Below are 57,671 nucleotides of genomic sequence, written 5' to 3'. Positions count from 1 at the left end.
ATGTGAACGTATTAAACAATATCACCGTAAGGGTTTTGAACGGAACCACTCAGGTGAAATCAGTTCAGATTAGTGGCGGATTATTATCACTTACTGTATTGGGTGGAGGCAGGTTTGCATATACACTGGCTGCGGGCGGAAGTTACGACCGCGTCGAGGTGAGTTTCGGCGGCGTAGTTTCTGCATTAAACAGCTTAGATATTTATGGCGCAATTCAAATTTATCCTAACCCAACTATTATTTCTGGTGCACAATCTATTTGTGCGGGTAGTTCAGCTAAATTATCGGTTACACCGGTTACCGGAACAACCGTTAGCTATTTTGATAGTCCGGTAAGCGCAACAGTATTAAATCCTGATGGTGGAGATTTTACAACACCAGCGCTTTCAGCAACAACAACCTATTACATTCAGGTTAATAAATTAATCAACGGCACTATTTGTTCAAACCCGACGAGAACTCCGGTAACCATCACCGTAAATCCTGTTATCGTATTCAATGGAACAACATTAAGCAACGCCAGTATTTCATTCCCTTACAGCAAACAATTACCGGCTGCAACAGGTGGTACACCTGGTTTTACCTATGCTTTAGCCTCGGGTAGTACTTTGCCTGCAGGTTTATCTTTATCAAACACGGGTTTGATTACCGGAACGCCGACTGCTACCGGCGATCCAACATTTTCAGTTATCGCAACCGATACGAAAAACTGTTCAACTACTGCAATTTTTACTTTAGCCGTTACTCCAGCATTGGCATTGGCTCCAGGCGCATTGCAAGATGGCGTTACCGGAACTTTATATCCAACTCAAACCATTCCTGCAGCCACAGGTGGCACTGGTCCTATCAGCTATTCTGCTACTGGTGTACCTCCGGGATTAAGTTTCAATCCAACAACCAGAGAAATTTCGGGCACTCCTACACAGCCTGGAAATTATATAATCCCGATAACTGTTACTGATGCCAATGGATATTCTATTACTTCAAACTATACTTTAAAAGTTACCGATCCTTTATTGTTGCCGCCTGCTACGCTAGCAAACGGAACAAACGGTCTGGTTTATCCAACACAAACTATTCCTTCTGCAACTGGCGGAACCACACCATACACCTATTCAGCTACTGGCCTGCCAACGGGTTTATCATTTAATCCAGCAACAAGAGAGATTTCGGGTACACCAACACAATCAGGTACTTTCCCTGTTCCGGTAACCGTAACTGACTTTACAAATAAAACAGCTACTACAACCTATTCCATTACCATTATCAATCCGCTGGCATTGCCAGCAGCTACTTTAGCCGATGGTACTGAAAAAGTAAATTATCCGGCGCAAACCATTCCATCTGCAACGGGTGGTGTGGGTCCATACACTTATAGCGCAATTAATCTTCCGCCAGGATTAAATTTTGATAATGCTACCAGAGAAATCTCAGGCATACCTACTCAAGCCGGAAATTATGTGGTTACCGTAAATGTATCTGACAGTGAGGGCAGATCAGCAACAGGTAACTATTCGCTGAAAGTGATTGGCGCTTTAAATCTTCCATCTGCAACATTACCAAACGGAATAGTGGGAACTACTTACCCTACCCAAACCCTTCCTGCGGTTACCGGTGGAACTGGTCCTTATACTTATATAGCGACTAATCTTCCTCCAGGATTAAGCTTCAATACCAACACCAGAGAAATTACAGGTGTACCAACACTAGGTGGCAATTATACAATTTCAGTAACAGCGAGAGATGCCAGTGGCAATGTAGCCACAACTGGTTATAGTATTGCGGTAAACGTTAATGCTCCCGTAGTGGCGAATGCGACCGTGTGTTCTGGTTCACCTGCAACCTTAACCGTAAGCAATTTAATTTCCGGTGTTACTTACAATTGGTTCGGTGCTACAGGTACAACACCTTTAGCCACCAACAACAATGGCACGTTTATCACTCCGGCTGTAACCAGTGAAACCGTCTTTTATGTAGAAGCCGTTTCTGGAACTGCAGTAAGTGCAAGAACAGCGGTAACAGTTTCTATAAATCCGCCAGCTACTTTGGCAACGGTTACCACCAACAATCAAGTCATTAATCCAAATCAATCTACTACGCTATTGGCAACGGCCGATGCAGGCAATGCCATTACCTGGTTTGACGCAGCTACCGGGGGTACACAGGTTGGATCTGGAACATCTTTTACTACACCAGCATTAAGTGCAACCACAACCTATTATGTAGAAACTACAAATGCAAACGGTTGTATCAGTGCAAGCCGCGTTCCGGTAACAGTTACCGTTATTCCTACCGGAAGTGGTACAGCCTGTAATGCGGCCAATAGGCAAACAAGCGGTATCACCGGAATCTGTGTATTATGTGGAATCACAGGAGCAGGGAATTCAACTGACACTAATCCAGATAATTTTACCAGAATTACGTTAGCTGTTGGTGTGGCATCAACAGGATTTCAACAATTAAGGTTTCCAATTTCGGGTACCGCAACCGATAGCGTTCGTTTAGACTTAGCCTTACCAGGCGGTTTATTGGATTTACAGGTATTAAATAACACCACAGTAACAATTTTAAACGGAACAACGGTTGTTAGAACGGTGCAACTGGGTTCATCATTGGTTAACCTTCAACTTTTAAGTGGAAACCGTTTTGCAGCAAGTCTTTTAGGTGGAGCGCCATTTGATCGGGTAGAGATACGTTTCGGCGGTTTGGTTTCTGCGGTAACCAGCTTGGATGTTTACGGGGCAACCATTACTTACCCGGCACCAACTATCACTGCGGGTTCACAAACAGTTTGTTCAGGTGCCACCGCGACGTTAACAGCAACTGCCAATGGTGGTACTGCTATTGCCTGGTATGACGCCGCTGGTACTCAATTGGCTACCGGTGCATCATTCACTACTCCGGCCTTAACAGCTACTACTGTTTATTATATTCAAGTATCGAGAGCAACCTGTGCCAATCCGTTAAGGATTCCAGTTACCGTAACCGTTACACCAGCATTAGCAACTCCCGCGGTTGCAACCGTTACTGCTAGTTGCGCAGGAAGTCCGGCTACATTAGCTGTTACCAATCCAATTGCCGGAGTAACCTACAATTGGTTTACTGCGCAAACTGGCGGAACTCCGGTTTTAACGGGTGCAACGGTAACTACGCCAGCGCTTACGGCTAGTACAACCTATTATGTAGAAGCAGCTCAAGGCAATTGTGTAAGCGCTAGCCGAGCAACGGTATTGGTGCCGGTTAACCCAGCTCCAGTTTTACCTACATTAACTACAAGTTCATCATCTGTAGCCCCAGGGCAAACTGCAATTTTAACTGCTAGTTCATCTGAAGCCAATGTAACCTTCAACTGGTATAACTCGGCTACGGCGACTACGCCAGTTTATGTAGGCCCAACTTATGTAACGCCGTCATTAACTGCTACAACCACTTATTATGTGGAAGCTGTTTCTGCAAATGGATGTGCTTCGTTAGGCAGGGCTCAAATTACAGTGACCGTAAATACGGGTGGTTCGCCAAATCCTGTTCCATGTGAGGCAGCAACCGCACAAACCAATGGCGTTGTCGGTTTGGGTGTGCTGGCAGGTGTATTTAATCCAGGTTTAGCGATTGATAAAGATACCCAAACAGGGTCATCATTAATTTTACCTGTAGGCGCCTTAGGCGGATCAGTTTTCCAAAGAGCAAGTTTTGGGTCAGTATCCCGCCTAGGCGATACTGTTAGGGTATTGGTATCCTCTCCGGGAAGATTGCTATCATTAAGTGTTTTAGGAAATACTCAAATCACAACATACCTTGGAACAACCAGCAATGGTGATGCTAGAACGCTAAATAGTGGTTTGTTAAATGTTCAACTCCTAAGCGGCGATACTCAGGCCTTAATTACTTTTGTACCAGCGACAACGTTCGATGGGGTAGAGGTTAGATTAAACGGTGGCGTTGCAACGGCTTTAAGTTCACTAAACTTTAATTATGCACAACGCATTTTGGTTGCGCCAACTGTTGTTTCTTCAAATGTAATAGCTTGTGAGAATCAAACAACTCAATTGACGGTTAGTAATCCATCATCAAGCTTAACTTACAGATGGTATGATGCGGACGGAACTTATTTAACAGGTAAAGACGGTATTATTTTTACCACACCAGTTTTAACAGGGGATACGAAATTCTTTGTTGCTGCAGTATCTGCATCAGGTTGTGTGAGTTATAGAACGGTGGTGAACGTAACCGTTACTCCAGCTCCTGTAAAACCAGAGTTATTGGTTCCGAATGTAGAAACCTGTATCAATACTTCAGTTGTATTCCAGGTTAAAAATCCAATTGCTGGAACAACTTACAGATGGTATGATAGTGCAAATGTTTATCAGGCAGGTTTTGATGGCCCAACTTTCACGGTATCAAATATTACAACGAACAGTACTTACACTGTAGAAGCTGTAAACAGCTGTGGTTCTGCATCTGCCAGAACAACAGGAACAGTTACTATTGGTAACATTCAGGTTCCTGTAATTACGCCATCTTCGGTTACCATAACCGAAGGATCAGTAGCTTCCTTAACAGCTACTTCAAGTACAGCGGGTGTAACCATTAATTGGTACACTACTGAAACTGGAACTACTCCGGTATTTAGTACAGTTGATTCGAGTACAAGTAATTACATCACGCCTCAATTATCAAGTGCCACAAGCTACTTTGTTGAAGCAATAATCCCAGGTGGATGTACATCAACCAGGGCCCGTGTTGATGTAACAGTTATCCCGGCAGGAACACCTGTACCAACACCATGCGGAGCAGCAATTGCACAAACCAATGGCGTAACAGGTGGTATTTCGATTGGAGCTGGAGTAATTAATCCGAATAATGCTATCGATGGAGATATTACTACAGGCTCTACACTGGTAATACCTGTAGGATTATTAGGATCATCAGTATATCAAAGGTTAAAATTCCCATCTGCATCTAATGTTGGTGATACATTAAGGTTAAAAATAACTACTCCTGGTCAGTTGCTGTCATTAGCCTTATTGCCAAACGTTTCTGTTACCACTTATTTGAATGGAAACAGCAATGGTGATGTGACTACAGTTTCAAACCCATTGATTAGTTTAAAATTATTAGCAGGGAACAATACCGGTATATTAACCATTATTCCAACCAGTCAGTTTGATGAGGTGGAATTGAGATTAAATGCTGGCTTATTGGGCGCATTAACATCAGTTAACTTTGATTATGCACAACGAACAATTGTTGCACCTGCTTTAACTACAGCTACGGTAAGTGTGTGTCAGGGTTCAGCTGCTACTTTAAGTGTCCAAAATCCTCAACCAGGAATTACCTATAAGTGGTATGCGGGAGGCGTATATCAAGCAGGAAAAGACGGACCAACATTTACAACAGATCCAACTTTAGCGCCAAATGCTTATGAATATTTCGTTACTGCCAATGCCAATGGCTGCGAAACAGTGAAGGTTGGGGCAACTGTCATTGTACTTCCTCCACCTACACCACCGACAGCAAATCCAGGCAATCCGTTAACAACATGTTTGAATACCCCAGTGGAGTTAAGTGTTGTTGCAGTAGCTGGAAATACCTATAACTGGTACGATCAACCTACTGGTGGAAATATGCTGGTAACCAACAACAATAAATTCTTAACCCCGGCAAACTTACCCGTTGGAACTACAAACTACTATGTTGAATTGGTTAATGCAAACGGCTGTTCAAGCTCTACCAGAACAATGATTTCTATTACGGTGAACGATTCAGCTTTAGCAAGCGATATCACTGTAACGGGTAACACCTCATTGTGTTCGCAGGCAACTACCACCTTAACTGCATCGAGTTCGATTGCAAATGCCGTATTTAACTGGTACAGCGATGCAGCACTTACGCAATTGGTTGCCGCTAACACTGCAACATTTACTACACCGTCCCTTACCGCCGCCACAAATTATTACGTAACGGTTAGTGGAACAGGAAAATGTGCAAATACGGCAGGGAATGCAAAAGAGGTTAGCATCTTATTCAACCCAATTGCAGTAGCAACTGATATTACATTAACGGGTCCTACCTCGATCTGCGCTGGTGCACCAGTTTCACTACGTGCACAAGCTAATGGGGTAACTGATCCCGTATTTACATGGTACAGTGATGCCGGTTTAACCACCATTGTAAATACAACAGATACTTATTCGCCTACTATAACTGCAACAACAACTTATTATGTTACAGTTAAGGGAAGTAACAGATGTGAAAACACAGCCGCAACAGCTAAACCAATAACGATTACTGTTAATCCTTATGCAATTGATTCGGATATTGCTTTAAGTGGAATCACATCAATTTGCAAAGGAGCAAGTACAGTATTGTCAGCATCATCTACTACAATTACCAATCCAGTATTTACCTGGTATGCTGATGCTTCACTTTCAACAACGCCAATTTATACAGGTACATCATTTAATACCGGTGCGTTGACTACAAGTACAACATTCTACGTAACGGTTAAAGGAGATAACAAATGTGAAAATCAACCGAATACTGCAAAAGCAATTACAGTAACGGTTAATGAATTTGCAACATCTGCAGATTTAACCGTAGCAAATACCCAGGTTTGCTCAGGCTCTTCAGCATTATTAGTAGCCTCAAGCTTAACTGTTACTCAACCAGTATTTACCTGGTATAATGATCCATCGTTAACCAGCGTAGCATTTGTTGGTCCGATTTTTACCGTTAATAATTTAACTGCAACTACAACTTACTACGTAACGGTTAAAGGAAGCAACCGATGTGAAAATTCAGCTGCTGATGCCAAAGCAGTTGTGGTTACCGTTAACCCGTTGGCTACAGCTACTGATATCATAGTGAATGGAGGAACCACTGCTTGTGCCGGAGCTTCAGCTACGTTAACCGCAACTTCTCCGAATGTAATTAATCCAATATTTACCTGGTATAGCGATGCTGCTTTAACCAACATCACCTTTGTTGGCAGTACATTTACTACACCAGCTTTAAATACAACTACTACCTATTACGTAACCGTTAAAGGAGATAATAAATGTGAGAATGCTGCTGGTAATGGCAAAGCAGTGGTAATTACGATCACACCGTCAGCCAATGCAACAGATGTTATGGCTAGTGATGTTACGATTTGTGGTGGGTCATCGGCTGCGTTAGTAGCTACCACTACAACGGTTAACGATCCGGTTTTCACCTGGTACAACGATGCTGCTTTAACATCGGTTGCTTTTGTTGGTGCAACATTTAACACACCAACATTAAATGCAACTACCAGATACTATTTAACTGTAAAAGGCAGCAACAGGTGTGAAAGTTCAGCATCAGCCGCTAAAGTGGTTACGGTGACAGTGAATGAAGTTGCTACGGCAGCAGATATCACGGTTTCTAGTCCGGCAATCATTTGCGGTTCGGGAACAGCAACAATTAATGCCAGTTCAACCACGGTGACAAATCCGGTGTTCACCTGGTATAACGATGCTTCGTTAACCAGTGTAGCCTTTGTTGGTCCGATCTTTACCACACCGAATTTAACCACAAGCACTACCTATTATGTAACCGTAAAAGGAGCTAACAAATGCGAAAATAGCTCTGCCAGTGCTAAAACGGTAACGGTTATCGTTAATCCAAGAGCAGTATCAACTGATGTTGCTGTATCTGGTTCAACTACGATTTGTACAAGTGGCACGACAACACTAACGGCTACAAGCACTACCGTAATCAATCCAGTATTTACCTGGTACAGCAATGCTGCGCTCTCAACAGTAGTATTTACCGGAGCCTCATTTACAACACCTGCTTTAACAAGTAATACCACTTATTATGTAACTGTTCGCGGAGATAATAAATGCGAAAATACTGCAGCAAACGCATTGGCGGTAGCTATTACAGTAAGTGCCATTCCAAATAGCCCGGTTGTGGCCACAACAGGAACCAACATTTGTGCTGGCGAGCCTACCACGCTTACCATCACCAATGCCCAAGCAGGTGTAACCTACGAATGGTACACTGCGGCAACAGGTGGCAGCTTATTATTTACGGGAACAACATATACTACACCTGTAATCAATACAACCACAGATTATTATGTCCAGGCACTAGGTGCAGGAGGTTGTAATAATAATGGCGGCAGGGTTAAGGTTACCGTAACCGTAAATCAAAAACCGAATGTTCCGAGTGTTGCAGCTGCTAACGTAAGTGTATGTATTGGAAGTTCAGCTGTGTTAACTGTTTCAAGTCCTCAGGCAAATATTGTTTACAACTGGTACACCTTACCAACTGGTGGTACAATAGCGGGAACAGGAAACACTTTTATCACACCAGCAATAACTACTAATATTACTTATTATGTTGAAGGAGCTAACGGATCATGTTTATCATCATCAAGAACCCCGGTTAACGTACTTGCTTTACCAGTTCCAGTGGCTCCGCCTTCAGTAACGCCGGCGAACGGAATCATCTGCGCCGGCAGCAATACCATACTAACTGTCAATAACCCGGTAGCAGGATTAATTTACAGATGGTATACTACAAGCTCAAACGGAACTTCAATTGGTGAAGGCGTTACATTTACTACACCAAACATCAGTGCAACAACAATCTTCTACGTAGAAAGTATTGCAGTTGGTGGTTGCGCAAGCCCTACCAGAACCGGAGTTACTGTAACTGTACTTCCTGTATTAACAGCGCCATCAGTAGTTGTTCAATCTACAACCCCAAATAGTGTAACCTTTGCCTGGGCGGCAGTAAATGGCGCTACAAGTTATGAAGTTTCAACAGATAATGGATTAACGTGGCAGGCTGCGGTGGGTACAACCTATCTCGCAGTAGGTTTAAAACCAGATCAGGCGGTTACGATTATCGTAAGAGCTAAAGGTCAGTTAGATTGCCAAACCAGCGCAAACTCAACACCAGTAACAGGTAAGGCAAGCAATCCGCTGGGCAATCAGATATACATTCCAAATGCATTCACACCAAATAACGATGGTAAAAATGATGTTTTCTTAATTTATGGAAATACCATCGCAAGTGCTAAAATGTCTATCTACACGCAATGGGGGCAGTTATTATTCCAATCTGATAATGTAGCAAACGGATGGGATGGAACTTTTAGAGGGGTTAATCAGCCAATTGGTGTGTATGTGTACATGGTAGAAGCGCAGCTTACAGATGGAACAACTGTGGTGAGAAAAGGTACTGTTACCTTATTAAGATAGATATGAGCCGGTTAATTTATAAACAGAAAAAATCAAATTCCATGAAAATATTATCGATTTTAAAAGTGTATGCAGTTATTGTGGGCTTGATGATTTGCTCAGCTAAATCATTTGCGCAAACAGATCCGCACTTTTCGCAATATTATGCCTATCCGCTTTGGCTTAACCCTGCCTTAACAGGAGTGGTAGATGGCGATTACAGGGCCAGCGTAAATTTTAAACAGCAATGGGGCGCTTTAAACAACTCTTTCCTTACCGGAGGCGCTTCGTTCGATATGGCACCTAAAAAGAATTTCGCTTTTGGTGCAACTGTACTGAATCAAAGGGCAGGTGAATTGGATTTTAATTATCTAACGGCACTGGTATCGGGATCTTATCGGTTAAGATTTGGTTTTGAAGGCTTGCAGATGATTAGCTTTGGCTTGCAGGCCGGAATTATTAACAGAAGTTTCGATTTTTCTCAAGGTCGTTTCGGAAACCAGTTTAATCCCATTTCTGGTTATGATGGAGGCATGATGAGTGGAGAAACTTTCCAGTCGCAATCATCACTTGTTCCAGATGTAAATGCCGGGATCATGTATTTTGACGGGAACCCAAATAAAGGTGTAAATGTTTTCTTAGGTGCAAGTGTTGCTCACCTCACCAGGCCAACTGACCGTTTTTCAGGAACAGATTCCCGCATTCCGATGCGCTTTACCGGACATGGCGGCGCCAGAATCCGGGCCTCCGAACTATTGGATATTGTGCCGAATGCTTTGGTAATGTATCAGGGAAATACCAATGAAATTTCTTTAGGCGCCTACGCTCAGCTAAATGTAAATCCTTCTTCAAATATTTTGTTTGGCGGCAATTACCGTGTAAAGGATGCGGCAATTGCATTTGTTGGTTTGCAGTTACGTAACATGGTTTTTGGATTGAGTTACGATGTAAATACCTCATCTTTCAGCAGGGCTTCAAACAGTAATGGTGGTTTGGAACTATCAATCTCACTGATTGGTAGAAACGGCATCATTGGTCCAAACTTCTTCTGTCCACGTTTATAATCGATATTCAAAATGAAAAAAATATTACTGTTTTTATTATTGGCACCTTTTGGTTACGCAAATGCACAGTACGTGGTAAATTATAAAAGAGTTGCCGATACTTATTTTGAAAACAAAGATTACTATGCGGCGTCTACATTTTATAAAAAAGCCTTAAAAATTACTGGTGATAGCACCCTTGCACTTCTTCCATATGGTACAGAAAGAAAATCGGCAAAAGATGAAAAGGTGATTGAAGATTATGAAGGTTCGATCTACAATCTGGCAGAATCGAGCCGTTTATACCGGGAGTTTTCTGAAGCAGAAAAGTATTATGCGGTGGCCATTACTTTTACCAACACCCGTTACAGAAAAGCACAATTTTATTACGCGGAATGCTTAAGGGCAAATAAAAAGTTTACGCCTGCTATTGATGCCTTTCAGGTATTCATTAGAAAAAACCCAAATGATCCATTGGTTAAAGAGGCGCAGAAAGAAATTGCTTCCTGCAAGTTTGCTTTAGAGGAAATGCGTTTTCCACGAATGGTGCAGGTTAGAAAAATAGCCAGTAACGTAAACGGACTGGGTTCTAATTATGCTCCTGTTAAAGTCGGTAACGATTTTTACTTTACCTCTTCTCGCCCGGTAGCCACTGCAGGCAAAAAAGATATTATGAAAACAGATGCCGGTGAAGTGCAGATTTCTACAAAAGCCAATCCCTTTATCAATAATTTATATACCACCAAAACCGATCTTGGTGTAGCTGATATTTCAGTAAGGATGATGGATCTGAATTTACCAAGAAACGTAGAGACTGCCGCGGCAAGTTTTAGCCCAGATGGCAAGAGGGTTTATTTTACCTATTGGAGAGAAAGAGAAAGATATTCGATTTACACCGCTACAAAGATGGATGATAAGTGGTCGGATCCGGTACAGGTAGGTTTAGAAATCAATAGCAAGGATTTTAATTCGAGCCAGCCATTTGTAACTGCCGATGGAAAGTACCTGTTGTTCTCTTCGGATAGAAGCGGCGGATATGGCAAATTTGATTTATGGTATTGTACCATCCGTGAAGACGGTACGCTTGGGCAGGCAGTGAATTTGGGGCCAACTATAAATACTGAAGATGATGAGCGGGCTCCAAACTATAATACAATAACCAAAAAACTTTTATTTAGTACCGATGGGAGAGTAGGTTTAGGCGGAATGGATTTTTTTGAAGCCGAAGGCGATTTAATTACCTGGAGCGAACCGAAAAATCTTGGCTATCCGTTTAACTCATCGAAAGACGATTTGTATTTTACTGCAACAAATGAACAGGGCACAAGGGGTTATATCAGTTCCGATCGCGAGTCATCATGCTGTTTAGAGGTGTTTGAAGTTAAAAAAGAATCATTTAACATAAGCGGTATCCTCACAGATTGCAAAACAAAATTGCCATTGGCTGGTGCAACAGTTACTTTTTCAAATGCAGAAAGCAATAAAAAAGTGATCACCGGTGTTGATGGCAAATACCTGTTTAGCGTAGATTCAAAACGGCCAGTTAAATTGCTTTTTGCAAAGGATAACTATTTTTCCATCACCAAAAATTATCCTTATGAGGAATTGGCGAAGGCCGATACCATGATTTACAAAGATTATTGTATCAGTCCGTTCAAGTTGGGTATTCCAATTGCGTTAGATAACGTTTACTATGAATTTAACAGCGCTGAGCTTACAGAACCCAGTAAGAAAGTATTGGATTTTTTAATCCCGATTATGGAAGATAATCCGGAAATGGAAATTGAATTGGGTTCTCATACTGATAATATTGGAACCGATGAGTACAACCTGGATTTGTCGAATCAAAGAGCGAAATCATGCGTTGATTATTTGGTGAGTAAAGGAATTTCCGAATCACGCCTGACATCAAAAGGATACGGTGAATCGATGCCAATTGCACCAAATGAGATTGGAAAAGGTAAAAAGAAGAAGGATAATCCGGAAGGAAGGGCAAAAAACAGAAGAACAGAATTTAAAGTTACCAAGAAATAAACACTCAAATAAGTCCCGTTGAAAGCCATCTTCAAATGTTGAAGGTGGCTTTTTTAGTTGCAATGAATGTTTGTTTTAAGATTAATCTTTGTAATTTTCGCCTGATAATTGATTTCCATGAAACTTAATATCCATCCCTCTATCATTTTCCGAACGCCTAAATTTTCTTATCAAGCTGATCTTGCTTCCTGTTGGGATGAACTTAAAGAAGCAATTGCGTTATCATCATCCGCTTTTTATGAAACGATAAAGGATGTTCAGGCTGATGATTTAAATAATCTTCCTTCAAAAGTAAGTTTCACCATTTGGAAATATTTTAACCGGGCGAAATATCGTTCCACACCTTATGGTACATTCGCCAGTTTCAGCTTTTTAAATCAGGCATTTCAAACAGCGGAAAGCAAAATTATCATCAATGAAGCGCAAGTTGTTCATCGTTTCATCGACTGGCCTTATCGCAATGAACTCCATTTTGATTTTGAGCGTTTACTGGCGGATAATGTTGAATTATTTAGCAATAGCAGCTATTATACTACAAGCGATGGCATCCGCTATATCGCCTGTACCGATGGTGTTTTTGAACTGGCAGAAATCGATCAGCATGATTTAGTTGAACGAATTCTTAATATTTGCATTGAGCCGATAACGGTAAAAGCATTGTTTGCAAAACTTGATTTGGATGCAAATGCAGAAACAGATGCACTTCGCCTCATCGCAGATATGCATGCCTTACAGCTTATCTTCAGTGATCGGGATCCGAATATCGTAGGGCAGGATTACTTCGAAAGGATCGGGATTGCAGCCACTGCAGATAAACCTCAGTATCTCATCGCAGAGCGAAAAACAATTAGTGGGGGACTAGATGAAAAACTGCTTAAACCTTTGCCTGGCTTGATACAATTATTGAGCAAAATTTTAAAGTCCAATGAGCGAGAGGCATTAACAAGTTTCATCAGAAGGTTCAGGCAAAAGTTTGATCAGCAAGAAATTGCACTCTCTGTAGCGCTAGATCCGGAAATGGGCATTGGTTATGATGAATTGGAACAAGCAGGCGAAGATGATTTTGTAGCGCAGTTTAAGGACAAGAAAAAAAGTGAGAAAAATAAAAATGATTTAAAGGCGGCGTTAAAAGCTAACCTCTTAGCGGAGCGTTTTAAGGTTGATGAGCCTATTTTCCTGAATCAGTTATCGTTTGATACGAATGAAAAGGAAAGTATCTTGCCAAACTCATTTAGTTTATTGATGTCTTTGGCTGATGATTTAATCTGCATTGACCAAATTGGTGGAGCGAGTGCAAATGCCTTAACAGGTCGGTTCTCTATCGCTGATGCTGCGGTAGAAGCTTACTGCAAAGAAACTTCGGCAATTGAACAAAATGCAAATCCTGAAGTCATGTTTTTCGATGTGGCCTACATGGTTGAAACGAATGTGGATAATATTAATCGTCGGAAACTGATTTACGACCATCAGTTATCCATCCTCAATTTTGATACTTCCCATGCGCCGCTTTCGCTCCGCGATATTTATATTTCTGTGAGAAATAATGAAGTGGTTTTAAGATCCAGGCAGTTAAACAAACGCCTGATTCCACGTCTGGCTTCTGCTTATAATTATGCCCGTTCTGATCTCTCTGTATTCAGGTTACTTTGCGATTTACAACATCAGGGTTTGCAAACCAGCCTTTCACTCCCGCTTGATGGCATTTTTCCTGACTTAGCTTTCTATCCACGCTTTCAGTATTATAATGTTGTTCTGAGCGCTGCAAAATGGCAGGTAAATAAGGAGAATTTTTATCCGGGTAAAACGGCAATAACCGTTGAAAACTGTCGTGTTTTTTTGAAAACACGAGGTGTTTGCAGATTTTTCAAAACCGGTTTGTCCGATCAAACGCTTTGTTTTGATTTAGAAGCTGATGAAGATCTAAATGTCCTGATTCTTTTTATGCAGAAACAAACCAAATTGTATCTGGAAGAAGTGATTTTTTCATCTGTAAGTACGGTGGTAGATCAGCAGCAAAAACCATATCTGGCTCAGTTTATCCTTAATCTTAATCATAGTGATCGTATTTATAGGGGTGTAGATGATTTAGATGTTCATAAAATAGGGATTCAAAGTACTTTTTTGCCGGGAAAAGAATGGTTGTATTTCGAAATCTTTTGCCATCAGCAACGCTCAGATGAACTTTTAATTGGCGTTGTTCCTGCTTTTTTGGCTGATTTTTCTTCCTCCATCAAATCATGGTTTTTTATAAGGTACAATGAGCATGGTAACCATCTGCGCTTTAGGGTTTTGCTGCATAAGGAAGCGGATGGGCAAAAATTAATTTCTGCTTTTGGCGACTATCTCCAGGATTATATTAATAGCGGTTTGGTTTCAGATCTTCAACTGAAAACCTACAAAAGGGAAATTGAACGTTATGGTGCAGACTTGATCTCGGAAATAGAAGCACATTTTTCGGTCGACAGTGAGTTTGTATTATCGGTATTGCAAGATCAGACTGACGCTTTCACAAAATACAAATGGTGCTCAGCGTTGGTAAATGAACTGAGAGACGGTGGGGCATTCGATGCGAAAGAGATGATTAAGATTATCAAACTAATGTCTGATTCTTTTAATGCGGAACATCATTTAGAGGCTACTGATTTTAAAAAACTCAATCAACAATATCAGTTGTACCGAACTACTCCTGAGTTAACTGATGATCGCCTATGCGATGAATTTAACGTATTTAAAAATTCATTTATAGCAATATTAAAGAGAACTGAAGGAAGCCGGAGAATAAAACTGTTTAGCGATTTAATGCACATGCATGTAAACCGCTTATTCAGCAGAGACCAGCGTACAAATGAAATGGTAATGTATTATTTTTTACTAAAAGATATGCAACGTAAAAATGCTATTGGTTAAGATTTAATTTTGCCATTGGGTTTATTACCGGAACGTCTATTTCAGTAATATATCGATTCAATGGATCTTTATAGTATCTGAAAATATAGTCGTCTTTGTAAAAATTAGCCAATCGCTTATTAATATTGTCAATACCCACATGATGGCTTTCATGCTCCTTTCCTTTCACATCATTCACCATATTTATGGTGCTAATGTTTAGGTTATTGTTATCGTAATCTATCTTAATAATTGCAGTTTGCGTAGAGTGCGTAACATTTCCATGTTTGAATATGTTTTCGATCAGCGTTAGCAAAATAAGTGGAGGAAACCGTATGCCGAATAAATCTCCATTTACTTCCAGTTTCAGGTTGAGTGTGTTTGCCGTTCGTAGCTGATGCAGGTTAATCAAGTGTTCGATCTGTTCCACTTCTTCACTTAAAGGTACCATTTCTGATGCTTCTGGTCTTTTTAGCGCATATCGCATCATTTCAGCTAAATTCATGATTGCATCAGCAGCCATAGGTGCCTTCTTGCGGGCATCATTATAAATGAAATTTAAGGTGTTAAATAAAAAATGCGGATTGATCTGACTGCGAAGAAAATTATTTTGAGATTGTACCAAATCATTCTCTAAGGCCTGCTTTTCTATCTGTGTAACAAGACTTTGACGTTCAAGAGCCTCTACTTTTTTCCTATCTTCAAACGATTTTATGACATAAACATAACCAGTAGCATAGCCAATGTATAGAATGGCTCTATATACTGCATTTAAAACAAATAGCTGATTTAGTTTTCTTTTAGGAGCACTGGCTATAAGATTCAGATATTCAAAAAAATCAACTAATAAATAACTGAAAACTGTATAAACACAAATAACCAATATTACGAGTAATGATATCTGTATGTTTCTTATTAAACCGTTTTCATGACCTAAGATTTTTTTTAATAAAAAAGCATAAATGTAAAATGCCAGGATATTTGTGAAATAAACAATCACGTAAACCCCTGGCTCTTTGAATTCATATGCAAAACCTAAAATAAATACATCGGCAAGGATGTATAAGCTCCAAATAAGAAGGTGAAATTTGTAATTTCTGTAAAGATTCTGAATAGTAAAATAGGTCATTTTTCGGCGTTATATCTACTTAAATGTTGTTTTGATCCCCTAAAATCGATGTTTTGTGTAAAAAAATGGTTGAGGTTGATTTAACACTGCACCTTTACAGAAATAAATAACAACAAATAATAACTTAAAAATTATATATCATGAAAGCTCAAAACACTACAACTAAAATCGCTAAAAAAACTGTCTTCGTTTACAAAAACGTTAAAGCTAAAACTAACTTCGTTACTAACCCAACTGAAATGGGACATACTCAAGCAACAAGTTTTATTTTTGAATTTTAGTTTGTTATCGTTATATATTATGAAAGCTCAAAACACTACAACTAAAATCGCTAAAAAAACTGTTTTCGTTTACAAAAACGTGAAAGCTAAAACTAACTTCGTTACTAACCCAACTGAAATGGGACACACTCAAGCAACAAGTTTTATTTTTGAATTCTAGTCTTTTATTGTTATATATTATGAAAACTCAAAACACTACTGCTAAAATCGCTAAAAAAACTGTTTTTGTTTACAAAAACGTTAAAGCTAAAACTAACTTCGTTACTAACCCAACTGAAATGGGTCACACTCAAGCAACAAGTTTTATTTTTGAATTCTAGTTTTTTATTGACTTCTGTTAGATTTCAATAAGCTACTTTGTACATAGGCGAAGAAAGCTTCTTTATAGCCTTCGCCAATTTGGATCATTTCATTATTTACCAGGCGGATAATATTTCCATCTACCTTTTTGATCGCAGTTTTAGCCACAATATTCGATTTATTCACCCGGATAAAAGCGTGGTTTTCTAAAGCTTTTTCAATTTCCTTTAACGTAAGGTAGGTGGTATGCGTTTCAGTTTTAGTGATGATCTGTATATAATTTTGAAGCGCTTTGATATAAAGTATTTCATCGATAGCGATGTTAGAAAAAGCGTATTTGTGGTCGCCTTTAATATAAAGTGCCGCCACCTGATCGGCATCTTTTGAAGCAGCCTTGGCATTATTTGCTTCCTTCTTCAAAATTCTGTCAATACCTAATGCAAATTTTGCAAAGGAAATAGGTTTGAGCAGGTATTGATCTGATTGCACGTCAAAAGCTTGCAGTGCATAGTCAGGATGTGCAGTAGTAAAAACTAAGTATTTAGCTTTCTCCCTGATGTTTTTAGCCAGCTCTAAACCGTTAATTCCAGGCATATCAATATCCATGAAGAGGAGATCGATCTCATCGTCAATACTAATTTCAGTTAAGGCTTGAACTGGACTCGTAAATGTCTTGAACACCGTTAGGCCTGGCATTTCTGCTATATGGTCCGTAAGTACCTCAATCGCATGTTGTTCGTCATCAATAACGACGCATTTTAGATTCATGATATAGTAAATATGATATTGGAATGATTTTAACGCAAGTTAAATAAAAAAATATTTGATTTTGCCTGCCACATTAAAAAAAACTGGGCCTAATTTTCACCGTAAAAAACTTTCCGGTTTCGTGTAATAAACTCACGGGTTCGTGTAAAAAAATAACCTCCTCATTTAATTTTAATAATCTTTATACTGTTTGCCAAAAACAGATAATTAATATGATTTGCCGTAACAGGTAAATAAATTAATTAACCCTTTACATCTGCCTGCCCATGCTTGTGTAGCCTGTAGATAAGTAATTAAAAACAGGCCATACAATACTGGGTTTGGCAAATTTTAAATAAGACACAAATACAGTAAAATATTAAAATTGTAAAACCATTATTGAAATAATACCATTTAAAACATCTAAAATCTATATCACATAATCATGGAACTTAAAGACGAAATCGGCCAGTTTGCTGTTAGAATTAAGAAAATGCTTCCGCAAGTTCAAACTGAAGATTTGACGAGAAACGCATTAGTTATGCCTTTTATTCAGATATTAGGATTTGATCCATCTGAAGTACAATCGGAGGCGGTTTTGGATTTCGGTGTTAAGAAAAGCAAAAAAGTAGATTACACCATTATGAAAGATGGTGAGCCTACAATTTTAGTAGAATGTAAACACCATGATGATAACCTGGATATTCATGATTCACGTTTATCTAAGTATTTCCGTAAAACTAAAGCTAAATATGGTTTGCTAACTAACGGACTTGTTTATCGGTTCTACACCGAAAAAATGGTAAAATCTAAGAAAAATCAGGAGCCATTATTTGAGTTTAAACTTACTGATACAAAAGCGGCTACTATTGCGAAGATGATTGAAGAGCACAAAGATTATTTCAATGTGGAGCAAAAATCAATTGCCAGCTAAACATATTTATTTTAATCTAAGAGTCCCGAAATTCTATAGAGATTAAGTCCTAATTCATTAGGGCTTTTTTTATGCAGAAAGAATTTTTGGGTTTAGAACTCAATAAAAAAGGGAGAAATCTTTCGATTCTCCCTTTTCTTATTTGTTTTATTGTTCTTAGATCAACTCAACGCTTCTGCTCACAAATGCAGTAAGTTCTGCGCCAGTTAACATCCCTTGAGCCAACAAAGCCAAATCTACAGCTTGCTTAGCCAAATTACTTTGCTCTTCGCCTTCTGCTTTTAAAATTTTGCTTACCAGCTTATGATTTCCATTAATCGCTACTTTATAGCTATCAGGCATCTGACCATAAAAGCCCATGCCGCCACCCATTGCTGCCATGTCTTTCATGCGACGCATAAATTCATCCATAGTGATGGTTACCGGAAGTTCATCTGGATTTAAAGCCACAACCTCAACCTGCATACCAGGTTTGGTGATTGCTTTCTCGAAAATGGTGGTTACTTCTTTAACCTGATCTTCACTTAAAACATGTTCGTTAACTTCATCTTTCTCAATTAACTTATCAGCAACGCTAGAATCAACACGTTTAATAGAAGTTTTTTCTAATTTTTGTTCTAGCTGCTGAATGAAATGATTATCAATTGGAGAATCTAAAACTAAAACATCATAGTCTTTTTTATTCGCCGATTGGATAAAGGCATCTTGTTTAGAGGCATCATTTGAATACAAATAAACAACTGTTCCGTTTTTATCTGTTTGTAATGGGGCAACTTTCTCTTTGTACTCGTTTAAAGTATAAAGTTCATTTTTAGTATTGCCAACCAAAGCGAAATCTTTTGCTTTATCGTAAAATTTTTCTTCGCTGATCATTCCGTATTTAACGAACAAGCCAATGTCTTTCCATTTATCTTCGAAAGATTTACGGTCTTTTGCAAAAAGCTCAGCTAATTTATCAGCTACTTTTTTAGTGATGTAGTTGTTGATCTTTTTAACGTTGCTGTCGGCTTGTAAGAAACTACGGGATACGTTTAATGGAATATCAGGAGAATCAATTACACCATGCAACAACATTAAAAATTCTGGTACAATATCTTTTACTTCATCAGTAATAAATACTTGGCGAGAATACAATTTAATTTTATTGCGTTGCATTTCGAAGTCGTTTTTCAACTTAGGGAAATACAATACGCCCGTTAAATTAAATGGATAATCAACATTCAAGTGAATCCAGAATAATGGTTCTTCGCTAAAAGGATATAACTCACGGTAGAACTTTAAATAATCCTCGTCTGACAAATCTGCAGGTGCTTTAGTCCAGACCGGTTTGGTGGTATTGATGATGTTATCAACTTCTACGTCTTTATATTTTTTCTTTCCCTCTTCGTCTTCGCCATCTTCTTCTGATTCTGTTTTGGTACCAAACTTAATTGGAACAGGTAAAAATTTAGCGTATTTATCAAGGATTTCCTGCAATTTCGACTCTTCTAAAAATTCTTCTGAATCTTTGTTAACATGAAGAATGATATCAGTACCTCGGGTCGTTTTGGTACCTTCTGTAATCTCGAATTCAGTACTTCCATCACACACCCAACGGGCAGGTTCTGCACCATCCTGGTATGATAGCGTATTAATTTCAACTAAATCGGCAACCATAAAGGCTGAGTAAAAACCCAAACCGAATTTACCGATGATTTCGTTTGCATCTTTCGCATCTTTAAATTTTTCTACGAACTCACTTGCGCCAGAAAATGCAACCTGGTTGATGTATTTTTTAATCTCTTCGGCAGTCATACCCAAACCATTATCGCTAATGGTAATGGTTTTTGCTTCTTTATCAACTGCAACCTGCACTAAAGGCTGACCCACTTCGCCATTAAACTGACCTAATGAACCTAGTCTTTTGATTTTCTGAACCGCATCTACCGCGTTAGAAACCAACTCACGAAGAAAAATCTCGTTATCTGAGTATAGAAACTTCTTAATTATCGGGAAAATATTCTCGGTGTGTATGGAGATATTTCCTTTTTCCTGTATGCTCATATGTAAATAAATTGTTTAATCTAACTCTTGCATATCAATGCTTGTTCCAAACGATTTTTTTGCCAAAATGACAGATAGGAGCAGTGGTAATGCTGAGTTCACTTATCAGTTTATACTCTCAATAGCTAAAATATAATCTTAATTGTACAGCTGGTTATTCGATGAGATTTATAGATCAGATGAAAATTGGAGCTTGAAATAACAAGGGGATAGAAATGGCGCTTATAGCATTATTAGGTTGATGTTTTTAAGATCAAAAAAATCCTAGTTCCTGTAGCTTGTTTTCTCACCAGCGAGCATGGTGAATCAATAACGCACAAAGTTTTGAGGAATAAAAAAAGCCAAAAAACAATTAAGTTTTTTGGCTTGAAATATTATATGTTGTTGTATTAATTTAAGAGGAAACTTGGTTCGCTTTCTTCCAGATTAAGAATTTTGGTAATTTTTTTCAGCAACACATCCATTTGGAAAGGTTTGGATAAGAAATCATCCTGGCCATAATTTAAAGTAGTAAAGTCTTTCGCATCGTACAATCCGGAAATCAATAAAATAGGAATTTTCGAAGTACTTTCTATCGATTTCAGTTGTTCGCACAAAACCCTACCATCAATATGGCCTAAAGAAATATCAAGTAAAATCAAATCAGGATTGAATGTTTCAATTCTGTTAAAAACCTCTTCGCCATCGTTCAGTGCCGAAACCTTGAAACCGCCAATCTCGAGTATTAATTGTATGGTTTCTAAAACCTCAATGTCATCGTCTACTACTAATATTCTCTTCATATTCTATTGCGCAATGTATGTGCCTCCAAAATTATAACAAAATGTATGTGGTTATGTTTACAATCTTAAAAATATTTTAACAATAAGTTTATAAGGCGATAATTGCCAAAATTAAATCGCCTGCCTTACAATTCCTTCTTTTTGAAGGATGAAGTTAAATAAATCATCAATTGGTTTTTGCAGGATTTTGCCTGGCTCAATTCCATTTGCCTGTAAAACTTCAATTAGGGCTTCCTGATAATAGTAAGCAATTGAACCTACAAAATGGCAAGGTACATTTTTGTGTTTCGGATAATCTTTTACGTTCGTATCTACAAATTCTTGAAATCCGGTTTTTAAAATATTCTGAATAAAAGAGTGGTCCTTGTGATCGGCCATGAAACGGCTAAAACCAGCTAAATAGATATTAGGGAAAGGCTTTTGATATACATTGGTAATAATCTGCTCTTTTTCTGCAGGAAAAGTTTTTTTAAATTCAGCAGCCAGTGCAGCAGGCATTTTGTTGTATAAATATGCCAAAAGAACCTTTTTTCCGAAAAAAGTGCCAGAACCTTCGTCGCCTAAAACATAACCTAATCCATGATGACCGTCGTGAATTTTTTTACCGTCAAAATAGCAAATGTTTGAGCCTGTGCCTAAAATACAATTTAAACCTTCCGCATTGCCACATGTAGCGTAAACAGATCCTAAAAGATCATGGTCAACCGAAATAAAAGCGTTTGTAAAAACCGCAGATAAGCCGTTTGAAACCACTTCATGCTTATCAGGAGAGGAGCAACCCGCACCAAAAAAGTAAATTTCTTTTACCTGATCGGCATATAGCATCATCGTTTCGTTTTTAGCGATCAATTTGCTAATATCTTCTTCACTTAAAAAATAAGGATTGATTCCAGGCGTATTAAATTTAAGGGTTTCGCCATTAAGATAACCCATCCAATCTGTTTTTGATGAGCCACTGTCTGCAACAAGTATCATGGAATAAATATAAAAATTAATTGGATAAATCTATATTTCCGCTGATTTCTTTGAGTGTCGTTTCAGCAATTTTAGCCTGGAACTGCATCTCAATAAATCGATTCTGTGCATCAATAGCATTACGCTGAGCCTCCCTAAGCTCTAAAGGAGCAATACTACCCAGGCGATATTTGGCCATGGTAATGTCGAGATTTTCTTTCGCAATATCTACGTTACGTTGTTCGAGCTTAATTAAATCCAGGTATGTTGCATAATTTTGGTAAGCGGTTAAAAGTTGTGAGTTTACATCCAGTTTGGTTTTGCTCAAGTTTAACGTAGAGTTTTCGATATCAATTTTAGCATTCCGTTCCTGCTGCCGCTGCAAAAAACCATTAAATAAATTAAGGCTTGCGGTAACTCCATAAGTAAATCCATTAGCGGCAAAGCGCTGGTTAAAGCCCGTCGGACTTGTGCTTTTGGCTCTACTGTAACCAGAGTTTAAAATAATTACCGGATATCTGGCACCTTTAATAGATTTCAGATTCAAAGCTGCTATTTTTTGATTGATAAAGGCATTTTGAACATTTGGGTTTTGCTGTTCAGCAATTTCTGCCTGTTTGCTAAATAATATTCCTCTATCTACATCAATGCTATCTGCAACGGTAAAACCTGTGCCAATATCTCTAACCATTAATTGGTTTAAGCGCACCTTTGCAATCTGCAAGAAGTTTTTAACCTGAATAAAGTTTGAGGTGTCGGTATTATAATCTACCTGAGCGGTCAAAACATCGAGCTTCGAGCCGCGGCCCAGCTCTAATTTAGTTTTTGCAATATTGGTGCGCCAAACAGAAACATCAATGGCACTATCTGCAGCTATTAGTAGTTGCTGCTGTCTTACCACATCATAATATGCTGCAATCACATCCGAAACAGTAGTTAAAATGGTTAACCTGGCATTTACTTCACCTTGTTTTTGCAATTCTTTTAACCGATCGTAATTTGCAAACATGGTGAAGCCGTCAAAAATAGTCCAGTTCAAATCAGCACCATAACTATTATTTGTACTTCTGGCTCCCCTGATCACGCGATCTTCACCGGTAACCGGCGTTTGCCTGGTATTTTGAATACTTCCACCGTTAGTATAAGTACCATCAATTGTTGGCAACATGCCTGCATTTCCGATATTGGCATTATTTTTTGCGATGTCAATTTCGTTTTTACTAATCTTAATATCGTAGTTATTCTGCAATGCGATGGAAATTGCTTCCCTTAAGCTGAGTTTTTCCTGTGCAAACCCTGAAATGGATAAGCTGAATAGGAATATAGCTATTTTAAATTTCTTACTCATCTTATTCTGCTATGTGTGTTGCTTCATGTTCAAAACGATCGGCATTTTTTAGTTCTTTATTTGGTTTATAAGGTTTGGCCCAGTAGGAGTAAATCGCCGGAATTACAAAAAGGGTTAACACCAATGAAAACATCGTTCCTCCCACAATTACAGTTCCCATGCTCATTCTGCTTTTTGCCGCGGCACCTAATGCCATAGCAATAGGCAAAGCACCAATAGCGATGGCCAAACTCGTCATCAAAATAGGGCGCAAGCGTGAAACCGATGCTTCGCGAATGGCCTCGGGGATAGCCACGCCTTTTTCTTTCAGCTGGTTGGCAAATTCTACTATCAAAATACCATTTTTAGTTACCAAACCAATTAACATAATCGTACCAATCTGGCTAAAGATATTCCAGCTTTGTCCGCATAACCAAAGTGATAAAAATGCCCCTGCAACGGCCATTGGTACCGTTAAAATGATAATAATCGGATCTTTGAAACTTTCAAATTGTGCTGATAAAATCAGATAAACCAATAGTAAAGCTAAACCAAAAGCAAAGAAGGTATTTGATGAACTTTCCTTAAAATCCCGTGATTCTCCACTTAAATCAGTAGAAAAGGTTTCGTCCAGTACTTTATCAGCGATTTTATCCATCGCATCGATACCATCGCCAATACTTTTACCCGGCGATAAACCAGCAGAAACTGTTGCTGAAATAAAACGGTTGTTCCGGTATAATTGTGGCGGACTGCTTTCTTCTTTTGCGGTAACTAAATTATCCAGCTGAATCAGTTCTCCCTTATCGCTACGCACATAAACCGAACTTAAATCAAGCGGATCTTTACGGTCGCCACGATCAAACTGGCCAATTACCTGGTATTGTTTTCCATTCATAAAGAAGTAAGAAAAACGCTGCCCGCTTAAACCCAAATTTAAAGTTTGCGCTATCGCGGATATCGAAACACCAAGGTTCTTAGCCTTATCACGATCGATAGTTAAATTAATTTCTGGTTTATTGAATTTTAAGTTAACATCAGAAACGGTAAAAGTTGGATCTTTAGAAACCGCATCCATAAACAGAGGCACTTTCTCTCTCAGTTTTTCGAAATTTTGCGCCTGGATAATATAACTGATGGGCAAACCTCCTCTACGGCCAACAGAAATGGTTGGCTGCTGATTTACGATTACTTTTCCCTCCGTATATTTTTTGGTGATTTTAGTCAGCATATCGGCAATTTCTTTTTGCGAACGCTCACGGTCTCCGGCATCAATCAGGCCCATACGTACAAAGCCTGAGTTGGTAGAACCTGCACCTCCAAATCCTGGAGAAGTAATGGTAATATTCACATTTTTCTCCGGAACGGAATCAATTACCATCTGGTTCAACTTCATGATGAATTTATCCGTTGAAGTAAATGATGCACCTTCAGGCAAGGTTGCGGTCATGTTAATCGCACTTCGATCATCGTACGGGGCTGTTTCCTTTGGTAAAAGTTTCCAAAAGAGAAATATCAATCCCATACAAACCACGATTATTGGAATGGAAAGCCAACGCCTATCTAAAAATTTGTTCAGGTTGGCTGCATAAGCATCATTCAGTTTTATGAAGTAGGGTTCTGTCCAGTTGTAAAACCGCGAAGGTTTATGTCCGCCCTTTTTCATAAGGTATGCGTTTAACATTGGCGTTAACGTCAACGAAACAAAGGCAGAAATTAAAACGGCTGCTCCGATTACAACGCCAAATTCCCTGAATAATCGGCCTACAAAGCCTTGAAGGAAAATAACCGGTAGGAATACGGCAGCAAGTGTAATTGAAATGGAAATTACGGCAAAAAAGATTTCGTTAGAACCCTTTATAGCGGCCTCAAATGGCGACATGCCTTCTTCAACCTTTTTGAAAATATTTTCAGTAACTACAATACCATCATCAACTACCAAACCAGTAGCCAATACAATGGCCAGTAAGCTTAGTACGTTGATCGAGAAACCAAAGGCGTACATTACAAAAAATGTAAATACCAACGATACCGGGATATCAATTAAAGGTCTGAAAGCGATTGCCCAATCCCTAAAGAAAAGGTAGATGATCAAAATAACCAATACTAGTGATAACCCAATTGTTTCGGCAACTTCCGTAACCGATCGTTTAATAAACAAGGTATTATCCAAAGCCACCTTCAACTTAATGTCGTTCGGCATGTCTGCCTTCAGCTTATCAAAGCGATTGTAAAACTCTTTACTAATATCCAGGTAATTTGCACCGGGCTGAGGGATAATGGCAACAGCAACCATGGGTTTACCTGATTCCCTTAAAACCGTTTCTTCATTTTCTGAACCCAGGGTAGCATAACCAACATCCTTCAGTTTCACCACCTGGTTGCTGTCTGACTTTAGAATCAGATTATTGAATTGATCTTCATTAACCAGCTTTCCTAAAGTTTTTACCGTTAGCTCTGTGGTTTCTCCAGTGATTTTCCCTGATGGCAATTCTACGTTTTCATTATCCAGAGCAGTCACAATATCCTGCGAGGTCAATCCATAGGCACTCAGCTTATTCGGGTCCATCCAAATTCGCATGGAATATTTCCGTTGGCCCTGAATTTGGACGCTACTTACACCAGGTATGGTTTGAATCCGATCGGCAATTACGTTTTCGGCAAAATCGCTCAATTGCAAAGTGTTCCGCTTATCACTTTGAATGGTCATTGAAAGGATAGGATCGGAGTTGGCATCAGCCTTACTTACCGTTGGCAAACCATCTATATCTCTTGGTAAATTTCTTGCTGCCTGCGAAACCTTATCACGAACATCATTGGTTGCTTCTTCAATATTTTTATCGAGGTTAAACTCAACTGTAATGTTGCTTGTTCCTTGATTACTGGAAGATGAAATATTCCGGATACCGTCGATGGAGTTTATTGATTTTTCCAGCGGTTCAGTAATCTGCGATTCGATAATATCAGAGTTTGCCCCAGGATAAGATGTTCTCACCGAAACTACTGTTGGATCGATAGATGGATATTCGCGAACACCAAGAAATGTGTAACCAATTATTCCGAAAAGAACAATCAGTAGGTTCATTACAATGGCAAGAACGGGTCTCTTTATACTCGTGGTGGAGATGCTCATAACTATTCTTTAACCAGGTTAACTTTTACCGGGGCATCTTTTTTCAACGCCATTGAGCCTGTAGTCAAAACCGTGTCGCCTGCTTTTAAGCCTGAGGTAATTACAATATTTTCGTCTGTTCGCGTTCCGGCTTCCACCTTAACTTCCTGTGCTTTTCCGTTTTTCTGAACATACACTATTTTTCCCTTTAACACCGGAATAATAGCTTGATTAGGAATAAGGATGGCATTTTCTAAAGTATTTAGCGCAAGTTTTATTTTGGCAAAAGATCCAGGTAGTAGCGCATTGTCGGCATTTGGTGCCAAAGCCCTAATTTGCAGTGTCCTGGTAGCAGCATTAATTCCAGGTTCAATCGCGTAAACCTTTCCGGTATTTTGCTTTGAAGAACCATCAGTGGTAAATGTGATAGATGAGCCCATTTTAATTTGTCCTGCGTATTTCTCGGGAACTGAAAAAGTAACCTTTACCGGGTTCGTACTTACCAAATTTGCAATTACTGTTGCCGGTGTTAAATATGTGCCTGCAGAAATGCTGCGCAAACCAACCCGCCCTGAAAATGGTGCCCGAATGGTTGTTTTTGCAAGTTGCGCCCTGATCAATTGCGTTTGAGCTTTAAGGGAAGTTAAATCAGCAAGTGAAATATCATACTCTTCCTGGCTAATGGCACCTTTTTCTAAAAGTTGTTTTGATCTGTTTTCGGTGGTGCCGGATAATTTTTGTTTAGTCAAAGCTTCTTGTAACTGCGCCTGTATATCTCTGTCATTTACTTTTACCAACACAGCACCTTTGCTTACGTTTGTTCCTTCGGTGAAATAAATTCCTGTTACCAAACCCGAAACTTCGCTTTTTAACACCACAGATTCATTGGCGTCTATCGCTCCGGTCACTTCCAGGTCTGTATCGAAAGAGGTTGGCTTAACCACAATGCCCTCTACAACCATTGGCGCCCCTGCACCGCCGCCTTTAGCACCACCTCCTTTTGTTTGAGCACCGCCTGCTCCACCTTTACCTTCCAGTTTTTTGTTTGCGTTGATCCTGTAATATACTAAATAGGCCAAGCCAATAGCCAAAACAGCATAGATGATATACCTTTTCTTCATGTTTATATTTGTGTCGTGCTTATCTGAACGTTAAAATTAACGCCGATATTAGAGTGTAAAAATATTCAATTAGTTTAGTCCTAATTTTGTTGTATTAAGGATGTTACTTTGTAAATCTGAAGTTAGTGGTTTGGAGTTCGAGGTAAGCCATGTAATTTAATAAAATGCTTTTTTGAATAAGTTACCCTACTTTTTAGGTAAAAGCCTACCAGTACAGTTTGTATAAATGAACTCTATCTTCCGCCGTCGACATCCAACTTCGGACTTTTGTTCTTCTAACTCTCGACTAATTTTTCCAATTAATTCAAAAACACCGTCAATAAATATAATTTTGTAGGCAAAACACCCTTAACATGTTTATTAAAAAATCAATTTTAAGTTTAGTTTTATTACTAACGAGTATTATGGCAGCAGAGGCGCAGGTAAAAATTGCTTTTGAGGTTTCTTTTAAAGAGCCGCAGGCACATTATGCTGAAGTTCAGATGAATATTTCTGGTTTGGCAAAAGATTATGTTGACGTTAAAATGCCAGTGTGGACCCCGGGATCTTATCTGATCCGGGAATTTGAAAAAAGTGTAGAAGAATTTAAGGCTACAGCAGGCGGCAAACTGGTTAAAGTAGAAAAAGTTAGAAAAAATACCTGGAGAATATTTTCAGCAAAAGCAGCTAACATTAAAATTAACTATCGCGTTTACGCTTTTGAAATTTCAGTGCGTACGCCTTTTATTGATGATTCTCATGCGTTCTTATCACCAACCGGAATTTTTATGCATCCTGATGGAATGATTAAATCGCCAAGTACGGTTAAAATTATTCCGTTTAATACCTGGAGCAAAGTTTCAACTGGTTTGGAGCCGGTTGCAGGAGAGCAGTTTACCTATAAGGCAACTGATTTCGATATTTTATATGATAGCCCTATTGAGGTTGGAAACCAGGATGTTTTTGAATTTATGGCTGCTGGTGTTCGCCATGAAGTGGCCATGTTCGGCGGGGGTAATTACGATAAAGAAAAGTTAAAAGTAGATATGGCTAAAATTGTAGAGGAAATTACTGCAGTTTATGGCGAAAATCCTAATAAGCATTACACTTTTATCGTTCATAATTTTTTACGTGGCGGCGGTGGCTTAGAGCATTTAAACTCTACTACATTAGGTGCAACCAGAAATGCTTACAATACCGAAACAGGTTACAAAGGATTTTTAGCTTTGGTAGCTCATGAATACCATCACCTATGGAATGTGAAACGTTTACGCCCGGTAGCTTTAGGTCCGTTTGATTACGATAACGAAAACTATACCACCAACCTTTGGGTGGCAGAAGGATTCACCTCGTACTACGAAAACAAGTATATGCACAGGGCTGGATTTAACGATGATGCCACATTTATAAATGATCTTGCCGGTGCAATTGGTACAGTTACCAACACACCTGGTGCTAAATACCAGTCGGCGGCCTCATCCAGCTATGATGCCTGGATTATTGGTTATCGCCCAAATGAAAATTCTAAAAATAATTCCATTTCTTACTATAGCAAAGGCGAGGTTATTGGTATTTTGATGGATTTGGAAATTATTAATGCCACAAAGGGTGCGAAAAGTTTAGATGATGTAATGAAAGCCATGTACCTGCAGTGCAAAACATTGAAACGCGGTTATACCGATGCAGAGTTTAAGGCAATGGTTGAAAAAATATCCGGAATCAGCTTCACTAACTTCTGGGCGAAGTATGTAAATGGAGTAGATGATGCAGAATACGTGAAATATTTTGGTTATGCCGGTATCGATGTAGCTACTGAAAATGCAACACCTGGCAAACCGGTAAGCGGTGCAAGCGGACAGCTGACTAACAACGGAACCATTTCGGTATCTTCCATCACCAGAAATTCTGCTGCATGGATTGCTGGCTTAAATGTTAATGACGAGATTATTTCTTTAGATGATGTAACGGTGAGTGATGCATTGGCGAACATCAGGTTAAGAAGCCCGATGTTATCGCTAGAAACTTTACCAGTGGTGTCAAAGAAAAGTATTGGCGATGTTTTAAAACTTAAAGTTAAACGCGATGGATTAGAAAAAGAGATTTCTTTAACCTTAAAAGAAAATCCAAGTGTGCGATTAAAAGCTACGATTAATGCAACTGCAACACCAGCACAAAAAGCGGTGTTCAAAAAGTGGACAGGTAAATAAACTCAGCAGTTTTGAGTCATTAGTCCTAAGTCAATAGTCAATAAAAAATCCCGCTGGAAGTTTTCCAGCGGGATTTTTTGCTTTAAGCTTTCTGCTCTTCGCTTAAAAAGTATATCTGAAGCCTAAGCCAAATCTTCCTGCGGTTGAACCAATAAAGTTATTGTCGCCAACATAAATTCTAGGTCTCCAATCTAGCGCAAGTGCTAAAGGTGCTCCGCTAAACTTATAGTCTAAACCAACCATTGGAACTAAATAGAAAGCAGTGAAGTTGTCATTATTTAAAAAGGCATTTCCATTATAGATTTGAACTCTTGGCCCACCACCAACATACCAATCTAAACCTTTAGCGCCTGGGATGGAAGCATTGTATTGCAGAAAAGCTTGTAAAACTGTTGAGTTTCCTCCAAATAAAACCTCACCTTGTAGAGCTGTATTTCTGCTAAAATGATGTCTGATTGACGGGCCAACTTGGGTTGATCCATCACCAAAGTCAACGCCTAAGCCCAAACCTGTTTTATAGTTCTGCGCTTTAACAGTCGTGGTTGTTAGTGCAAATAACGCAATGCATCCTAAAATCGTAAATAACTTTTTCATAAATTTTTAATAATAATAAGTGATGTTTTTTAATTATTTAAACTGCTTAACAACTATGGTGCCGTTTATGTTTTTACAGTCAAAATCTTATTTTTATAAAAAACAATGCTTGCATAGTAATATTGGATTTCTTAAGTTTATTCCAAATATTTTATCCCGAATAGATTTTGGTATTTTGGAAAAGAGCAAAATTTTTCGAACAAAAAACGTAAAGCATCGCACATCTTTATGTTTGATTTTTTAACTTAACCAAATAATATATTAGATATGGCTGCAGAAATCACGAGAGTCTTTGATCTATTAAGACATAATCAGCAGAATCCGAAGCAAGAGTTTATCAATGGTAAAATTAATGGCAAATGGGTTAATTATAGTACGGAAGAATTTTGTGCAACTGTAGATCATTTAAGCCGGGGATTAATTAAACATGGTATACAAAAAGGTGGTCGGGTAGCGGTAATGTCGCACAACCGGCCCGAATGGAATATTGCTGATTTTGCAGCCAATCAAATCGGTGCCTACCAAATTCCCTTGTATCCTACTTTAGCTGAGCATGACATTCAGTTTATTTTAAAGGATGCTGAAATTTCAATCATTTTTGTTTCCGATCTGGATTTATATAAAAAAATAAAGCCTTGTGTTGATACCATTAATCCGGCTATAAAAATTTTCAGTTTTAGCGATATTGAAGGAGTAACCTGTTGGGAAACGCTTATTGAAGATGGTAAAAACAGTCAGGATATTAACCTGGATGATTATCGATCTAAAGTTGAGCCTGAAGACATTTTAACCCTCATTTACACATCAGGCACAACTGGTACACCAAAAGGTGTTATGTTAACACATGATAATCTGGTTGCGAATTTCGTAAACTCATCTGTTGTGATGCCTGATGGGGTGAATAAAAGCTTAAGCTTTTTGCCGCTTTCGCACATTTTTGAACGCATGATCATTTATCTTTATTTGTTTAATAAAACGAGTATTTATTATGCAGAAAGCATGGATACCATCGTTGCAGATATTCAACACGTAAAACCAAATGCATTCTCAACTGTGCCTCGTCTCCTCGAAAAAGTTTATGATAAGATCATGGAAAAAGGCAAGTCGCTTACCGGTATTAAAAGAGGGATTTTCTTTTGGTCGGTGGCTTTGGCAGAAAAATATACAACTGATGCCGGTGCTTGGTATAACTTTAAATTGGGTATTGCCCGAAAATTGGTTTTTAAAAAATGGCAGGAGGCCTTAGGCGGAGAAATTGTGGTGATTGTATCTGGAGGTGCTGCATTGAATCCGCGGTTGGCCAGAATTTTTTGGGCCGCCGGGATGCCTGTTTTTGAAGGCTATGGCTTAACAGAAACTTCGCCGGTAATTACAGTGAATCATTTTGGTGGAACCATGTTTGGTACAGTTGGTGAAGTGATTAAAGGTGTGGAAGTAAAAATTGCGCAAGATGGTGAAGTATTGACCCGAGGTCACCAGGTAATGAAAGGCTATTATAACCGCCCCGATTTAACAAAAGAAGCTATTGATGCAGAGGGTTGGTTTCACACCGGCGACATAGGGGAGTTGATAGATGGAAGATTTCTCAAAATTACCGATCGTAAAAAGGAAATGTTTAAAACGGCTGGCGGCAAATATGTTGCACCTCAAATTTTGGAGAATAAATATAAAGAGTCGATATTCATTGAACAAATAATGGTTTTGGGAGAAAACAGGAAATTTCCATCGGCCTTGATTGTTCCTAATTTTGAAACGCTTAAGACCTGGGCGGCTAAAAAAGGAATCAACTTTACAACAAATGAAGAAATTATTAAAAACGAGCAGGTTTTAGCCAAATTTAATGAAATTATCGAAGCTGCTAGCATCGATTTCGGTAAATGGGAGCAAGTAAAAAGGTTCGCATTGTTGCCTAAAGAATGGAGTATTAACGGTGGTGAACTTACACCAAAATTGAGTTTGAAAAGAAAAATAATCACCGAAAAGAATCAAGACATCATTGAAAAAATATATAAGGATGCAGAAAATTATAAAGCCCCTAATTAAATTTAAAATCACTTCAATTTTAGTTGTTTCATTTGTAGTGTTTACCAGTTGCGTAACCGGCCAGCTTGGTAAGCGAAATAATAAAGACTTTAAAAACGGAATGGTGGTGTCGGCGCATCCGGAGGCATCAAAAGTTGGCATTGAAATCCTGAAAAAAGGAGGCAATGCAGTTGATGCGGCGGTAGCGGTTCAGTTTGCTTTAGCAGTGGTTTATCCAAATGCCGGGAATATTGGTGGAGGTGGTTTTATGGTATACCGCTCGGCAAAAGGAGAAGTTAATGCGCTAGATTTTCGCGAAAAAGCTTCAGCAGCAGCGAGTAGAGACATGTATTTAGATGCCGCTGGAAATCCAATTGTAGAAAAAAGCCTATATGGACATTTAGCTGCAGGCGTTCCTGGTTCGGTAGCGGGTATGGTTGAAGCGCATAAAAAATATGGCAAACTCTCATGGAAAGAGGTTGTTCAGCCTGCTATCGATTTAGCAGAAAAAGGTTTTGAAATTACAAAACGCCAGTCAAGCGAGCTGAATGGTTTACATCGCAAATTGATGGATATCAATGTGAATGGAACCGCTTTGGTTAACCTTGAGAGTACTTGGCAAGAGCGTAGTCTGTTAATCCAAACAGAGTTGGCCAATACTTTAAAACTTATCCAGCAAAAAGGTAGAGCCGGTTTTTACGAAGGCGCTGTTGCTGATGCTATCGTTGCCGAAATGCAGCGTGGAAAAGGTTTGATGACCAAAGAGGATTTAAAAAATTATCGGGCCGTGTGGCGTAAACCAATAACCGGGAATTATCGTGGTTATAAAGTGATTACCATGCCGCCAACTTCCAGCGGCGGTATTGCATTGATTCAGTTGCTTCAATCTGTCGAACCTTATCCATTAAATAGGTGGGGGCACAATTCCGATTCTACGGTACAGGTTATCGTGGAGGCTGAAAGAAGAGTATATGCTGATCGGGCAACCCATTTAGGCGATCCGGATTTTTATAATGTTCCGCAAAAACAGCTTTTAAATTTGGATTATAATAAAAAACGAATGGCTGATTTTAATTGGTCAACTGCTACGCCTAGTGATAAAGTTTTAGCAGGTGTCATCAAAGGAAAAGAAAGTGAAGAAACTACACATTTTTCCATTGTAGATCATGATGGTAATGCAGTTTCAATCACCACAACCCTTAATGGTTTTTACGGGTCGTTAGTGGTGGTTAAAGGTGCTGGTTTTCTCCTTAATAATGAAATGGATGATTTTTCTGTGAAACCAGGTGCGCCGAATATGTACGGTTTGGTGGGTGGTGAAGCCAATGCCATTGCCCCAAATAAAAGAATGCTCAGCTCAATGACCCCAAGTATTGTTGAAAAAGATGGACAATTATTTATGGTCGTTGGAACTCCAGGAGGCTCAACAATTATTACGTCTGTTTTTCAGACCATCATTAACGTGATAGATTTCAACATGGATATTCAGTCTGCTGTGGCTGCAAAGAAATTTCATCATCAATGGTTACCAGATGAAGTTTATGTAGAAAAGGATGCTATTGATAGCTTAGTTGCAGAAAAATTAAAGGCAAAAGGATATAATCTTCTTTACCGTGGTCCAATTGGGAGGGTTGATGCCATTATAAAAACTAAATGGGGAAGTTATCAGGGTGGAGCCGACCCTAGGGGAGATGATTTAGCAATTGGGTATTAAATGTTAACGTGGATAAATAATTTATAATTTCGACTTTTTTGGTATAGCAATTGCATAGGGTGGTCAACAACGCTTATCAAACGTTAATTCAAAAGAATATGAAATCAAATTTATTTAAGTCCCTACCGCTAGCTTTAGCCGGGCTGTTTGCCGGTACTGCTGCAATGGCTCAAGAGCCAGCTACTCCAACTTCTACATTTAGAACTTGGTCAATTGGTGTTAATGCAGGTGCTTTAACGCCTCTTTCTCCGCTTGGTGGAAGAAACGACTTTAGTAACAACAAAACTAGTTTTGGATATGGTTTATACGTGAAAAAACAATTCACAAACTATTTTTCATTACGTTTAGATGGAACAATGGGTAAATTAAAAGGTGATAATTCTGAGCCTTTTGAAAGTGGAGTGGTAAATACAAGTACTGTTTCTGCATTTGATACTAAGCTAAACTATGCTGCTAGTTTAAACGCAGTTGTAAACATGTTTAACATCGATATGTTTAGAAAAGAGGATGCATTACAATTATATACTTCGGTAGGTGCTGGTTTAGCCGGTTACAAACCAACAATTACAACTGCTGCCGGAACATCAGCTTATGCTGGAGGTAAAACCATTAGCGAACTAATTATCCCTGTAGGTGTTGGTGCAAAATTCAAAGTTTCTGACGGTATAAATATCGATTTAGGCTGGACAATCAACTTTGTTGATGGTGATAACCTTGATGGATTGTATAAAAATGGAAACAATGATAAATACAACTATGCTTACGCTGGTTTAGAATTTGCATTAGGTAAAGGAAAACAATTGGCTTTCCACAATCCTGTTGCCGCAACTTACGATGAGGCTTTAGCCGCAAAAAATACAGCTAATGCTTTAAAATCTGATCTTGATGCTCAAAAAGCTGAGAATGCTAAATTGCGTTCAGAAATGGCTGATCTATTAAAAGATACAGATGGTGATGGTGTAGCTGATAAATTTGATAAATGTCCAGGTACGCCAGCAGGTACTGTAGTTGATGGTTCTGGTTGCCCGTTAGTAGCTCCAAAACCTCAGGTAACTGTTATTACTGAAGAAGACCGTAAAGTAGTTAGCGAAGCTATCAAAAACTTAGAGTTCGACTTAGGTAAAGCGACAATCCGCTCTAAATCTTATGCTTCATTAAACAGAGTTGCTGGTTTATTGGTACAGAAAAATTTCAGCTTAAAATTAGCTGGTCATACTGATAACACAGGTTCTAAAGAATTAAACTTACGCTTATCTAAAGAAAGAGCTGAATCTGTAAAAGCTTACTTAGTTTCTCAGGGTGCTAATGCATCTCGTATTGAAGCTACAGGTTACGGAATGGGTCAACCAATTGCAACAAATAAAACTGCAGCTGGTCGTCAGCAAAACCGCCGTGTAGAGTTTACTTTATACTAGATATTAAATTAAATATACCGAAAGCCCCCGATGAAAATCGGGGGCTTTTTTTATTGCAAAAAATATCCGTTTGGTATTGCAATAACAAAATACATTCATTAGCTTTGTTATGCAAGCATAATAAATTACATAATGAAACAACAGCAAACCATTGATTACCATGTTAAGTTTGCATGGCAAAACATGTTTAACAAGTATAACCAAATGGCGTCAAGTTTTGGGATTACTCAGGCTATTGGTTATATGTTGATTAACATTAATGATGAAGAAGGAACTGCTGTTTCGAATTTAGCCGGTTTGCTTGGTGTAAAGGCCACAAGCCTTTCACGCATGCTAAATAATATGGAAGATGCTAATCTTATTTACCGTGAAACTTCAGCTGGAGACAAGCGTTCGGTAAAAGTTTTTCTTACAGATTTTGGCAAAGAAAAGAAACAATTGGCTAAAGGTGTTGTTCGAAAATTTAATGAATATCTCGACGAGCATTTCTCGAAAAAAGAGAAAGAAACATTCATTAATCTATTGATAAAACTTAATGATATAACTGTAGCATATACTGTTGATTAACATGAAAAGAAGCATAAATAAAGTTGCTGTTCTAGGTTCGGGGATTATGGGTTCGCGTATAGCATGCCATTTTGCCAATATTGGTGTAGAGGTTTTGCTTTTGGATATCGCACCCAAAGAACTGACGCCAGAGGAACAAGCAAAAGGATTGACTTTAGATAATCCAGTGGTGAAGAACCGGATTGTAAATATGGCTTTGCAAACAGCTGTAAAAACAAATCCCTCACCAGTTTATTCAAAAAAAGTATTGAATAAAATTAAAACCGGAAACTTCGACGACGATATGTCGAAAATTGCCGGCTTTGATTGGGTGATAGAAGTAGTTGTTGAAAATCTTGATATTAAGAAAAAAGTTTTTGAGCAGGTAGAACAGTTTCGCAAACCAGGTACATTAATTACCTCAAACACTTCTGGTATTCCAATTCATTTAATGGCAGAGGGCAGAAGTGAAGATTTTAAAGCACATTTCTGTGGTACTCACTTTTTTAATCCGCCACGTTATTTAAAATTATTGGAAATTATTCCAACGCCGCACACCAAGCCGGAAATTGTAGATTTCCTGATGCATTATGGTGATAAATTTTTAGGGAAAACCACCGTTTTATGTAAAGATACGCCTGCATTTATTGCCAATCGGGTTGGCGTTTATTCCATTATGGCGCTGCTTCACTTGGTAGAGAAACTGGATTTAACAGTAGAAGAAGTAGATAAATTTACAGGTCCTGCTTTAGGCAGACCAAAATCGGCTACTTTCCGTACTTCTGATGTGGTGGGTTTAGATACCATGATTAACGTGGCCAAAGGACTCTACGACAATTGTCCTGATGATAAAGCACATGAGTTATTCAAACTTCCTGAGTATGTGCAAAAAATGGAGGAGAATAAATGGCTGGGCGACAAAACGAAACAGGGTTTCTATAAAAAGACTAAAACTGCTGACGGCAAAACAGAAATTCTAGCCTTAGATTTAAAAACACTTGAATATAAACCTCAGCAAAAGGTAAAATCGGCTACGCTAGAAATGACTAAACCAGTCGAAAATCTCCGCGAACGCATGAAGATTTTTGCCAAAGGAAAAGATAAGGCAGGCGAACTATTCCGTCATTCTTCCTTTGGGTTATTTGAATATGTTTCAGACAGGATTCCGGAAATTTCTGATGAATTGTATCGCATTGATGATGCGATGCGGGCAGGCTTCGGCTGGGAACTTGGCCCTTTTGAGCTTTGGGATGCCGTTGGGGTAAAAGAGGCGATTGAGGGAATGGAGCAATATGGTAACAAAGCTGCGGCTTGGGTGCATGAAATGCTTGACGCCGGAAATACTTCATTTTACAAAGTTGAAGGCGGCATTAAAAAGTATTATGATATTCCATCTAAATCTTATAAAGCTTTACCTGGAACGGATGAGTTTATTATTTTAGATAACATCCGTGAGAATAAAACCCTTTGGAAAAATTCTGGTGTTTCGATTATCGATTTAGGTGATGGCATTCTGAATGTGGAATTCCATACCAAAATGAATACCATTGGTGGTGATGTCATTTCTGGAATTAATAAAGCCATTGATATGGCCGAGAAAGATTATCGTGGTTTGGTTATCGGTAACGATGGTGCAAACTTTTCTGCTGGTGCCAATGTGGGGATGATTTTTATGATGGCGGTAGAGCAGGAATGGGATGAATTAAATATGGCCATTAGAATGTTCCAGAATACTTCAATGCGTATCCGTTATTCTTCAATCCCGGTTGTAGTGGCACCGCACAATTTAACTTTGGGTGGTGGTTGTGAATTTAGTTTACACGCCGACCATGTACAGCTTTCTGCTGAAACTTATATGGGTTTAGTTGAGTTTGGCGTGGGTGTTATTCCAGGCGGCGGCGGAACAAAAGAGTTTGCTCTACGTGCTTCTGATGAATACAAAGATGACCAGATTGTTCAGAATGCGTTGAAAGAACGTTTTTTAACGATCGGCATGGCGAAAGTTTCTACTTCTGGTTACGAGGCTTTCGAACTGGGATATCTTCAAAAAGATAAATTCTCTATTTCAATGAACCGCAACCGTTTATTGGCTGATGCAAAAGCTAAAGCGATAGAATTGGCTGATGCCGGTTACACTAAACCAGTGCAGCGTACTGATATTAAAGTGCTGGGGAAACAAGGTCTGGGAATTGTTTATGCAGGTGCTAACAGCATGTACGCAGGCCATTTCATTTCCGAACATGATAAAAAAATCTCTGAAAAATTGGGCTATGTAATGTGTGGCGGCGATTTATCTGCTCCAACAGAAGTAAGCGAGCAATATTTGCTGGATTTAGAAAGGGAAGCATTTTTATCGCTTGCAGGAGAAAGAAAATCACTAGAACGGATTCAATCAATTATAACCAAAGGAAAACCGTTGAGGAATTAATCTGAGTATCAAGATTGAAACGAATAATGGTAGAGTTTATAAGAGTTTGTCTAACCACCTCGTCATTGCGAGGTACGAAGCAATCTTTGAACTAAGGGTTTTTCTATTGCATTAAGATTGCTTCGTGCCTCGCAATGACGGCAAGAGTCAGTAAAATGCGTATAATAAAAAGATAATATTGGCTAGCGCCATAAGAAATACTAAATAAAATGGAAGCATACATTATAGCCGGATATCGTACAGCAGTGGGCAAGGCGCCCCGTGGCGTGTTCCGTTTTACAAGAGCTGATGATTTAGCTGCAGAAGTGATTAGGGCCTTAGTGGCCTCGGTTCCGAATTTAGATAAAGAACAAATTGACGATGTAATTGTGGGTAATGCGACGCCAGAGGCAGAACAGGGTTTAAATATTGCCCGGATGATTTCGCTAATGGGCCTGGATACCGATAAAGTTCCGGGTGTTACGGTGAATCGTTATTGCGCATCGGGCTTAGATACTATTGCGACTGCGGTTGCGAAAATTAAAGCCGGAATGGCCGATTGCATTATTGCGGGCGGTGTGGAAGTGATGAGTGGAATGCCATTTGGCGGATGGAAGTTAGTTCCAAATGCAGAGGTTGCCAAGAACAATCCGGATTGGTATTGGGGCATGGGTTTAACCGCCGAAGCTGTGGCAAAAGAATATAACGTGAGTCGTGAAGACCAGGATGCATTTTCTTTAAAATCTCATGAGAAAGCGATTCATGCGATCAAAAATGGTCACTTGAAAGACGGGATTTTACCCATTACAGTAAATGAAAATTATCTGGATGAAAACCTGAAAAAGAAAACACGTTCTTATGTGGTGGATACAGACGAAGGTCCGCGAGCGGATACCACTTTAGAGAAACTGGCAAAATTGAAACCCGTTTTTGATGCGGTTGGAAGCGTGACTGCTGGTAATTCATCGCAAACATCTGATGGTGCAGCGTTTGTTTTGGTGGTTTCTGAAAAGAAAATGAAGGAGCTCAATGTTAAACCCATCGCCAGATTAGTGAGTTACGGTGTGGCAGGTGTTCCACCGAGAATTATGGGTATTGGCCCGATTGAGGCGATTCCGAAAGCATTGAAACAAGCGGGTTTAAAACAAGATGATATCGATTTAATTGAATTGAATGAAGCTTTTGCGTCACAATCTTTAGCAATTATCAGAACGTTGGATTTAAACCCTGATATCATCAATGTTAATGGCGGAGCGATTGCATTAGGCCATCCGCTGGGTTGTACGGGTGCTAAGTTATCAGTGCAAATGTTGAACGAACTGAAAAGACAAAACAAAAAATATGGCATGGTTACCATGTGCGTAGGCACAGGCCAGGGTGCAGCAGGGATTTTTGAGCTTTTGTAGGCAATTTATTCGTTATATCGTCATTGCGAGGCACGAAGCAATCTTAATGCTTTGGTCTGGTAATAGCGATAGGAATAGGATTGCTTCATGCCTCGCAATGACGATCGCATTTGACAAATGAAATGGCCAAAAAATAAAATTAAGCGATTTACTTAATACTCGCTACTAGATACTATTAAAATGGAAACAACTGACAAAAAGACAATTAAAGGCGGAGAATTCTTAATTAAAGAAACTGCTTATCAGGATGTGTTTATCCCTGAAGAATTTGATGAAGAGCAACAAATGATTGCGCAAACTTGTCGCGATTTTTTGGAGGCTGATGTTTATCCAAACTTAGATAAAATTGATAAACAGGAAGACCCGGAATTAATGCCAACGCTGTTAACCAAAGCCGGTGAATTGGGTATTCTTGGGGTTTCTGTACCAGAAGAGTACGGCGGTTTCGGTAAAAACTTTAATACTTCGATGTTGGTTGCCGACGTAGTGGGCGCTGGTCACTCTTTTGCGGTGGCACTTTCGGCACATACCGGAATTGGAACCTTACCAATTCTATATTATGGTAATGAAGAGCAAAAGGCGAAGTACATTCCAAAGTTAGGTTCGGGAGAGTGGAAAGCAGCTTATTGCCTTACTGAACCAAATTCTGGTTCAGATGCAAATTCAGGAAAAACCAAAGCCGTTTTAAGTGCTGATGGCAAAAATTACATCATCAATGGCCAAAAAATGTGGATTACCAATGGTGGTTTCGCAGATATTTTTATCGTTTTTGCCAAAATTGATGATGATAAAAACCTAACTGCCTTTATTGTTGAAAAGGATTTTGGTGGGATTACTATGAATCCTGAAGAGCATAAAATGGGTATTAAAGGCTCATCAACCCGTCAGGTTTTCTTCAACGATTGTGAGGTTCCGGTTGAGAATATGTTGAGCGATAGAGAAAATGGTTTCAAAATCGCGGTTAACATTTTAAATATCGGCCGTATAAAATTATCTGCTGCCGCAATTGGTGCTTCGAAAGCAACATTGAGCACTGCAATTAATTACTCCAACGAGAGAAGCCAGTTTGGTCGTCCAATTTCTAAATACGGTGCCATTCGTTTTAAAATTGCCGAAATGGCGTCGAAGCTTTATGCTGTTGATGCTGCAAATTACAGAGCAGGACAAAATATTGATGATACATACGACCAATTGGTTGCGGGCGGGATGGAATCTGGCAAAGCAAGATTAAAGTCTGTTGAGCAGTTTGCAGTAGAGTGTGCTATTTTAAAAGTTTGGGGTTCTGAAGCATTGGATTACACCGTTGATGAAGGCGTTCAAATTTATGGCGGAATGGGCTTTAGTGCAGATGCACCGATGGATAGAGCTTATCGCGATGCCCGTATCAACAGGATTTTTGAGGGTACAAATGAAATTAACCGTTTGCTTACGGTAGACATGATGCTTAAACGTGCCATGAAAGGCGAATTGGATTTAATGACGCCTGCCACTGCCGTTGCTGCTGAATTAATGAGCATTCCTGATTTCGGTGAAGAAGATACTACGCTATTTGCTGCCGAGAAAAAGGTGTTGGCAAACCTTAAAAAAGCAACTTTGATGGTTGCAGGTGCTGCGGTTCAAAAGTTGATGATGACTTTAAGCAAAGAACAGGAAATTCTGATGAACATCGCCGACATGGCCGGTTATGTTTATGTATTGGAATCAGCTTTGCTGAGAACTGAAAAATTGGTTTCACTACGTGGAGAAGAAGCATCAGCCGGACAATTAGATTTATTAAGAATTTATATGGTTGAGGCAGTTGATGGCATCGCTAAAGCTGGTAAAGAAGCACTTTGGGCATTTGCTGAAGGTGATGAACAACGCATGATGTTAGTTGGCTTGCGTCGTTTTACCAAAGTAGAGCCATTTAATGTAAAAGATGCCCGTCAAAGAGTTGCCCAGCAATTAATTGAAGCGAATAAATACATCTTTTAAAAGGTAAAAAGTTTAGGGTTTAAAGGTTTAAGGTTTGGGTGTTGAACTCAAATTTTAAACCTTTTTTGTTTTAAAGTAAAAGGTTATTGATTAATTTCCTTTCGTTTGAGGTTAATGTTTTACTTTTGATAATGTTAAAACTTAAACTGCTGGCTTTTGCCCTATTATTTGTATCTGTACTATCATCATGCAAAAAAGATGAAGATTCGGAGAAACAGATCACCGAATTTATCGCCCAAAATAAAATCAATGCTGTTAAAGATCCGTCAGGGCTTTACTATCAAATTATAAAGCCAGGATCAGGGAATTTTACTTATCCGGGTAATACAAGAATTACAATTAAATATGAAGGCAGGTTGTTAAGTGGGGAAGTATTTGATAATGGTGGCGGAACAGAACAAACGTTTATTTTATCACAATTAATTGAAGGCTGGCAAATTGGTATTCCGAAGATTCAAAAAGGAGGAGAAATCCGACTAATTATTCCTCCAAGTCTTGGATATGGCAGTAGTGCTGCAGGTTCTATTCCTGGAAATTCCGTTTTAGATTTTACCATTCAACTTTCGAATACACAATAAAACTTTTAGCTTTTTGTTAAAATTGGTTAAAAATTGTAGCATCCGTATTAAAAGCTTATTTTTGCGGATGATGCTAAAATACAGACATATATTATTTTTGGTGTGCATTGTAAGTTTCTTTGCCGCCTGTAAAAAAGATGAGGTTGTAGAAACTTACGATCCTGAACCACAATTCAGGGCAGACACTACAGCGATAAGAGCGTTTATTAAAACAAACAATATTCCAGCCCTGAAAGATTCTTACGGTATTTTTTATCAGATATTAGAGCCAGGAACCGGTAGCGTAACCTACACCACTGCCACAAAAATTACCGCTGAGTACGAAGGGAAATTATTAAATGGAACCGTTTTCGACAGCTCAAAAGGTACTCCAGTCTCCTTTACATTAGGAGGCGTTATACCAGGTTGGCAAATTGGTATTCAAAAAATACAAAAGGGTGGTAAAATCAGATTGATTATCCCATCATATTACGCGTACGGAACAAGGTCTCCCTCGTCATCAGTGCCTGCAAATTCCATCCTTGATTTCAACATTACACTTACAGACGTTACAAACTAAATGAACAAATTTACCAAACTTAGCCTTTTAACCATCTTATTGGCTACCGTTCTTTTTTCTGCCTGCAAAAAAGAGTACGAAACGATACAGTCGATTGATGAGAATGCTATTCAGTCATATATTAAGGCCAACAATCTGAATATGACAAAAGCTTCTACTGGCTATTATTACAATATCATTACTCCCGGCAGTGGCGCAGAGATTAAAAATCCTGATTCGGTTTTTTACTCTTATACTTTTAAATTACTAAACGGCACTCAACTTACAAAGTCATCAACAGTGGTGATTCCTAGCACATTTTTAGGATATACTGATCGTTTTACTATTGGTGGAAGTTCATATGTTTTTACACCAATCAGGGAAGTATTAACAATGCTAAAAAGAGGGGGAACTGCCAGATTAATTTTACCTTCCAACATGGCTTTCGGTCGTAATGGCTTGGAATCTGTTGGCGTGGGTCCTAATGAAAATATCTTAGTGGAATTGGGTGTTTATTCTCAATCAAAAATACATCAAATAGATGAATTGCAAATGGATAACTTCCTGTCGGCCAATTCACTAACTGCAGTTAAAGATCTTTCAAGAGTGCGTTATATTGTAACGCAGCAGGGAACAGGTGCCCCTATATTTGCCAAAAGTACATTATCTGTTAATTATACGGGTAGGCTTTTAACTGGAACTATATTTCAGGCATCAAGCGAACCCACTTCAGTAGACTTAGCCGATGCAATTAAAGGATGGTTAGTTCTTCAGAATTTTAAGGTAGGTACTAAAGTGAGGTTATTTATTCCTTCAGATTTAGCCTATGGACAAGCTGGGCGTTTGGATGATACAGGTTCATACTATGTTGTCCCTCCGAACTCGGTATTAGATTTCGATGTGGAAATAGTAAGCGTTACCAATTAGGATAATGCTTCTTTAAAAACTTTTAGCACCCTTTCTCGTGCAAATGTATGCTCAACTATTGGTTGGGCATATTTTTTTGTGCCATACTCTGGTACCCATTTCTTAATGTATTCAAACTTAGCATCGAATCTTTTGGTTTGAAGCTCAGGGTTGAATACCCTAAAATAAGGTGCGGCATCATTACCAGATCCGGCAGCCCATTGCCATCCACCAACATTGCTGGCCATCTCATAATCCAGTAGTTTTTCTGCAAAATAGGCTTCTCCCCATCTCCAGTCAATGAGCAGGTGTTTTGATAAAAAGCTGGCTGTAACCATACGTACGCGATTGTGCATCCAACCAATTTCATTTAGCTGACGCATACCTGCATCAACAAGCGGATAACCCGTGTTTCCCTCGCACCAGGCTTTAAACTCTTGCTCGTTATTTCTCCATTTGATTTTATCATACTGCTTCTTAAATGAATCAAAGGCAGCATAAGGAAAATGCCAAAGAATCATCATGTAAAATTCTCTCCAGGCCAGCTCTGATAGCCAAACATTTGACTTTGCTTCAATAGCATCTGCAGCTGCTTTACGTATACTTAATGTTCCAAATCTTAAATGTAAGCCAATCCGAGTCGTACTTTCCAATGCAGGAAAGTCACGCTCCTTCGCATAATCATCAAGTTTATCTTTGTAGCTGATTTTCGGGAACTCAATATTGCTTCTTTCAAATCCCATTTCTTTGAGTGTTGGAAGCGTTAAATGCCTGGTATTAAATAAGTTTTTAAAGTATTTTTTAGTCGGGTATGGCTTGATGTAAAAATCATTCAACTTGGCGTGCCACTGTTTATAGTAAGGAGTAAAAACTGTATAAGGGGTTTTATCAGCCTTCAGGATTTCATCTTTTTCAAAAATAACCTGGTCTTTAAATGTGTGGAAGGCAATTTTTTCACTTGTTAAAAACTCAGCCATATTATCATCACGTTCCCGGGCATACGGTTCATAGTCATGATTAGTAAAAACCTCCTTCACTTCATATTCTTTCAAAATTTCCGGCCATATTTTCTCAGGCTTCCCATATTTTACCAGCAAATCTGAACCTTTCTTTTGCAATGTTTCTTTTATATCCTCAATAGTTTGGTAGATAAAAGTTACACGGGCATCATTTTTTGGCAGCTTGTCTAATATATTTTTGTCGAAAATAAAAAGCGGGATGACAGGATTGTCGCCTTTTAAAGCATGATATAATCCGGCGTTATCTTCTAAACGTAAATCGCGGCGGAACCAAAAAATGTTAATGGGTTTCTTCATTAAAATTGTGATACTTGATAATAAATATTTCTCTTACTTTTTATAAAGATCAGCCAAAGCATCATCTAAATCGGTAAATCTGAATTTAAATCCCGCGTCTAAAATCTTTTGTGCTGATGTATTATTGCTCATTAAAACTGCCTCTGCTCGTTCACCCATAAGCAATTCTATTGCCTTTTTGGGAACCTTAAATGGCCAGAACGGGCGATGCAAATGTTTGGCGATAGATCTGGTTAGCCCCTCGTTAGTAACGGGAAAGGGCGCACAGGCATTGTAACAGCTTTCCATCTTTAAATTTTCAAGGGCGTGGATGTACATACCAACCATATCATCAATGTGAAGCCAGGGTGTCCATTGTTTTCCGGAAGCCAAAGCAGCGCCAGCAAATAACCGGACTGATTTATCGAGTTGTGGCAGTGCGCCTCCATCATTACTGAAAACAATACCTGTTCTAAGTTTAACAATTCGCAAGCTTAACTTTTTTCCCTGGTCTACCGCTTGCTCCCAAAGCTTACAACATTCAGCTAAAAAGCCGTAGCCATTTGGACTTTCTTCACTTAAAATTTCATCTCCGCAATCTCCATAAAAGCCTACTGCAGAAGCAGAAATAAATGATTTAATTTGATGATCTGGTTTCGATCGGATGGTTTCGAAAAGTAATTGTGTTGATTTTACCCTACTGTCGATAATCTGTTTTTTGCGTTCATCCGTCCACTTTTTTTCGGCAACAGGCTCGCCAGCTAAATGGATAATGGCATCCACTCCATCGATACATGCTGAGTCAATTGTGCCCTTGTAAACATCCCACACGAAATTATTTGGATCATTAGTTTTTTTTCTCGAGAGCGTATTTACATTATATCCGTCGCTTAGCAAACGCTTTTTAAGTTCACTGCCCACTAATCCAGTTGCGCCCGTAATCAGAATCTTTTTCGCCATATTTTTAAAACACGAAAGATACGAAAGGGTTTTTTTAGAAAGTAGAAAGTAGAAAGTAGAAAGTAGAAAGTAGAAAGTAGAAAGTAGAAAGTGGAAAGTAGAAAGTGAAAACAGAGGGTAGGAAGTAAGTTGGCCTTAGCTAAGCGTTAAGACCAACAATGTATTTAAAGCCCTGCGATAATTTTGTTTTTTGGCGCCTTAACGGCATAACTCAATTTAATGGTTTTTGTTTCATTTGGCGCAATCTTCAACTGCCAAGAAAGCATTCCGGTTTCTTTGTTCACTTCAGCGCCACTGCTTTCCAGTAATTCAATTTCGATGTCGCTTTCTGTTGACAAGGGATATTGGTCTTTTAGTGATAAATCAATTGGCTCTTTTTTGGTATTTCTTACTTTAATCAGATAGGTATAAAGTTGCTTTTTGTTGGCACCTATAAACTTTGTGCTACTAAAATCTTCCTGTTTCTCTTTGGTGATGATGATTTTTTTATCTCTGCCCATGCTTAAACTTAAGGTGTCGAGTATGTTGGCCGGATTGATGTAAGATTTTCCCGTATATGTGCCCTCGAATACAATGTTCGCATTCCCGGCCTGAAGATTTAGTTTTTCCCAATTGGTAACATCAGCTAATAAATAGGCATCGCTACTTAATTTTGGAGCTGCATAATATTTATATTTTGCGGGCACCGCATATTCTTTAAAAGAAACTGTATGCGGTTTATTGTCACTATTAATATCGTAGGGGATATCAATATTAAAAGTAACGCCTAACTGACTCTCATTAACCGAAGTGTAATTATTTATTGTTGATGCTGATGCGGTTAAGTTTTGCTGTTTTGCTTTACCATAACCAACCATCATCACCTCATCTAAGCTTTTTTCTTCTTTAATTGTTGACAATGCAATACCTCTAATTCTTATTTGTTGTTGATAAGTTGATACAAACCATGGATTTAAATTTGGTGCAGTAATATTGTAAATCGGGTTTCCGGTTGATAAGGAAAGCTTAACTTTTTTCCAGTCTAAACCAGTACTCTGCGTAATTGCAGCTTTATAAATAATATCTAATGGTTTTGCAGTGCTTTCAGCCTTAATGTCATAGCTGGCTAGCCAATTGGCGGCAGGTGTAACATAAGAGATATTGTAAGCAGCTTCAGTACCTTCTTTTGTCAACAACTGAAGCACCAGTTGCCCCAATTGTTGGTTAGGATTGTTTCTTAATTCAGCAATTTGTTGTTGCAAGGCGCTCAGTCGTTGGTTTTGTTTTTCTTCAGTTAACGCCAAAACTGAAATTGCAGTTCGTACTTCGGCGCTTTTGTTACGATAGTATTCTGCGAGCTTTATCAGTTCTGCTACATTGGTGCCATTATTGGTTCCTCCAGATTTTCGATTTTCATCCAATAGTACCAACGTTTGTTCTTCAATAATTTTGGCATTTTTGGTCTTCGTCAATTCAGCAGATACACGTTTTACGCTGTCGTTAAGTTTTTTAATCTCTGGGTTTGCATCATCAGTATTTAGAAAATCTTTATTAAATTGAACTGATAAGATCGTGACGCCGCTACTTACACCAACTTGAATTGAATTTTCATTTATCCGTCCGGAAATGTTATTGATCACAATTTCTGAAGTTCCGGAAGGAAGATTTACCTTGCCGACATGGTTGAGTTGAGCTCCATTATTGTAAACGGTTACGCCCGCTAGCACGGCCTTGGTTTTTATTTGTTGTGCAAATACACTTAGTGGAAATAGCAAAATTAGAAATCCTTTTTTCATTTATTTATTTTTATGATATATTGAAATAAATTTGAATAAAGGATGTACAACCGCTTCATATTCCATAACAGAATATTTTTTGTTGTATAGATGTAAAGAAATAACCAGCTTTTTGATGCGGAGAAAAAATAAGATAAATTTGTAATTGCGTTCTTCATACCCTTTTCGAAAATAAAGATGTCCAAAAAAATTTTAGTCTGGTTTAGAAATGATCTTCGTCTGCATGATAATGAAATGCTAGTGGAGGCTATTTCCAAATCTGATTCAATTTTGCCGGTTTATATTTTAGATCCCCGATCATTTGGCGAAACAAAATATGGAACACTTAAAACAGGCAATATCAGGGCGCAGTTTATTCTGGAAAGCGTTTTAGGGCTTCGGGCATCATTGAAGCAAATCGGCGGAAACTTACTTATTGCAGAAGGAAATCCTGAAGACATTATCCCCAGTTTAGTTCAGGAATACGAAATTACCGAAGTTTATCACCACCGGGAAGTTGCAAGAGAAGAAACGCATGTTTCAACACTTGTAGAAAATGCTTTATGGAAACTCCGTGTTAACTTAAAACATTTCATTGGCCATACCTTATACAATAAAGAGGATTTACCTTTTCCAATAAAAGATATTCCTGATGCATTTAACCAGTTTAAGAAAAAGATTGAGCGAGATTCTATTATTAAGCCTTGCTTTTTGGCTCCCGATCGCATCAACGTTGCCGAAGTAATTGATTGGGGAACGCTTTCCTCCTTAGAAGAGTTGCATCTTTCGCCGCAACAGAAAGATCAGCGTGCTGATTTTGAATTTACCGGCGGCGAAGCTGAAGGTTTGGTACATCTTCAAAAAGTTATTGTAGCGATGCAACAGGCCGCCACTGCTAAAAATTTAATTCTTGCATCTAAACTTTCGGCCTGGCTTGCCATGGGTAGTCTTTCGCCGAGAAAAGTTTACTGGGAAATTAAAAAAATGGAAGGTGTTCCAAATACAAAAGCCATGTTTAATCACATATTACTAGGCTTATTATGGAGAGACTATTTTCGTTTCATGTTTAAAAAATACGGCAATACCTTCTTCAGTCCTAATGGTTTCGGAAGTCAGGGTTTGGTTGATGCCGAGAATGAGCAGGAGAATTTCAATAAATGGAAAACCGGTCAAACGGGTTTTGCAGTGGTTGATGCCGTGATGACTGAGTTGAACCAAACCGGTTTTATTTCGAACATTGCCCGTCAAACGGCAGCGCTTTATTTAATTAATAACCTCGAAGTAAGCTGGGTTTTCGGAGCTGCGTATTTTGAAGAAAAATTAATCGACTATAATCCTGCAAGCAATTGGGGCAACTGGGCAAATGTTGCTGGCGTCGGAAACGATCAAAAATCTAAAAGTGTTTTTGATTTGGATAAAAACATTAAAAATTTAGATCCCAAAGGAAATTACGCACTCACCTGGGCTTCTTAAAAAAAGAATATCCGATTGAATGAGCGAATTATTTCTGAGGATAGGCGATCTTAAATCATTTGACCATAATTAAATTCAGTCATTCCGTTAATACTGGCTTGTGTTTTGCTCTAGCTTTCGATAAATCTTTCTCTTCTGTCAGATGAATTATTTCTACTGAAAGTCAGAATGTTTCTAAATATATTTTTTTGTGCAATTAATCCAGTTTTTTACCATTTATATAAGGTAAAATTCTAATTTTGTAACGCTTATAGTAAACAGTTAATAATGGGTAGTTTATCTTATCTTAGTGGCGAAAACGCCGAATATATAGATTCTTTATATCAGTCGTATCAGCAAGATCCTGAATCAGTTGAGTTTGGTTGGCAGAAGTTTTTTGAGGGTTTCGATTTCGGAAGAAGTGCAGAAGCACCGGCAGTAACGGCTGAAACTCCGGAACAATTTTTAAAAGAGGTTAGTGTTTTAAATTTGATCGACGGTTACAGAAGTCGCGGTCATTTATTTACGCATACCAATCCTGTTCGTGAAAGACGTAAACATCAACCAAGTTTAGAGCTATCTAATTTCGGTTTGTCTGATGCGGATTTAGATACAGTTTTCAATTCTGGCGTTGAAATCGGAATTGGCGCAGCAAAGTTGAAAGATATTGTTGCGTTTTTAAAACAAACTTACACCAGCTCTATCGGAGCAGAATATAAATTTTTACGTACGCCTGAAGTGTTGAACTGGATTCAACAAAAAATGGAAAGTGCACGAAATACGCCCAACTTCTCTATCGACGAAAAGAAACGCATTTTAAGAAAACTAAATGAAGCAGTAAGTTTCGAAAATTTCTTAGGAACGAAATTTTTAGGCCAAAAACGTTTCTCTTTAGAGGGAGCGGAAGCCTTAATTCCTGCGTTAGACTCGGTAATTGAAAAAGGAGCAGATTTAGGAATTGAAGAATTTGTAATTGGTATGGCACACCGCGGTCGTTTAAACGTGTTGGCAAATATCATGCAGAAAACTTATAAGGATATTTTTGCTGAATTCGAAGGCAAAAGCTATAACCCGGATACTCCATTTGGTGGCGACGTAAAATATCACTTAGGGTATTCAACTGATGTAACTACAGTTGCTGGTAAAAGTGTTCACTTAAGTCTTTGTCCTAATCCGTCACACCTGGAAACAGTCGATGGGGTGGTGGAAGGTATGAGTCGTTCAAAAATCGATTTCAAATACGGCGGCGACAATAGCCGTTTAGCTCCGATCTTAATTCACGGTGATGCTTCGGTTGCTGGACAAGGTATTGTTTACGAAGTGATTCAAATGGCAGGTTTGGAAGGTTATAAAACCGGTGGAACGATTCACTTGGTGATTAATAACCAAATTGGCTTTACTACTAATTACAAAGATGCCCGGACCAGTACTTACTGTACAGATATCGCAAAAGTAACCTTATCACCGGTTTTCCACGTAAATGGAGATGATCCTGAGGCCTTGGTTTACGCCATCAATTTGGCAATGGAATATCGCCAGAAATATAAAAACGATGTTTTCATCGATATTTTATGTTACCGCCGTTTCGGGCACAATGAGTCTGATGAACCTAAATTCACGCAGCCTTTATTGTATAAAACTATTGAAAAACACCCTAATCCAAGGGAAATTTATATCGATCAATTAACCAAAGAAGGTAAATTGGAAGCGGGCTTGGCGAAAGAGATGGAAAAAGATTTCCGTGGCATTTTGCAAGAACGTTTAAATGAAGCTAAAGAATTCGTTGCCGGTAATGCTGAAATTAAATTTGGTGGTGCATGGGCAGATTTACGTATGGCTACTCCGAAAGATTTCGAAAAATCTCCGGTTACGGCAGTTAAAAAAGCTACATTATTGGAAATTGGTAAACGCATTACCACGTTGCCATCAAATAAAAAGTTCTTCAAAAAAATTGAGAAATTGTTTGCTGAACGTACTAAAATGGTTAACGAAACCAATGTTTTCGATTGGGCAATGGGTGAACAATTGGCCTATGGTACTTTGTTATCAGAAGGCAAACGTGTTCGTTTAAGTGGTCAGGATGTAGAACGTGGTACTTTTTCACATCGCCATGCGGTATTAACTTTAGAAGATAGCGAAGAAGAATATGTACCATTAGCTAATATTTCCGATCAACAGGCACAGTTCGATATTTATAATTCACATTTATCAGAATATGGTGTTCTAGGCTTCGAATATGGTTATGCAATGGCTAATCCAAACGCTTTAACCATCTGGGAAGCACAATTTGGTGATTTCTTTAACGGAGCACAAATTGTTGTCGATCAATATATTGCAAGTGCTGAAACCAAATGGCAACGTGAAAACGGTTTGGTCATGTTATTGCCTCACGGTTACGAAGGTCAGGGACCAGAGCATTCATCAGCACGTATCGAACGTTTTATGGAGCTTTGTGCAGATTATAACATGCAAGTTGTAAACTGTACTACACCTGCAAACTTCTTCCATGTTTTACGCCGTCAGTTTAAACGCGATTTCCGTAAACCATTAGTAGTATTTTCTCCAAAAAGTTTATTACGTCACCCGGCCTGTGTTTCTAAACTAGATGAATTTACAGAAGGTGGTTTTAAAGAGGTAATTGATGATACAAACGCAAAACCTGCTGATATTACCCGTATCGTTTTCTGTAGTGGTAAAATTTACTATGAATTGCTGGAGAAACAACAAGCAGATAAAGTTAAGCATGTAGCATTGGTTCGTGTGGAACAACTTTATCCAACACCAGTTGATCAAATGGAAGCGATAAAGACGAAATACAAGAATGCCGACGAAATCTTCTGGGTACAGGAAGAACCAGAAAACATGGGCGCATGGCCTTATTTATTCCGCCGACTTTACAAAACCGAACTTAAAGGTATTGATGTAATCTCAAGAAAAGAAAGCAGCAGTACGGCAACCGGTTTTGCAAAACAACATGCAAACCAGCAAGCTTACATTTTGGCAAAAGCTTTAGAGCTTCCTGTTAAACAAGAGGAAGTAAAAGAAGCCACTAAAAAGGCAAGCAAAAAAATGGCAGAAGCCGATTAAATAAGTGTAGGGTTGAAAGGTTTAAGGATTAAGATTTATCATCCAGAATGTTTAAACATTTCATCTTTAAAACATAATAACAACAAAAATTACAATTTTAAAAAATATGAGTTTAGAAATAAAAGTTCCACCTGTTGGTGAGTCGATAACGGAAGTTGTTTTATCACAATGGTTAAAAAAAGATGGCGATGTTGTTGAAATGGATGAAGTTATTGCTGAATTAGAATCAGATAAAGCTACTTTCGAATTAACAGCTGAACAAGCGGGAACTTTAAGAACCATAGCTGCTGAAGGCGATACTTTAGCCATTGGCGCAGTAGTTTGTAAAATTGAGGATGGTGGTGCAGCACCTGCAAAAGCAGATGCTCCTAAAGCCGAAGAGAAGGCAGTTGTTGCAGAAGATAAAACATCGGCTCCTGTTGCTGAAAAATCATCTGGCGAAAGCTACGCAACCGGAACACCATCTCCTGCAGCAGGAAAAATTCTTGCTGAAAAAGGTATTGATGCTGGAGCAGTAAAAGGTACTGGTATTGATGGCCGCATTACTAAAGATGATGCTGTTAAAGCGGAAAGCGGAAAGGCTAAAGCTGAAAGCCCTAAGGCTGCGGCTCCTGAAGTTGCAGCTCCGGCTGGTGCTCGCTCTGAGCGTCGTGAGAAAATGTCGCCATTGCGTAAAACCGTTGCGAAACGTTTAGTTTCTGTTAAAAACGAAACGGCCATGTTGACCACCTTCAACGAGGTTAATATGAAGCCGATTATGGATTTGCGTTCGAAATACAAAGATTCTTTCAAAGAGAAATTTGGCGTTGGACTAGGTTTTATGAGCTTTTTTACAAAAGCGGTAACGGAAGCCTTAAAAGATTTCCCAGCGGTTAATGCTCGTATTGAAGGTGAAGAAATTGTTTACAATAATTTTGCTGATGTTTCTATCGCAGTTTCAGCTCCAAAAGGTTTAGTAGTTCCTGTTATTCGTAATGCAGAAAGCATGAGTTTGGCAGAAATTGAAAAATCTGTTTTAGCGTTAGCGTTAAAAGCACGTGATGGAAAGTTAACCATCGAAGAAATGACTGGTGGAACATTCACAATCACGAATGGTGGGGTATTTGGTTCTATGATGTCAACTCCGATTATCAATGCGCCACAATCAGCTATTTTAGGTATGCACAACATTATCGAGCGCCCAATTGCTGAAAAAGGTGAAGTGGTGATTCGTCCGATGATGTATGTGGCTTTATCTTACGATCACAGAATTATCGACGGACGTGAGTCAGTTGGCTTCCTGGTTCGTGTAAAACAATTATTAGAAGACCCAGCGAGATTATTATTAGGCGTATAGTCTTAAAAACTATCTCAAGATATAAGGCCTCAACCATTTTGGTTGGGGCTTTTTTTGTGTTCGACTATCGTCATTGCGAGGCACGAAGCAATCTCAATACGAAAATATTCTAATTATTGCCGTTGCAGGATTACTGTGTACCTCGCAATGACGAATACCTTAGTTTTGCTTTTTTGTGAGTATTAGTTATTTTAGAATCCATGAAATTAACCTTCAATTTAAAGTTTCTCATCATTTTCATAGCGATTTTTATTGTAGAAATCTTAATTGCCAAATATGTGCATGACGCTTACATACGGCCATTTGGGGGCGATGTTTTGGTTGTGGTTTTGATTTACGCTTTCCTGAGAATATTTTTAAAAACAAATTATAAGAAACTTGCTTTTGGGATATTAATTTTCTCTTTTATTATTGAATTTCTGCAGGCTTTGCATTATGTAAATTGGTTAGGTTTGCAGGACAGTAAGTTTTGGAGTATTGTATTAGGTACTTACTTTTCTGTGTATGATTTACTGGCTTATTTTTTAGGCTATTTAATTTGTTTGTTGTTTAAGGATTGAAGAATGTGTTCATTTTGCTTTACCACCACGTCATTGCGAGGCACGAAGCAATCTTAATGCTATCGCGATTTAATTCAAAGTTTTAGGATTGCTTTGTGCACCGCAATGACAAATGTATTAGAGTTTCAACTTCAAAAGCTCTTCATAAGGATCTCCCTGTAATCCCAATAATTTAGCAAAAGCTGGCTCGGTTTTATAACCTTGTCTTTTTAATTCAATAACCCGCAACCTAAAATCCTCCCCTTTTTCCAATAGTATTTTATATTCAATGAGCATATGGCGGTAGGCATTTTGTTGTTGCGTTGGAATGTTTTGTCCGAATATTTCGATTTCAAAATCATTGATTACGAAGTTAGATTTTACCGCATTAAAGTTTTGAGTTTTAGAAATCTCAAAAGTCTTTTTATTTTGAAAGTGATTTTTTAACGTATTGACAAATGCTTCTTCATCATTCACATCGCAGATAATATCTAAATCGCTGCTTTCGATATCGATGTTGATTGGAATGGTGCCAACTAAAATAGGAGTGAAGCAATTAAGTTTCTCCAAAATACCGTTTTCAGTTAAAACTTGATAAGCATTCTTTTGCCGTTCGTTTCCATTTTCTAAGTAAGCGATATCGAGGAAATTTAGGTTTGGCACCATACAACTTTTGTTTCTTGCAGTATCCAAAGTTAATAAACCCGACAGTATGAATGCCAATGCGTTTTAATTCTTTCTTTGTTTGTTAGCAGAACAGTAATTAATATACAGGTTTCATTGGCAGTAAGGATAGCGGCAAGCGATATTAATTTATGCAGAATTTTGCTTTTCAAAAATTACTATTTCACAATCGTCATTGCGAGGCACGAAGCAATCTCATTTGTGGATTTGTTATAGGATTAGGATTGCTTCGTGCCTCGCAATGACGAAGTTTCGAAAAAAAAAAGCCCATTTCAATTAAGAAATGGGCTCTATACTGATAGTCAATATTCTTCGACAAGCTCAGAATGACAAAAACTTAGTCTTCTACAATTTCACTATTGATGCCGACATCGTCTTTCACATCTTCTTTAAAATAGTTTTTTTGGAAGATTAAGATCAAAATGACACCGACAGATATCGCAGCATCTGCAAGGTTAAAAACCGGTCTGAAGAATATAAATTCATCTCCTCCCCAAATTGGAATCCAGCTTGGGAAATGCCCTTCGGCGATTGGAAAATAAAACATATCAACCACACGACCATGAAACCAGGTTTCATAGCCATAAATCTTGCCATAGAATACCGAATCAATGATGTTGCCAAGCGCACCGGAGAAGATTAAAGCTACATTCAAAATCAGGCCACGATGATATTTGTGCTTAATTAAGTAATGTAATCCATAACCTATTCCACCAACTGCTGCAATGCGGAAAAGCGATAAAGCTAATTTTCCAAATTCTCCACCAAATTCCATCCCGAAAGCCATTCCATTATTTTCAGTAAAGTGGATAATGAACCATTTACCGATAATATTGAATTCCTGACCAAGGTACATGTTGGTTTTAACCCAGGTTTTAATCAGCTGGTCGGCCAATAAAACCAAAAAGATAATAATTAAAGGTTTTGTATAGCCTTTCATTAACTCTGCTTTAATTTAGCTTCCATGCTTAAAGTAGCGTGAGGAACCGCACGTAAACGTTCTTTTTGGATTAATTTGCCCGTTTCGCGGCAAATACCATAGGTTTTGTTTTCGATACGAACCAAAGCATTCTCCAGGTTATCAATAAATTTTTTCTGACGAGCAGCTAATTGATTGATTTGCTCTTTCTCCATGGTTGCTGAACCATCTTCTAGTGTTTTGTAAGCTCCCGAAGTATCTTCTGTGCCATTTGCGTTTGGGTTACTTAACGATGATGTTAATGCGTTAAGTTCTTCTTTCGCCATGCGTAATTTATCTTGAATTAATTCTTTAAATTCCTGAAGTTCACTGTCTGAGTAGCGTGTTTTGTTACTGTTTTCCATGTTTTTAATTTAGTTTTCTAATATATGGATTTATATTTTAGTTACTGAAATGCTTAACTCAACATCATCAATGGTGATTTTGTTTGCATCTGTTACAGTATCTATTAATTCTAACTCCTCTGCCAAAATTTCTGCGCAAATGTATGCCTTGTTTTTAGCAACTGCAGTAGCAACGAGGTTATCGTTTTGTAAACTAACCTTTATCTTGTCGGTTACTTCAAAATTTAATTCTTTGCGCAAATTTTGTATCCGATTTACCAGCTCGCGGGAAATTCCTTCTTGTTTCAGTTCTTCAGAAATGGTTACATCTAAAGCAACAGTTAGGCTGCCTAAATTTGTTACCTGCCATCCTGGGATATCTTCAGCAATAATTTCTACGTCAGATAATTGAACATCGTATGTAATACTTTCTCCAAGCTTTGGATCTGTTTGAATACTGATTTGACCTTCTTTTTCCAGTTCGAAGATTTGCTCCTGAGTAAAGTTATTAATTGCATCAGCCACTGCTTTCATACTTTTGCCAACCTTTCCACCTAAAACTTTAAAGTTTGGTTTTACCTTTTTCTTCACGATACCTTGCGTATCGGTGATAAATTCGATATGCTTAATATTCGTTTCTGATAAGATGTAATCGGCTACTTTGCCAATTTTTTGCTCGAAATCACCGTTTAAAGATGGAATTAAGATTTTTGCTAAAGGCTGACGGACGTTGATGCTTGATTTTTTTCTTAATGATAAAACCATCGAAGAAATATCCTGAGCGTAAACCATACGTTCGTTCAAATCATTGTCGATTAAACTTTCATCAGCTGCTACCCATAAAGTTAAATGAACCGACTGCTCCGCATTTTTATCGGTTACAGTTAAGTTTCTATATAACCAATCTGCAAAGAAAGGTGCAACAGGGCTCATTAACTGCGCCAGTGTTTCTAAACAAGTATAAAGCGTTTCGTAAGCAGCACGTTTATCATCAGTCATTTCACCTTTCCAGAAACGGCGGCGACTCAACCGAATGTACCAGTTGCTTAAATGCTCATCAACAAAAGCCTG

The 57,671-nt window shown here is 38.6% G+C and carries 37 protein-coding genes (2 of these 37 running past the window's edge); 21 read left to right on the top strand and 16 right to left on the bottom strand.

Features of this window, described 5'->3' with window-relative positions:
* The 4 genes from EA772_RS03000 to EA772_RS02985 all read left to right on the top strand — a co-directional run.
* A protein-coding gene (locus EA772_RS03000) for a putative Ig domain-containing protein (protein WP_124911124.1) crosses the window boundary here: on the top strand, nucleotides 1-9,233 show its 3' portion. 3,448 nt of this gene lie to the left of the window's left edge; the window shows 9,233 of its 12,681 coding nt (coding positions 3,449-12,681); its start codon lies beyond the left edge, outside the window; its stop codon occupies nucleotides 9,231-9,233.
* Between the two features lie 41 nt (nucleotides 9,234-9,274).
* A complete protein-coding gene (locus tag EA772_RS02995; protein WP_246834029.1) occupies nucleotides 9,275-10,276 on the top strand; it encodes a PorP/SprF family type IX secretion system membrane protein in 1,002 nt (333 codons plus the stop codon).
* Nucleotides 10,277-10,288: 12 nt separating this feature from the next.
* On the top strand, nucleotides 10,289-12,289 hold the full coding sequence (locus tag EA772_RS02990) for an OmpA family protein (protein ID WP_124911123.1): 2,001 nt from the start codon (nucleotides 10,289-10,291) through the stop codon (nucleotides 12,287-12,289).
* Nucleotides 12,290-12,406: 117 nt separating this feature from the next.
* Complete coding sequence (locus tag EA772_RS02985; protein ID WP_124911122.1) at nucleotides 12,407-15,196, top strand: lantibiotic dehydratase; 2,790 nt, start codon at nucleotides 12,407-12,409, stop codon at nucleotides 15,194-15,196.
* On the opposite strand, the gene EA772_RS02980 is transcribed toward EA772_RS02985, so the two are convergent.
* The gene (locus EA772_RS02980; RefSeq protein WP_116169194.1) at nucleotides 15,186-16,304 is read right to left on the bottom strand and encodes a sensor histidine kinase; all 1,119 of its coding nucleotides are present in this window, start codon (nucleotides 16,302-16,304) and stop codon (nucleotides 15,186-15,188) included. The genes EA772_RS02985 and EA772_RS02980 overlap by 11 nt on opposite strands.
* A 140-nt stretch (nucleotides 16,305-16,444) precedes the next feature.
* On the opposite strand from EA772_RS02980, the gene EA772_RS22005 reads away from it, so the two are divergent.
* A complete protein-coding gene (locus tag EA772_RS22005) occupies nucleotides 16,445-16,585 on the top strand; it encodes a hypothetical protein (protein WP_157258826.1) in 141 nt (46 codons plus the stop codon).
* A gap of 324 nt (nucleotides 16,586-16,909) precedes the next feature.
* Here the strand turns inward: EA772_RS22005 and EA772_RS02975 are convergent, their stop codons facing one another.
* On the bottom strand, nucleotides 16,910-17,653 hold the full coding sequence (locus EA772_RS02975) for a LytTR family DNA-binding domain-containing protein (RefSeq protein WP_010599751.1): 744 nt from the start codon (nucleotides 17,651-17,653) through the stop codon (nucleotides 16,910-16,912).
* 424 nt (nucleotides 17,654-18,077) lie between these two features.
* Here EA772_RS02975 and EA772_RS02970 point away from each other — a divergent pair, with 424 nt between their 5' ends.
* On the top strand, nucleotides 18,078-18,566 hold the full coding sequence (locus tag EA772_RS02970; protein WP_010599752.1) for a type I restriction enzyme HsdR N-terminal domain-containing protein: 489 nt from the start codon (nucleotides 18,078-18,080) through the stop codon (nucleotides 18,564-18,566).
* A 156-nt stretch (nucleotides 18,567-18,722) separates the two neighbouring features.
* Here EA772_RS02970 and htpG read toward each other — a convergent pair whose 3' ends face one another.
* The 6 genes from htpG to EA772_RS02940 all read right to left on the bottom strand — a co-directional run bounded on the left by htpG (nucleotide 18,723) and on the right by EA772_RS02940 (nucleotide 27,905).
* The gene (gene htpG / locus EA772_RS02965; RefSeq protein WP_210405070.1) at nucleotides 18,723-20,609 is read right to left on the bottom strand and encodes a molecular chaperone HtpG; all 1,887 of its coding nucleotides are present in this window, start codon (nucleotides 20,607-20,609) and stop codon (nucleotides 18,723-18,725) included.
* 389 nt (nucleotides 20,610-20,998) lie between these two features.
* On the bottom strand, nucleotides 20,999-21,391 hold the full coding sequence (locus EA772_RS02960; protein WP_010600587.1) for a PleD family two-component system response regulator: 393 nt from the start codon (nucleotides 21,389-21,391) through the stop codon (nucleotides 20,999-21,001).
* 111 nt (nucleotides 21,392-21,502) lie between these two features.
* A complete protein-coding gene (locus EA772_RS02955; protein ID WP_246834028.1) occupies nucleotides 21,503-22,366 on the bottom strand; it encodes an N-acetylglucosamine kinase in 864 nt (287 codons plus the stop codon).
* A 16-nt stretch (nucleotides 22,367-22,382) separates the two neighbouring features.
* A complete protein-coding gene (locus tag EA772_RS02950) occupies nucleotides 22,383-23,693 on the bottom strand; it encodes a TolC family protein (RefSeq protein WP_124911121.1) in 1,311 nt (436 codons plus the stop codon).
* Between the two features lies 1 nt (nucleotide 23,694).
* Complete coding sequence (locus EA772_RS02945; RefSeq protein ID WP_116169198.1) at nucleotides 23,695-26,805, bottom strand: efflux RND transporter permease subunit; 3,111 nt, start codon at nucleotides 26,803-26,805, stop codon at nucleotides 23,695-23,697.
* Nucleotides 26,806-26,807: 2 nt separating this feature from the next.
* Complete coding sequence (locus tag EA772_RS02940; RefSeq protein ID WP_010600583.1) at nucleotides 26,808-27,905, bottom strand: efflux RND transporter periplasmic adaptor subunit; 1,098 nt, start codon at nucleotides 27,903-27,905, stop codon at nucleotides 26,808-26,810.
* Between the two features lie 353 nt (nucleotides 27,906-28,258).
* Here EA772_RS02940 and EA772_RS02935 point away from each other — a divergent pair, with 353 nt between their 5' ends.
* Nucleotides 28,259-30,091: a M61 family metallopeptidase gene (locus EA772_RS02935; protein WP_124911120.1), complete on the top strand. Its 1,833-nt coding sequence runs from the start codon at nucleotides 28,259-28,261 to the stop codon at nucleotides 30,089-30,091.
* A 102-nt stretch (nucleotides 30,092-30,193) separates the two neighbouring features.
* Here EA772_RS02935 and EA772_RS02930 read toward each other — a convergent pair whose 3' ends face one another.
* Nucleotides 30,194-30,685, bottom strand: coding sequence for a hypothetical protein (locus EA772_RS02930; RefSeq protein ID WP_124911119.1), 492 nt, complete (start codon nucleotides 30,683-30,685; stop codon nucleotides 30,194-30,196).
* 267 nt (nucleotides 30,686-30,952) lie between these two features.
* Between EA772_RS02930 and EA772_RS02925 the strand changes: the two genes are divergently transcribed.
* From EA772_RS02925 to EA772_RS02880, 10 genes are all read left to right on the top strand, one after another.
* Nucleotides 30,953-32,728, top strand: coding sequence for a long-chain fatty acid--CoA ligase (locus EA772_RS02925; protein ID WP_124911118.1), 1,776 nt, complete (start codon nucleotides 30,953-30,955; stop codon nucleotides 32,726-32,728).
* Nucleotides 32,700-34,421 (top strand): gamma-glutamyltransferase, encoded by a 1,722-nt coding sequence (gene ggt, locus EA772_RS02920; RefSeq protein ID WP_124911117.1) that lies wholly within the window; start codon nucleotides 32,700-32,702, stop codon nucleotides 34,419-34,421. Before EA772_RS02925 ends, ggt begins: the two co-directional genes overlap by 29 nt.
* Nucleotides 34,422-34,519: 98 nt before the next feature.
* On the top strand, nucleotides 34,520-35,836 hold the full coding sequence (locus tag EA772_RS02915) for an OmpA family protein (protein WP_124911116.1): 1,317 nt from the start codon (nucleotides 34,520-34,522) through the stop codon (nucleotides 35,834-35,836).
* Between the two features lie 132 nt (nucleotides 35,837-35,968).
* Entirely contained in the window at nucleotides 35,969-36,403 is a 435-nt protein-coding gene (locus EA772_RS02910) for a MarR family winged helix-turn-helix transcriptional regulator (RefSeq protein ID WP_010600576.1), read from the top strand.
* Between the two features lies 1 nt (nucleotide 36,404).
* Entirely contained in the window at nucleotides 36,405-38,810 is a 2,406-nt protein-coding gene (locus EA772_RS02905; protein ID WP_124911115.1) for a 3-hydroxyacyl-CoA dehydrogenase/enoyl-CoA hydratase family protein, read from the top strand.
* Between the two features lie 209 nt (nucleotides 38,811-39,019).
* Nucleotides 39,020-40,195: an acetyl-CoA C-acyltransferase gene (locus tag EA772_RS02900; protein ID WP_124911114.1), complete on the top strand. Its 1,176-nt coding sequence runs from the start codon at nucleotides 39,020-39,022 to the stop codon at nucleotides 40,193-40,195.
* A 180-nt stretch (nucleotides 40,196-40,375) separates the two neighbouring features.
* Nucleotides 40,376-42,169: an acyl-CoA dehydrogenase family protein gene (locus EA772_RS02895; RefSeq protein WP_124911113.1), complete on the top strand. Its 1,794-nt coding sequence runs from the start codon at nucleotides 40,376-40,378 to the stop codon at nucleotides 42,167-42,169.
* 131 nt (nucleotides 42,170-42,300) lie between these two features.
* Entirely contained in the window at nucleotides 42,301-42,747 is a 447-nt protein-coding gene (locus EA772_RS02890) for an FKBP-type peptidyl-prolyl cis-trans isomerase (protein ID WP_010600572.1), read from the top strand.
* A 67-nt stretch (nucleotides 42,748-42,814) separates the two neighbouring features.
* On the top strand, nucleotides 42,815-43,306 hold the full coding sequence (locus EA772_RS02885; protein WP_238533628.1) for an FKBP-type peptidyl-prolyl cis-trans isomerase: 492 nt from the start codon (nucleotides 42,815-42,817) through the stop codon (nucleotides 43,304-43,306).
* Nucleotides 43,307-44,212: an FKBP-type peptidyl-prolyl cis-trans isomerase gene (locus tag EA772_RS02880; protein WP_124911112.1), complete on the top strand. Its 906-nt coding sequence runs from the start codon at nucleotides 43,307-43,309 to the stop codon at nucleotides 44,210-44,212.
* Here EA772_RS02880 and EA772_RS02875 read toward each other — a convergent pair.
* The 3 genes from EA772_RS02875 to EA772_RS02865 form a co-directional block, all read right to left on the bottom strand.
* Entirely contained in the window at nucleotides 44,209-45,507 is a 1,299-nt protein-coding gene (locus EA772_RS02875; protein WP_124911111.1) for a deoxyribodipyrimidine photo-lyase, read from the bottom strand. The two genes, EA772_RS02880 and EA772_RS02875, sit on opposite strands and share 4 nt — an antisense overlap.
* 33 nt (nucleotides 45,508-45,540) lie before the next feature.
* On the bottom strand, nucleotides 45,541-46,446 hold the full coding sequence (locus EA772_RS02870) for a TIGR01777 family oxidoreductase (protein ID WP_124911110.1): 906 nt from the start codon (nucleotides 46,444-46,446) through the stop codon (nucleotides 45,541-45,543).
* Between the two features lie 164 nt (nucleotides 46,447-46,610).
* Entirely contained in the window at nucleotides 46,611-48,221 is a 1,611-nt protein-coding gene (locus EA772_RS02865) for a DUF4139 domain-containing protein (RefSeq protein ID WP_124911109.1), read from the bottom strand.
* Between the two features lie 177 nt (nucleotides 48,222-48,398).
* Here EA772_RS02865 and EA772_RS02860 point away from each other — a divergent pair, with 177 nt between their 5' ends.
* The 4 genes from EA772_RS02860 to EA772_RS02845 all read left to right on the top strand — a co-directional run bounded on the left by EA772_RS02860 (nucleotide 48,399) and on the right by EA772_RS02845 (nucleotide 54,635).
* Entirely contained in the window at nucleotides 48,399-49,673 is a 1,275-nt protein-coding gene (locus EA772_RS02860; protein WP_124911108.1) for a DASH family cryptochrome, read from the top strand.
* A gap of 267 nt (nucleotides 49,674-49,940) precedes the next feature.
* Nucleotides 49,941-52,739: a 2-oxoglutarate dehydrogenase E1 component gene (locus EA772_RS02855; protein ID WP_124911107.1), complete on the top strand. Its 2,799-nt coding sequence runs from the start codon at nucleotides 49,941-49,943 to the stop codon at nucleotides 52,737-52,739.
* 106 nt (nucleotides 52,740-52,845) lie between these two features.
* The gene (gene odhB / locus EA772_RS02850; RefSeq protein ID WP_124911106.1) at nucleotides 52,846-54,075 is read left to right on the top strand and encodes a 2-oxoglutarate dehydrogenase complex dihydrolipoyllysine-residue succinyltransferase; all 1,230 of its coding nucleotides are present in this window, start codon (nucleotides 52,846-52,848) and stop codon (nucleotides 54,073-54,075) included.
* Between the two features lie 200 nt (nucleotides 54,076-54,275).
* A complete protein-coding gene (locus tag EA772_RS02845) occupies nucleotides 54,276-54,635 on the top strand; it encodes a DUF2809 domain-containing protein (protein WP_124911105.1) in 360 nt (119 codons plus the stop codon).
* 117 nt (nucleotides 54,636-54,752) lie between these two features.
* Here EA772_RS02845 and EA772_RS02840 read toward each other — a convergent pair whose 3' ends face one another.
* From EA772_RS02840 to ileS, 4 genes are all read right to left on the bottom strand, one after another.
* Nucleotides 54,753-55,337, bottom strand: coding sequence for a DUF4269 domain-containing protein (locus EA772_RS02840; RefSeq protein WP_124911104.1), 585 nt, complete (start codon nucleotides 55,335-55,337; stop codon nucleotides 54,753-54,755).
* Between the two features lie 298 nt (nucleotides 55,338-55,635).
* Nucleotides 55,636-56,238, bottom strand: coding sequence for a lipoprotein signal peptidase (locus EA772_RS02835; protein WP_124911103.1), 603 nt, complete (start codon nucleotides 56,236-56,238; stop codon nucleotides 55,636-55,638).
* Nucleotides 56,238-56,621: a TraR/DksA C4-type zinc finger protein gene (locus EA772_RS02830; protein ID WP_010600357.1), complete on the bottom strand. Its 384-nt coding sequence runs from the start codon at nucleotides 56,619-56,621 to the stop codon at nucleotides 56,238-56,240. Before EA772_RS02830 ends, EA772_RS02835 begins: the two co-directional genes overlap by 1 nt.
* Before the next feature lie 30 nt (nucleotides 56,622-56,651).
* Nucleotides 56,652-57,671, bottom strand: partial view of an isoleucine--tRNA ligase gene (gene ileS, locus EA772_RS02825; RefSeq protein WP_124911102.1) — the final stretch only. Its footprint extends 2,391 nt past the window's final position; the window shows 1,020 of its 3,411 coding nt (coding positions 2,392-3,411); its start codon lies off the right edge, out of view — the gene reads right to left on this strand; its stop codon occupies nucleotides 56,652-56,654.

Origin of the sequence: Pedobacter sp. G11 (assembly GCF_003860265.1) — a bacterium.
Taxonomy (GTDB): Bacteria; Bacteroidota; Bacteroidia; order Sphingobacteriales; family Sphingobacteriaceae; genus Pedobacter; species Pedobacter agri.
This window is presented reverse-complemented; position numbering and strand designations above follow the sequence as displayed.

Excerpts from the sequence above, each read along its gene's own strand:
- ggt (WP_124911117.1), top strand. The coding sequence starts at position 32,700 with ATGCAGAAAATTATAAAGCCCCTAATTAAATTTAAAATCACTTCAATT.
- EA772_RS02880 (WP_124911112.1), top strand. The coding sequence starts at position 43,307 with ATGAACAAATTTACCAAACTTAGCCTTTTAACCATCTTATTGGCTACC.
- EA772_RS02885 (WP_238533628.1), top strand. The coding sequence starts at position 42,815 with ATGATGCTAAAATACAGACATATATTATTTTTGGTGTGCATTGTAAGT.
- EA772_RS22005 (WP_157258826.1), top strand. The coding sequence starts at position 16,445 with ATGAAAGCTCAAAACACTACAACTAAAATCGCTAAAAAAACTGTCTTC.
- EA772_RS02865 (WP_124911109.1), bottom strand. The coding sequence starts at position 48,221 with ATGAAAAAAGGATTTCTAATTTTGCTATTTCCACTAAGTGTATTTGCA.
- EA772_RS02930 (WP_124911119.1), bottom strand. The coding sequence starts at position 30,685 with ATGAAAAAGTTATTTACGATTTTAGGATGCATTGCGTTATTTGCACTA.
- EA772_RS02940 (WP_010600583.1), bottom strand. The coding sequence starts at position 27,905 with ATGAAGAAAAGGTATATCATCTATGCTGTTTTGGCTATTGGCTTGGCC.
- EA772_RS02860 (WP_124911108.1), top strand. The coding sequence starts at position 48,399 with ATGTCCAAAAAAATTTTAGTCTGGTTTAGAAATGATCTTCGTCTGCAT.
- EA772_RS02925 (WP_124911118.1), top strand. The coding sequence starts at position 30,953 with ATGGCTGCAGAAATCACGAGAGTCTTTGATCTATTAAGACATAATCAG.
- odhB (WP_124911106.1), top strand. The coding sequence starts at position 52,846 with ATGAGTTTAGAAATAAAAGTTCCACCTGTTGGTGAGTCGATAACGGAA.
- EA772_RS02910 (WP_010600576.1), top strand. The coding sequence starts at position 35,969 with ATGAAACAACAGCAAACCATTGATTACCATGTTAAGTTTGCATGGCAA.
- EA772_RS02855 (WP_124911107.1), top strand. The coding sequence starts at position 49,941 with ATGGGTAGTTTATCTTATCTTAGTGGCGAAAACGCCGAATATATAGAT.
- EA772_RS02950 (WP_124911121.1), bottom strand. The coding sequence starts at position 23,693 with ATGAGTAAGAAATTTAAAATAGCTATATTCCTATTCAGCTTATCCATT.
- EA772_RS02830 (WP_010600357.1), bottom strand. The coding sequence starts at position 56,621 with ATGGAAAACAGTAACAAAACACGCTACTCAGACAGTGAACTTCAGGAA.
- EA772_RS02945 (WP_116169198.1), bottom strand. The coding sequence starts at position 26,805 with ATGAGCATCTCCACCACGAGTATAAAGAGACCCGTTCTTGCCATTGTA.
- EA772_RS02875 (WP_124911111.1), bottom strand. The coding sequence starts at position 45,507 with ATGAAGAAACCCATTAACATTTTTTGGTTCCGCCGCGATTTACGTTTA.
- EA772_RS02975 (WP_010599751.1), bottom strand. The coding sequence starts at position 17,653 with ATGAATCTAAAATGCGTCGTTATTGATGACGAACAACATGCGATTGAG.
- EA772_RS02845 (WP_124911105.1), top strand. The coding sequence starts at position 54,276 with ATGAAATTAACCTTCAATTTAAAGTTTCTCATCATTTTCATAGCGATT.
- EA772_RS02895 (WP_124911113.1), top strand. The coding sequence starts at position 40,376 with ATGGAAACAACTGACAAAAAGACAATTAAAGGCGGAGAATTCTTAATT.
- EA772_RS02960 (WP_010600587.1), bottom strand. The coding sequence starts at position 21,391 with ATGAAGAGAATATTAGTAGTAGACGATGACATTGAGGTTTTAGAAACC.
- htpG (WP_210405070.1), bottom strand. The coding sequence starts at position 20,609 with ATGAGCATACAGGAAAAAGGAAATATCTCCATACACACCGAGAATATT.
- EA772_RS02955 (WP_246834028.1), bottom strand. The coding sequence starts at position 22,366 with ATGATACTTGTTGCAGACAGTGGCTCATCAAAAACAGATTGGATGGGT.
- EA772_RS02970 (WP_010599752.1), top strand. The coding sequence starts at position 18,078 with ATGGAACTTAAAGACGAAATCGGCCAGTTTGCTGTTAGAATTAAGAAA.
- EA772_RS02835 (WP_124911103.1), bottom strand. The coding sequence starts at position 56,238 with ATGAAAGGCTATACAAAACCTTTAATTATTATCTTTTTGGTTTTATTG.
- EA772_RS02990 (WP_124911123.1), top strand. The coding sequence starts at position 10,289 with ATGAAAAAAATATTACTGTTTTTATTATTGGCACCTTTTGGTTACGCA.
- EA772_RS02985 (WP_124911122.1), top strand. The coding sequence starts at position 12,407 with ATGAAACTTAATATCCATCCCTCTATCATTTTCCGAACGCCTAAATTT.
- EA772_RS02870 (WP_124911110.1), bottom strand. The coding sequence starts at position 46,446 with ATGGCGAAAAAGATTCTGATTACGGGCGCAACTGGATTAGTGGGCAGT.
- EA772_RS02915 (WP_124911116.1), top strand. The coding sequence starts at position 34,520 with ATGAAATCAAATTTATTTAAGTCCCTACCGCTAGCTTTAGCCGGGCTG.
- EA772_RS02995 (WP_246834029.1), top strand. The coding sequence starts at position 9,275 with ATGAAAATATTATCGATTTTAAAAGTGTATGCAGTTATTGTGGGCTTG.
- EA772_RS02905 (WP_124911115.1), top strand. The coding sequence starts at position 36,405 with ATGAAAAGAAGCATAAATAAAGTTGCTGTTCTAGGTTCGGGGATTATG.
- EA772_RS02980 (WP_116169194.1), bottom strand. The coding sequence starts at position 16,304 with ATGACCTATTTTACTATTCAGAATCTTTACAGAAATTACAAATTTCAC.
- EA772_RS02935 (WP_124911120.1), top strand. The coding sequence starts at position 28,259 with ATGTTTATTAAAAAATCAATTTTAAGTTTAGTTTTATTACTAACGAGT.
- EA772_RS02900 (WP_124911114.1), top strand. The coding sequence starts at position 39,020 with ATGGAAGCATACATTATAGCCGGATATCGTACAGCAGTGGGCAAGGCG.
- EA772_RS02890 (WP_010600572.1), top strand. The coding sequence starts at position 42,301 with ATGTTAAAACTTAAACTGCTGGCTTTTGCCCTATTATTTGTATCTGTA.